Origin of the sequence: Curtobacterium sp. NPDC087082 (genome assembly GCF_044745045.1) — a bacterium.
Taxonomy (GTDB): domain Bacteria; phylum Actinomycetota; class Actinomycetes; order Actinomycetales; family Microbacteriaceae; genus Curtobacterium.
This window is the reverse complement of sequence record NZ_JBIUZN010000005.1, coordinates 1-57,495: the sequence shown is the minus strand read 5'-3', so window position 1 is coordinate 57,495 and position 57,495 is coordinate 1. Positions and strand designations below refer to the sequence as shown.

General features: G+C 71.7%; 52 protein-coding genes and 1 tRNA gene. 37 read left to right on the top strand and 16 right to left on the bottom strand.

The features are described from left to right. Positions 1-415: 415 nt before the first annotated feature. Entirely contained in the window at positions 416-1,285 is an 870-nt protein-coding gene (locus ACIPEP_RS13780) for an RDD family protein (protein ID WP_402717562.1), read from the bottom strand. An 83-nt stretch (positions 1,286-1,368) separates the two neighbouring features. Here ACIPEP_RS13780 and ACIPEP_RS13775 point away from each other — a divergent pair, with 83 nt between their 5' ends. Continuing rightward, complete coding sequence (locus ACIPEP_RS13775; RefSeq protein WP_071294911.1) at positions 1,369-2,364, top strand: stage II sporulation protein M; 996 nt, start codon at positions 1,369-1,371, stop codon at positions 2,362-2,364. 7 nt (positions 2,365-2,371) lie between these two features. Here the strand turns inward: ACIPEP_RS13775 and ACIPEP_RS13770 are convergent, their stop codons facing one another. From ACIPEP_RS13770 to ACIPEP_RS13750, 5 genes are all read right to left on the bottom strand, one after another. Continuing rightward, a complete protein-coding gene (locus tag ACIPEP_RS13770) occupies positions 2,372-3,724 on the bottom strand; it encodes a DUF58 domain-containing protein (protein ID WP_402717561.1) in 1,353 nt (450 codons plus the stop codon). After that, on the bottom strand, positions 3,724-4,719 hold the full coding sequence (locus ACIPEP_RS13765) for a MoxR family ATPase (protein WP_374930683.1): 996 nt from the start codon (positions 4,717-4,719) through the stop codon (positions 3,724-3,726). The genes ACIPEP_RS13770 and ACIPEP_RS13765 overlap by 1 nt, the downstream gene beginning before the upstream one ends. Continuing rightward, positions 4,716-5,954, bottom strand: coding sequence for a DUF4350 domain-containing protein (locus ACIPEP_RS13760; protein WP_402717560.1), 1,239 nt, complete (start codon positions 5,952-5,954; stop codon positions 4,716-4,718). The genes ACIPEP_RS13765 and ACIPEP_RS13760 overlap by 4 nt, the downstream gene beginning before the upstream one ends. Further along, on the bottom strand, positions 5,951-6,313 hold the full coding sequence (locus ACIPEP_RS13755) for a DUF4129 domain-containing protein (protein WP_402717559.1): 363 nt from the start codon (positions 6,311-6,313) through the stop codon (positions 5,951-5,953). Before ACIPEP_RS13755 ends, ACIPEP_RS13760 begins: the two co-directional genes overlap by 4 nt. A 271-nt stretch (positions 6,314-6,584) precedes the next feature. Beyond that, complete coding sequence (locus ACIPEP_RS13750; RefSeq protein WP_402717558.1) at positions 6,585-8,027, bottom strand: glycerophosphoryl diester phosphodiesterase membrane domain-containing protein; 1,443 nt, start codon at positions 8,025-8,027, stop codon at positions 6,585-6,587. A gap of 148 nt (positions 8,028-8,175) precedes the next feature. Here ACIPEP_RS13750 and mtrA point away from each other — a divergent pair, with 148 nt between their 5' ends. From mtrA to secA, 6 genes are all read left to right on the top strand, one after another. Beyond that, the gene (gene mtrA / locus ACIPEP_RS13745; protein WP_070418502.1) at positions 8,176-8,850 is read left to right on the top strand and encodes an MtrAB system response regulator MtrA; all 675 of its coding nucleotides are present in this window, start codon (positions 8,176-8,178) and stop codon (positions 8,848-8,850) included. A gap of 5 nt (positions 8,851-8,855) precedes the next feature. Then, a complete protein-coding gene (mtrB, locus tag ACIPEP_RS13740; RefSeq protein WP_229086247.1) occupies positions 8,856-10,538 on the top strand; it encodes an MtrAB system histidine kinase MtrB in 1,683 nt (560 codons plus the stop codon). Beyond that, positions 10,538-12,220 carry an LpqB family beta-propeller domain-containing protein gene (locus ACIPEP_RS13735; RefSeq protein ID WP_261646657.1) on the top strand — a complete coding sequence of 561 codons (1,683 nt, stop codon included), beginning with the start codon at positions 10,538-10,540 and terminating at the stop codon, positions 12,218-12,220. The genes mtrB and ACIPEP_RS13735 overlap by 1 nt, the downstream gene beginning before the upstream one ends. A 95-nt stretch (positions 12,221-12,315) precedes the next feature. Continuing rightward, positions 12,316-13,080 (top strand): ComF family protein, encoded by a 765-nt coding sequence (locus ACIPEP_RS13730; protein ID WP_402717557.1) that lies wholly within the window; start codon positions 12,316-12,318, stop codon positions 13,078-13,080. 184 nt (positions 13,081-13,264) lie between these two features. Continuing rightward, a complete protein-coding gene (gene hpf / locus ACIPEP_RS13725) occupies positions 13,265-13,972 on the top strand; it encodes a ribosome hibernation-promoting factor, HPF/YfiA family (protein ID WP_070418505.1) in 708 nt (235 codons plus the stop codon). 158 nt (positions 13,973-14,130) lie between these two features. Then, the gene (gene secA / locus ACIPEP_RS13720; RefSeq protein WP_071294918.1) at positions 14,131-16,911 is read left to right on the top strand and encodes a preprotein translocase subunit SecA; all 2,781 of its coding nucleotides are present in this window, start codon (positions 14,131-14,133) and stop codon (positions 16,909-16,911) included. A gap of 78 nt (positions 16,912-16,989) precedes the next feature. On the opposite strand, the gene ACIPEP_RS13715 is transcribed toward secA, so the two are convergent. After that, positions 16,990-17,403: an Rv3235 family protein gene (locus tag ACIPEP_RS13715; RefSeq protein ID WP_083403212.1), complete on the bottom strand. Its 414-nt coding sequence runs from the start codon at positions 17,401-17,403 to the stop codon at positions 16,990-16,992. Positions 17,404-17,520: 117 nt separating this feature from the next. Between ACIPEP_RS13715 and ACIPEP_RS13710 the strand changes: the two genes are divergently transcribed. Next, on the top strand, positions 17,521-19,029 hold the full coding sequence (locus tag ACIPEP_RS13710; protein WP_092386542.1) for a sensor histidine kinase: 1,509 nt from the start codon (positions 17,521-17,523) through the stop codon (positions 19,027-19,029). An 841-nt stretch (positions 19,030-19,870) separates the two neighbouring features. Here ACIPEP_RS13710 and ACIPEP_RS13705 read toward each other — a convergent pair. Then, on the bottom strand, positions 19,871-20,119 hold the full coding sequence (locus ACIPEP_RS13705) for a WhiB family transcriptional regulator (RefSeq protein ID WP_022904217.1): 249 nt from the start codon (positions 20,117-20,119) through the stop codon (positions 19,871-19,873). Between the two features lie 260 nt (positions 20,120-20,379). Between ACIPEP_RS13705 and ACIPEP_RS13700 the strand changes: the two genes are divergently transcribed. Beyond that, the gene (locus ACIPEP_RS13700) at positions 20,380-20,802 is read left to right on the top strand and encodes a hypothetical protein (protein WP_071294920.1); all 423 of its coding nucleotides are present in this window, start codon (positions 20,380-20,382) and stop codon (positions 20,800-20,802) included. Between the two features lie 73 nt (positions 20,803-20,875). Here ACIPEP_RS13700 and bcp read toward each other — a convergent pair whose 3' ends face one another. Next, positions 20,876-21,346 carry a thioredoxin-dependent thiol peroxidase gene (bcp, locus tag ACIPEP_RS13695; protein WP_071294921.1) on the bottom strand — a complete coding sequence of 157 codons (471 nt, stop codon included), beginning with the start codon at positions 21,344-21,346 and terminating at the stop codon, positions 20,876-20,878. 93 nt (positions 21,347-21,439) lie between these two features. Here bcp and ACIPEP_RS13690 point away from each other — a divergent pair. After that, positions 21,440-21,515 (top strand) — tRNA-Lys (locus ACIPEP_RS13690). A 105-nt stretch (positions 21,516-21,620) separates the two neighbouring features. Here ACIPEP_RS13690 and ACIPEP_RS13685 read toward each other — a convergent pair. Continuing rightward, positions 21,621-22,316 carry an IMPACT family protein gene (locus tag ACIPEP_RS13685; protein ID WP_402717797.1) on the bottom strand — a complete coding sequence of 232 codons (696 nt, stop codon included), beginning with the start codon at positions 22,314-22,316 and terminating at the stop codon, positions 21,621-21,623. A 39-nt stretch (positions 22,317-22,355) separates the two neighbouring features. Between ACIPEP_RS13685 and ACIPEP_RS13680 the strand changes: the two genes are divergently transcribed. The 8 genes from ACIPEP_RS13680 (at position 22,356) to ACIPEP_RS13645 (ending at position 28,465) form a co-directional block, all read left to right on the top strand. Further along, positions 22,356-22,796 carry a hypothetical protein gene (locus ACIPEP_RS13680; RefSeq protein ID WP_070419521.1) on the top strand — a complete coding sequence of 147 codons (441 nt, stop codon included), beginning with the start codon at positions 22,356-22,358 and terminating at the stop codon, positions 22,794-22,796. Next, complete coding sequence (locus ACIPEP_RS13675; RefSeq protein ID WP_022905932.1) at positions 22,793-23,260, top strand: ImmA/IrrE family metallo-endopeptidase; 468 nt, start codon at positions 22,793-22,795, stop codon at positions 23,258-23,260. The genes ACIPEP_RS13680 and ACIPEP_RS13675 overlap by 4 nt, the downstream gene beginning before the upstream one ends. Then, complete coding sequence (locus tag ACIPEP_RS13670; RefSeq protein WP_402717556.1) at positions 23,257-24,183, top strand: hypothetical protein; 927 nt, start codon at positions 23,257-23,259, stop codon at positions 24,181-24,183. The genes ACIPEP_RS13675 and ACIPEP_RS13670 overlap by 4 nt, the downstream gene beginning before the upstream one ends. 178 nt (positions 24,184-24,361) lie before the next feature. Next, positions 24,362-24,574 carry an SCO4848 family membrane protein gene (locus tag ACIPEP_RS13665; protein ID WP_070418512.1) on the top strand — a complete coding sequence of 71 codons (213 nt, stop codon included), beginning with the start codon at positions 24,362-24,364 and terminating at the stop codon, positions 24,572-24,574. A gap of 263 nt (positions 24,575-24,837) precedes the next feature. Next, entirely contained in the window at positions 24,838-25,515 is a 678-nt protein-coding gene (locus ACIPEP_RS13660; protein ID WP_071294923.1) for a response regulator transcription factor, read from the top strand. Next, positions 25,508-26,851 carry a sensor histidine kinase gene (locus ACIPEP_RS13655; protein WP_402717555.1) on the top strand — a complete coding sequence of 448 codons (1,344 nt, stop codon included), beginning with the start codon at positions 25,508-25,510 and terminating at the stop codon, positions 26,849-26,851. The genes ACIPEP_RS13660 and ACIPEP_RS13655 overlap by 8 nt, the downstream gene beginning before the upstream one ends. 48 nt (positions 26,852-26,899) lie before the next feature. Next, positions 26,900-27,526, top strand: coding sequence for a PepSY domain-containing protein (locus ACIPEP_RS13650; protein WP_402717554.1), 627 nt, complete (start codon positions 26,900-26,902; stop codon positions 27,524-27,526). Between the two features lie 102 nt (positions 27,527-27,628). After that, positions 27,629-28,465 carry a VOC family protein gene (locus ACIPEP_RS13645; RefSeq protein WP_402717553.1) on the top strand — a complete coding sequence of 279 codons (837 nt, stop codon included), beginning with the start codon at positions 27,629-27,631 and terminating at the stop codon, positions 28,463-28,465. Here ACIPEP_RS13645 and ACIPEP_RS13640 read toward each other — a convergent pair. Continuing rightward, positions 28,437-29,042, bottom strand: coding sequence for a TetR/AcrR family transcriptional regulator (locus tag ACIPEP_RS13640; protein ID WP_402717552.1), 606 nt, complete (start codon positions 29,040-29,042; stop codon positions 28,437-28,439). The two genes, ACIPEP_RS13645 and ACIPEP_RS13640, sit on opposite strands and share 29 nt — an antisense overlap. Before the next feature lie 72 nt (positions 29,043-29,114). On the opposite strand from ACIPEP_RS13640, the gene ACIPEP_RS13635 reads away from it, so the two are divergent. After that, on the top strand, positions 29,115-30,041 hold the full coding sequence (locus tag ACIPEP_RS13635) for an aldo/keto reductase (protein WP_402717551.1): 927 nt from the start codon (positions 29,115-29,117) through the stop codon (positions 30,039-30,041). Positions 30,042-30,065: 24 nt separating this feature from the next. On the opposite strand, the gene ACIPEP_RS13630 is transcribed toward ACIPEP_RS13635, so the two are convergent. Together ACIPEP_RS13630 and ACIPEP_RS13625 are read right to left on the bottom strand one after the other, a co-directional pair. After that, a complete protein-coding gene (locus tag ACIPEP_RS13630) occupies positions 30,066-30,371 on the bottom strand; it encodes a hypothetical protein (RefSeq protein WP_402717550.1) in 306 nt (101 codons plus the stop codon). Between the two features lie 116 nt (positions 30,372-30,487). Then, positions 30,488-32,137, bottom strand: coding sequence for an amino acid permease (locus tag ACIPEP_RS13625; RefSeq protein WP_402717549.1), 1,650 nt, complete (start codon positions 32,135-32,137; stop codon positions 30,488-30,490). A 428-nt stretch (positions 32,138-32,565) separates the two neighbouring features. Here ACIPEP_RS13625 and ACIPEP_RS13620 point away from each other — a divergent pair, with 428 nt between their 5' ends. The 4 genes from ACIPEP_RS13620 to ACIPEP_RS13605 all read left to right on the top strand — a co-directional run bounded on the left by ACIPEP_RS13620 (position 32,566) and on the right by ACIPEP_RS13605 (position 37,059). Next, positions 32,566-33,882, top strand: coding sequence for a glycine betaine/L-proline ABC transporter ATP-binding protein (locus tag ACIPEP_RS13620; RefSeq protein ID WP_374475309.1), 1,317 nt, complete (start codon positions 32,566-32,568; stop codon positions 33,880-33,882). Next, positions 33,879-34,856 (top strand): proline/glycine betaine ABC transporter permease, encoded by a 978-nt coding sequence (locus ACIPEP_RS13615; RefSeq protein ID WP_309889531.1) that lies wholly within the window; start codon positions 33,879-33,881, stop codon positions 34,854-34,856. Before ACIPEP_RS13620 ends, ACIPEP_RS13615 begins: the two co-directional genes overlap by 4 nt. A 14-nt stretch (positions 34,857-34,870) precedes the next feature. Then, on the top strand, positions 34,871-35,785 hold the full coding sequence (locus ACIPEP_RS13610) for a glycine betaine ABC transporter substrate-binding protein (RefSeq protein ID WP_402717548.1): 915 nt from the start codon (positions 34,871-34,873) through the stop codon (positions 35,783-35,785). Between the two features lie 107 nt (positions 35,786-35,892). Continuing rightward, positions 35,893-37,059: a mechanosensitive ion channel family protein gene (locus ACIPEP_RS13605; protein ID WP_070418520.1), complete on the top strand. Its 1,167-nt coding sequence runs from the start codon at positions 35,893-35,895 to the stop codon at positions 37,057-37,059. Positions 37,060-37,165: 106 nt separating this feature from the next. On the opposite strand, the gene ACIPEP_RS13600 is transcribed toward ACIPEP_RS13605, so the two are convergent. Beyond that, complete coding sequence (locus ACIPEP_RS13600; protein ID WP_070418521.1) at positions 37,166-37,357, bottom strand: hypothetical protein; 192 nt, start codon at positions 37,355-37,357, stop codon at positions 37,166-37,168. Positions 37,358-37,450: 93 nt separating this feature from the next. On the opposite strand from ACIPEP_RS13600, the gene ACIPEP_RS13595 reads away from it, so the two are divergent. After that, positions 37,451-38,602 carry an SLC13 family permease gene (locus ACIPEP_RS13595; RefSeq protein ID WP_402717547.1) on the top strand — a complete coding sequence of 384 codons (1,152 nt, stop codon included), beginning with the start codon at positions 37,451-37,453 and terminating at the stop codon, positions 38,600-38,602. Here ACIPEP_RS13595 and ACIPEP_RS13590 read toward each other — a convergent pair. Further along, entirely contained in the window at positions 38,599-39,570 is a 972-nt protein-coding gene (locus tag ACIPEP_RS13590) for a magnesium transporter CorA family protein (protein WP_402717546.1), read from the bottom strand. The genes ACIPEP_RS13595 and ACIPEP_RS13590 overlap by 4 nt on opposite strands. 67 nt (positions 39,571-39,637) lie before the next feature. Then, the gene (locus ACIPEP_RS13585; protein ID WP_402717545.1) at positions 39,638-42,196 is read right to left on the bottom strand and encodes a hypothetical protein; all 2,559 of its coding nucleotides are present in this window, start codon (positions 42,194-42,196) and stop codon (positions 39,638-39,640) included. Between the two features lie 186 nt (positions 42,197-42,382). Here ACIPEP_RS13585 and otsA point away from each other — a divergent pair, with 186 nt between their 5' ends. The 13 genes from otsA (at position 42,383) to ACIPEP_RS13520 (ending at position 57,094) form a co-directional block, all read left to right on the top strand. Further along, positions 42,383-43,975 carry an alpha,alpha-trehalose-phosphate synthase (UDP-forming) gene (gene otsA, locus ACIPEP_RS13580; protein ID WP_070418525.1) on the top strand — a complete coding sequence of 531 codons (1,593 nt, stop codon included), beginning with the start codon at positions 42,383-42,385 and terminating at the stop codon, positions 43,973-43,975. Continuing rightward, complete coding sequence (gene otsB, locus ACIPEP_RS13575; protein ID WP_070418526.1) at positions 43,968-44,750, top strand: trehalose-phosphatase; 783 nt, start codon at positions 43,968-43,970, stop codon at positions 44,748-44,750. Before otsA ends, otsB begins: the two co-directional genes overlap by 8 nt. Positions 44,751-44,857: 107 nt before the next feature. Then, positions 44,858-46,552, top strand: coding sequence for a dihydroxy-acid dehydratase (ilvD, locus tag ACIPEP_RS13570; protein ID WP_070418527.1), 1,695 nt, complete (start codon positions 44,858-44,860; stop codon positions 46,550-46,552). Positions 46,553-46,598: 46 nt separating this feature from the next. Further along, positions 46,599-48,422: an acetolactate synthase large subunit gene (locus ACIPEP_RS13565; RefSeq protein WP_070418528.1), complete on the top strand. Its 1,824-nt coding sequence runs from the start codon at positions 46,599-46,601 to the stop codon at positions 48,420-48,422. Next, the gene (gene ilvN, locus ACIPEP_RS13560) at positions 48,419-48,919 is read left to right on the top strand and encodes an acetolactate synthase small subunit (protein WP_022907763.1); all 501 of its coding nucleotides are present in this window, start codon (positions 48,419-48,421) and stop codon (positions 48,917-48,919) included. Before ACIPEP_RS13565 ends, ilvN begins: the two co-directional genes overlap by 4 nt. Before the next feature lie 117 nt (positions 48,920-49,036). Next, positions 49,037-50,062 carry a ketol-acid reductoisomerase gene (ilvC, locus tag ACIPEP_RS13555; protein ID WP_070418529.1) on the top strand — a complete coding sequence of 342 codons (1,026 nt, stop codon included), beginning with the start codon at positions 49,037-49,039 and terminating at the stop codon, positions 50,060-50,062. 209 nt (positions 50,063-50,271) lie between these two features. Then, positions 50,272-51,462: a mannitol-1-phosphate 5-dehydrogenase gene (locus ACIPEP_RS13550; RefSeq protein ID WP_070418530.1), complete on the top strand. Its 1,191-nt coding sequence runs from the start codon at positions 50,272-50,274 to the stop codon at positions 51,460-51,462. Between the two features lie 61 nt (positions 51,463-51,523). Next, on the top strand, positions 51,524-51,964 hold the full coding sequence (locus ACIPEP_RS13545) for a hypothetical protein (protein WP_070418531.1): 441 nt from the start codon (positions 51,524-51,526) through the stop codon (positions 51,962-51,964). Next, positions 51,961-52,353, top strand: a complete 393-nt coding sequence (locus ACIPEP_RS13540) for a hypothetical protein (protein WP_402717544.1) — start codon at positions 51,961-51,963, stop codon at positions 52,351-52,353. The genes ACIPEP_RS13545 and ACIPEP_RS13540 overlap by 4 nt, the downstream gene beginning before the upstream one ends. 144 nt (positions 52,354-52,497) lie before the next feature. Continuing rightward, positions 52,498-54,087, top strand: coding sequence for a phosphoglycerate dehydrogenase (gene serA, locus ACIPEP_RS13535; RefSeq protein WP_071294936.1), 1,590 nt, complete (start codon positions 52,498-52,500; stop codon positions 54,085-54,087). Between the two features lie 13 nt (positions 54,088-54,100). After that, positions 54,101-55,168, top strand: coding sequence for a 3-isopropylmalate dehydrogenase (locus ACIPEP_RS13530; protein WP_229086206.1), 1,068 nt, complete (start codon positions 54,101-54,103; stop codon positions 55,166-55,168). Positions 55,169-55,183: 15 nt separating this feature from the next. After that, positions 55,184-56,293: a branched-chain amino acid aminotransferase gene (locus ACIPEP_RS13525; protein WP_402717543.1), complete on the top strand. Its 1,110-nt coding sequence runs from the start codon at positions 55,184-55,186 to the stop codon at positions 56,291-56,293. Between the two features lie 30 nt (positions 56,294-56,323). Continuing rightward, on the top strand, positions 56,324-57,094 hold the full coding sequence (locus tag ACIPEP_RS13520; RefSeq protein WP_070418535.1) for a fumarylacetoacetate hydrolase family protein: 771 nt from the start codon (positions 56,324-56,326) through the stop codon (positions 57,092-57,094). The last annotated feature ends 401 nt before the right edge of the window (positions 57,095-57,495 follow it).

Below are 57,495 nucleotides of genomic sequence, written 5' to 3'. Positions count from 1 at the left end.
GGGCGCGCTGCCGCCGCGCGCTGCCGCCGCGCGGCGGGCGCGCTGCCGCACCGCGCTGCCGCCGCGCGCTGCCGCACCGCGGCGGTCGCGCTGCCGCACCGCACAACCAAAGTCGCCCGGAACCACGCATCCGCGTGGCTCCGTGTGCTTTTGGTTGTGCGCCGGCAGCCGCCGGCTGCCGCCCGCCGGCTGCCGGCTGTGCCGGTCGGCACCCGGCACGACCGAGCGCGGCCCGCGGCTCGCGGCCCGCGGCCCGCGCGCGGGGCGCCCGCGGCGCGGGCTCGGCGGCGACGAACCACGTTTCCGACAACGAACCAGGCAGCCGCGCTGGTTCGACGTCGGAAACGTGGTTCGAAAGGCGAACGCGAGCCACGCCGCCGCGGCGCCCGCCGCCGCGGCGCCGCGGCGCAGCGCGTCAGCGCGGGAACCCCGGCGGCCGCGCCGTCGCCACCGCCGACGCCCGGTCGAGCACCGCCGCCCGACCCCGCAACGCGCGCAGGTCCCGCTCCCGCCGCAGCACGACCACCCCGGCGAGGAACACCTCGGGGTGGACCGCCGGCACCGGGTGCGCGTACTCGGCGACCGCTGCCGCGAGGGACCGTGCCGCCGCCTCCCGGAGCTCGGGGCGGAGGTCGGCAGCACCGCGGAAGAACGCCCCGAGCCGGTTCTCGAGCCGCTGCGGCAGCGCCGACACGTCCGCGACCCCGGCCCAGGCCACGAGCTCCGCGGGCATGAGCACCTCGGGGGACCGCTGCTTCGCCGCCCGCTCGTGCTGCACGAACGTCCCGGCGAGCAGGTCCCCGAGTCGCCGCGGGCGGGATCCGAACAGCGCGACGAGCAGCGCAACGGAGCCGAACGTCATCCACAGCTCGAACAGCCCGACGAGGGCACGGGTGAACGCGTGCCGGAACCCGATCGCCCCGCCGTCGAGCCGGACGACCCGGGTGCCGGTCGCGTACCGGCCGACGCTCTTGCCCCGGGTGACGGTCTCGAGCGCCGCCGGGACGAGCACGAGCACGACGACGAGCACGCCGATGCTGAGCGCCGCTGCCCAGGCCTCGTCGAGGTCGCTCGGCCAGACCCGCGACAGGCCGATCATGAGCATCACGTACAGCGCGAGCAGGCAGACACCGTCGAGGAGCGCCGCCGCGAGCCGCAACGCGATGCCGGCGGGCTGCACGTCGAGTGCGACGGCCTCACCGACGACGAGCTCGTCGCGGGTGTCGTCGAGCGCGACGACGAACCGACCGTCGGCGAGGTCACGCGGCACGCGGGTCTTCGGCATGGGATCATTCTGTCGGAGACGCACGCCCGCCGCCCGGACGGCACGGACGCGCGAACACCGGAACGAGCGGGGGGGGAGACGCTGTGGACCTGGACGCCTACACCGAGGTGCACCGCGACCGGTGGCAGGAACTCGACCGGCTCGCCCGCACCCGCCACGCCTCCGGTGCCGACGTCGACCGCCTCGTCTCCGGCTACCAGGCGGCAGCGACCGACCTCGCGCGCATCCGCGGCGCCGCCCCGCGCACCGCGGTCGGCGACCGGCTCTCGCTGACACTGTTCCGCGCCCGACTCCGGTTCACCGGCACGCCCGTCGACCCGCTCGCGGCGCTGACGTCCTTCTTCGTCCTGCAGCTCCCCGCCGCCCTGTACCGGATCCGCTGGGTCGCGATCTGGGTGGCAGCCGCCACGGCGGCGATCGCCGCGATCACGGCGGTCTGGATCACGACCACCCCGGGTGCCGTCGACACGTTCGGCACCCCCGAAGCACTCCGGCAGTACGCGACCCGGGACTTCCAGGCCTACTACTCCGACCACGGCCTCGGTGCCTTCACGGCACAGGTGTGGACGAACAACGCGTACATCGCCGCCACCATGGTCGCCTTCGGGATCACCGGTCTCTTCGTGCCGTTCTCGATCGGCCAGAACGCGATGAGCCTCGGTGTCTCGGCGGCCATCCTGCACGACCAGGGCCGCCTCGGCGACTTCTTCCTCTACATCGCCCCGCACGGGCAGCTCGAGCTGTACTCGATCTTCCTCGCGGCGGCCGCGGGCCTGATGATCTTCTGGTCGTGGGTCGCCCCCGGGGCCCGCACCCGCGGGCAGGCCCTCGCCGAGGACGGCCGAGCCCTCATCACGATCGCGGTCGGCCTCGCCCTGACGCTCCTGCTGTCCGGTCTCGTCGAGGGCACGGTGACCCGGCAGGACTGGCCGTGGCCCGTCAAGATCGGGATCGGCACCGTCGCCCTCGCGGCCGTGCTCTGGTACCAGTGGGTCCTCGGCGGTCGCGCGTACCGCGCGGGGCAGCGCGGCGACCTCGAGGAGTTCGAGCGCGGCACGTCCGCCCTCGTCGCCGACTGACCGACGCCTAGAGCCGTCCGGTCGCCTTCGCGCGGATGTACGCGTCCGCGACGAGGGGCGGCACCTGCTCGGGTGCGGCCCGGACGACCTCGGCCCCGGCACGGCGCGCCACGTCCGCCACGCCGTCGGCATCGAGGAGCGTGCGTTCGGCGGCAGCGCGTCGGTACACGTCGCGCTCGGCACAGCCCTGGAGGGACGGCGCACGTCCGCCCCGCCGCCCCGGTCCCGAGACCGCCGGGTCCACCGCCCCGCTCGCCATCCGCTCGACGGCCGGGTCCGTCACGCTGGTGACGACGACCGCGTGCCGCCGCGTCAGGCGGGGGAGCACGGCGAGCAGGTCACCCGACGCGCCGACCGAGTCGAGGCTCGACACGAGCACCACGAGGGCCCTGGAGGTGGTGATCGAGTCGACGAGCCCGGGCACCGCCGACCAGTCGGTGGCCGCGATCCCGGGTTCCGCGAGCGCGAGCGTCTCCCCGAACCGCTGCACGACGTCGGTGCGCGTGGCACCGTGCACGCGACCCCGGACGGCGTCGTCCAGCACGGCGAGGTCCACCCGGTCGCCCGCGGCCGCCGCGAGTGCGCCGAGGAGCAGCGCGGACTCGATGAACGTGTCGAGCCGCGGTTCGTCGTCGACCCGTCCGGCACCGGCACGCCCGGCGTCGACGACCACGATCACCCGACGGTCCCGCTCCGGACGCCAGGTGCGCACCACGAGGTCCTGGCGGCGGGCGGTCGCACGCCAGTCGATCGACCGGACGTCGTCGCCGCGCACGTAGTCCCGCAGCGAGTCGAACTCGGTGCCGTGGCCCCGCAGTTGGAGGGTGGTCTCGCCGTCGAGTTCCCGCAGCCGCGCGAGCCGCGAGGGCAGGTGCCGACGCGACCGGAACGGTGGCGTGACGACCAGCTCGGCGGGCGCCACGAGGACGCGTTGGCGTGCGGCGAGCCCGAGCGGCCCGAACGCACGCACGGCGACGCCGGCGGAGGCCCGGCGGCCGCGACGGAACGGGGCGAACCGCATGCGCGCGGTCCGTCGCTCCCCGGCGGGCACCTGCAGGTCGATGCGGCGCGGGGTCTGCCCGGCGGACGGCTCCCACATGTCGCGCACCACACCGCGGAGCGTCCGGCGGCCGTCGTTGGCGAGCACGAGTGTCCCTTCGGCGGTGGTGTCCCGGCGGGCGAGCCGGGGCATCCGCCGCTCGACGCGCACGGCGGTGAGGTCGGCGGCGAGCAGCACGTCGAGCAGGGCCGCCAGCACGACCACGCCCGCCCAGGCCGCACCCGCCCATCCCGTGCCGAGCAACACGGTGGGCACGATCGCGACGGCGAGGAGCGCGACGAACCGGCCGGAGATCGCCACTAGATCGGCACCCGGACCTGCTCGAGCACCTGCTGCAGCACCCCGTCGGCACCGACGCCCTCGAGCTCGGCGTCGGCGGCGACCCGCAGCCGGTGCCGCCACACCGGCAGGAGCATGGCCTGGACGTGGTCCGGCGTGATCGCGTCGTACCCGGTGAGCCAGGCCCAGGCCTTCGCGGCGGCGAGCAGGGCGGTCGCACCGCGAGGGCTGACCCCGACCCGGACGGACGGCGCCTGCCGGGTGGCGCGGGCGAGGTCGACGATGTAGGCGAGGACGTCGTCCCGCGCCCCGACCCCGCGGACCGCGCGCTGTGCGGCGAGGACCTCGTCGACCCCGAGGACCGGCGCGATCCCGGCCGACCGGACGTCCCGCGGCACGAAGCCGTCCGCGTGCCGACGGAGCACCTGCCACTCGACGTCCCGCGGCGGGACGTCGAGCGTCAGCTTCATGAGGAAGCGGTCGAGCTGGGCCTCCGGGAGCGTGTACGTGCCCTCGAACTCGATCGGGTTCATCGTCGCCGCGACGAAGAAGGGGTCGGGCAGCACCCGGGCGTCGCCGTCGACGCTGACCTGGCGTTCCTCCATGGCCTCGAGGAGTGCGGACTGGGTCTTCGGCGGCGTCCGGTTCACCTCGTCGGCGAGGAGCACGTTCGTGAACACCGGTCCCTCGCGGAACGGGAAGGTGCCCGTCGAGGCGTCGTACACGAGCGAGCCGGTGACGTCGCCCGGCATCAGGTCCGGCGTGAACTGGATCCGCTTCGTGTCGAGCGACATCGCGGCGGCGAGGCTCCGGACCAGCAGGGTCTTCGCCACGCCGGGGACGCCCTCGAGCAGGACGTGCCCCTGCGCGAGGATGCCGACGATCATCCCGGAGACGGCGCCCTCCTGCCCGACGACGGCCTTGCCGACCTCGGCGCGCAGCCGTCCGAACACGTCGCGCAACGGATCACCAGCGGGGGTCGCCTGCGGGGTCTGGGTGGTGGACGGATCGGTCACGGTCGTGCTCCTCGGTGGTCTCGGTCGGTCAGCTGGGCGCCGGTGGTCGCGGCGAGGACGGCACGCTCGAGGTCGTCGAGCGCCGCTGCCCCGGCGGTGAGGGCCCGGTCGTCGGTGGCCGGGCCGCCCACGAGGACCGCCCCGACGCGCCGGTCGGGGATCCCGGTGGCGCGTGCCGCGGCCCGGACGACCTCGTCGACGTGGGCCGACCGGGGGAGGCCGAGCCGGCGTGCCGTGCGGCGGAGGGCCGCGATCCGGAGCGTGTCGAGCGCGTGGGTCCGGTCGCCGGTGCGTGCGGCGAGCCGGGCACGGCCCTCGGTGGTCTCGGCGACACGGACGACGACCGGCATCCGCTCGACCACGAGCGGGCCGAGCCGGCGGCCGCGCCAGAACGCGGCGGCGACGGCGACGAGTCCGAGCAGCACGAGTGCGCTCGGCACCCACGGCGGTGCGAGCGACCCGAGGGTCGGGGCCGCGTCCGACGTGCCGGGGGTCGGCGTGTACCAGCTGAGCGTCGCGTCGTCGCCGAGCAGACCGAGGGCGAGGGCGGCGTTGCCGGCGGTGGTGATCGTGTCGTTCCGGAACGCCGCCGTGGTCCCGACGAGCGTGACGTCACCGGCCGGGGTCGCCGTCCGGACGAGGCCGTAGGCCCGGTCGCCGCCCGAGCCGGACGGTGCGCAGAGGTCGGTGCCGCTGGGGGCCCGGCCGCCGTCCGGCACGGCGTACCCGGTGCCGCCGAGGGTGACACGCTCGGCCCCGGCAGCGGCCGGGATCGCGCACGAGGCGGTGGACACGGTGTCGTCCGCGCCGACCTGCGTGACCGGCTCGACGTCGAGCCCGAACGCCTCGAGCGTCGCGGGGGTCGTCGACACGAGGACGACGTGGTCCGCCTGCCGAGCGATCCGCCGGGCGACGCCTCGGTCGAGGACGCCCTGCTCGTCGTCGACGAACACGGTGCCGTCCCCGATCCGGTCGGCGCGGTCGACGATCCGGACGTCGGTGCCCTGCTGCTCGAGGACCCGCACGAGTGCCTTCGCGCCGCTCGCCGTCGCGGAGGTCGGGTCGAGCGGCGCCTGCCCGGGACCGGTCCGCCCGACGACGGCCGTGAGCACGGCGAGCACGGTGCCGACCAGGACGATGGCGACCCAGAAGCCGACGCGGAGCCCACGGCCCGCACGGCGCGGCGAGGTCGAGGCCTCGCCCGACGGTGCGGACGGGGTGGCGGTCGCGGTCACGCGGGGACCGCCGTGGTCGTCGTCCGTGCGGGGCGTGCCGTCCGGACCGCGTGCTCGGTGTCCAGGACGTCGCGGGCGGTCCGCTCGGTCGCCTCGGCGCCGAGGTACCGCACCTCGTCGAAGGTGGCCGCGGCGCGCTCGAGCCGCGCGGCCTCGGCCGGGAAGACCACGGTCGCCCGGCCGGCGATGGCACGCGCGGTGGCGCCGGGGACGTCGGGGACGAGGTCGCGCTCCCCGAGCCCACGGGCGAGGGCACGGTACCCGTCGAGCACGGCGCGGGACCAGTCACCCGCGCGCAGGGCTGCTCGGGCGTCCTCGGCGATGGCACCGGCGGGACGCAGGTCGTCGTCGTCGAACACCCGCCGACCTGCCCGTCCGCGAGCCGAGCGCGACGCCGGGGGAGTCCGCGGGCGACGACCACGAGGACGACCACAGCGACGAGCACGACGACGGCCGTCCAGAGCAGCGTGTGCGCGACCGCGGGGGAGCCGAGGCCGTCCGCGCGGAGCGAGCCGAGCCAGTCGAGGACCGCACGCGAGGCACGGTCCCACCACGTCACGTGGGCACCGTCGTACTCCGACCGCTCGAGCTCGCGTTCGAGGAGCCGTCGTGCGTCGTCGGGGTCGATCGTCATGCGCGGCCGTCCGGCGGGTACCGTCCGGGTTCGCCGCCCCACTGCGGCGGCGTCGGGCCGCCCGGCTGCTGGCCGCCCGCTCCCGGCTGCCCCGGCCACGGCTGGCCAGGCCACGGCTGCTGCGGACCCGGACCGGCCCCGGGCCAGGGCTGCCCCGGCCACGGCTGCTGCGGTCCCGGACCGGCGCCCGGCCACCCCTGCCCCGGCCACGCCGGCCGGTCCACCCGCGGCGACGGCGCGAACGGGTCACCCGGCTGCCCGGTCTCGAGGTGCGACGCGATCCGCTGGTCGAGCGCCTCGGTCCGGATGCGGCGGTCGATCGCCAGGAAGGTCACGACGGACGCGGACAGCACGTCGGTGATGCACTGCACCGCGATCCCGAGCAGGCTCCCCACGACGATCGCCACGAGCCCGCCGACCCCGGCTCCCGACCCCGCATCGGTCTGCCCGAGCGGGTCGAACGTGCCGCCGACGAGCGTCGCACCGATCGTGAGCGGGACCGAGGCGATCGACACCGCGAAGGCGAACATGACCTGCACGAGCAGGATGATGCCGAAGGTGCGCCAGAAGGCTCCGCGGGTGAGCCGCCACGACTGCGCCGCGGCCTGGAAGACGGGGCGTCCCTCGAGCGCGATGGTCGGGACGGTGAACGCGAACTTCGTCCCGAGCCAGACGAGCACGACCGTGAAACCGAGGCCGAGCACGAAGAAGGTGAGCAGGAAGCCGCCGATGCCCGACCCGCTGCCGGAGAGCCCGGCGGCGGCGCCGACCAGCACGAGCACGAAGACGATCCCGATGACGGCACCGGCTGCGAGCTGCAGGAGGATCCAGGCGACCACCGGCCAGCGTCGTCCGGCGAGGAGCGCCCAGAGCCCGCGGAAGGTGGCGCGCCGTCCGAGGACGCGTTGTCCGGTGTCCGCGGCGACCGGGGCGACGAGGAAGCCGCGCCCGAGGTAGGCCAGGAACGGGAGCCCGATCGACAGCACCAGCCAGAGCGTCACCGATCCGGCGAGGATCGACGTCTGGCCGTCCACGTCGCCGTCGACCGCCGAGAGCATACGGGACTGGATCGCACGCTGGCCGAACGCACTCGCGATGGTGGAGAGCAGCCCGAGGACCCCGCTGAGGAGCACGCTCCAGAGCAGGAGCACCCGCGCGTTGCGGCGGAACACGGTGAAGGCGCCGCTCAGGACGTCACCGAGCCCGAGCGGTCGCAGCGGGATGACCGGCCGCGACCCGGCCGGCGGCGGCCCCGGCGGCCGACCCGGCCCACCGGCGGACGGCCCGCTGCCGTACGGTCCACCGGCGGACGGACCACCGGACTGGCCCGGCCACGGGGCGGACGGCTGCTGCCCCGGGGGCCGCGCCGCGCCTCCTGGGCCGTTCCCCCGACCGTCCTGCGGACCGCCGGGCGCCCCCGGTACCTGCCAATCGGACATCGCCGCCCCCTCGTGGTCCCGACCGAGCACGCGGAAGGCGCGGTCGACACCCATCCTGTCGGAAAACGCCGTCGCACGGGGCCTCGGCTATCGTGAGTGGTCAGGTGCCGACCGGGTACCGCTGCACGTCACACGGAGTCCCCATCACATGACACCGCGCATCCTCGTCGTCGACGACGACCAGGCCCTCGCCGAGATGATCGGCATCGTCCTCCGCTCCGAGGGCTACGAACCCGAGTTCAGCGCCGACGGCAACGACGCCATCGACGCGTTCCACGGGACGAAGCCCGACCTGGTGCTGCTCGACGTGATGCTCCCGGGCATCGACGGCATCGAGGTCTGCAAGCGCATCCGCGCCGAGAGCGGCACGCCGATCATCATGCTCACCGCCAAGGGCGACACGTCCGACGTCGTCGCCGGGCTCGAGAACGGCGCCGACGACTACGTCGTGAAGCCCTTCAACCCGAAGGAGCTCGTCGCCCGCATCCGCACCCGGCTCCGCCCGACGGCCGCCGATGCGACGGTACTGCACGTCGGCGACCTCACCGTCGACGTCGCCGGGCACGAGGTCCGTCGGGGCGACGCCGTCATCGCGCTGACCCCGCTCGAGTTCGACCTGCTGCGGGCGCTGTCCGAGAAGCCGAACCAGGTGTTCACCCGCGAGATGCTGCTCGAACAGGTCTGGGGCTACCACTACAAGGCGGACACCCGCCTGGTGAACGTCCACGTGCAGCGCCTCCGCGCGAAGATCGAGCACGACCCCGACAACCCGAAGATCGTCACCACGGTGCGCGGCGTCGGGTACCGGGCCGGAGGAGCCTGAGCACCGTGCCGTCCGCAGCGTCGACCGGCGGCGTCGCCGTGCAGGGCAGGCTCGCCCGTGCCGGCCGTCGCCTTCGACGGTGGGTCCGGCGCGGCTGGCGCGCCGCGGCGTACCTGTGGCGCCGCTCCCTGATGTTCCGGTCGGTCGCGATCACGGTGATGACCACCGGCCTCGCGGTCGCGATCATCGGCACGGCCGTCATGATCAGCATCTCGAACAACGTCTACTCGCAGCGCCGCGACCAGATCGAGGCCGAGTCGGCACGCGCGACGATCGTGGCGCAGGGCATCTTCGACGCGGCCACCGCGGGCGAGGACAACAACCAGAGCGAGCTCGAGACCCTGCAGAGCGAGGCGCAGCAGGCGATCCTGTCGAACACCACGAGTCCCGGCGGCACGAGCATCGCCATCGAGCGGAGTCCCGACCAGCCCGGGCCGCAGACGGTGCAGAACGTCGCGAGCCAGGGCTTCCCGGACGCCGTGATCACCGACGCCCTCCGCAAGCAGGTCGGCAAGAACACCGGCACGCTCAGCCTGCAGCCCGTGCGCCTCGACGACGACGGCCGTCACCAGCCCGGCCTCGCCGTCGGGTCGACGCTGCAGATCCCGAGTGCCGGTCAGTACGAGCTGTACCTCGTCTACGACCTGTCGGACGCTCAGCAGACCCTCGACTTCGTCTCGCAGACGCTCTCGATCGGCGGTGTCGCGCTCATGGTGCTCATCGCCCTCGTGACCTCGCTCGTCGTCCGGCTCGTGGTCGTGCCGATCCGGGGTGCGGCCGAGACGAGCCGGAAGATCGCCGCCGGCCGGCTCGACGAACGCATCCCGGTGCGGGGCAACGACGACATCGCCACCCTCGCCCGCAGCTTCAACGGCATGGCCGACGCGGTGAGCCGGCAGATCACCCAGCTCGCCGAGCTCTCCCGCGTGCAGCAGCGGTTCGTCTCCGACGTCTCCCACGAGCTCCGGACCCCGCTGACGACCATCCGGCTCGCCGGCGACATGCTGTTCGACTCCCGTCACGCCTTCGAGCCGTCGGTCGGTCGGTCCGCCGAGCTCCTGCACGCCCAGGTGGAGCGGTTCGAGCTCCTGCTCGCCGACCTCCTCGAGATCTCGCGGTTCGACGCGCAGGCGGTGCACCTCGATCCCGAGCCCGTCATCCCCGCGGCCCTGGCGACCGACATCGTCGACGAGTTCCGGCCGCTCGCCGAACGCGCCGGCATCGACCTGCAGCTCGCCACACCCGGCGGGCACACCACCATGCAGCTCGACGCGAAGCGCATCCGCCGCGTGCTCCGCAACCTCGTCGGCAACGCGATCGAGCACGGCGACGCGAAGCCCGTGCAGGTCGTCGTCGACAGCGACGCCCGCTCGGTCGCGATCGCCGTGCGCGACCAGGGCGTCGGCATGCCGCCGGAGGACGCCGCCCGCGTGTTCGACCGGTTCTGGCGCGCCGACCCGAGCCGCAAGCGGACGATCGGCGGGACCGGCCTCGGACTCGCGATCTCGCTCGGCGACGCGAACCTGCACGGCGGCCGCATCGACGTGTGGTCCCGCCCCGGCGAGGGCTCCACCTTCGTGCTCACGCTGCCGCGCAACGACCGCGTCACCGTGACGACCTCGGCGATCCCGCTGCCAGACCTCGACGAGTCGTACGACGGCCCCCGCGCCGTCAGGGAGGACGACTGATGCGCACCCGCTTCCGCACCCTGGTCGCCACTGCGCTCGCCGCGTTGACGATCGTCGCCGTGTCCGCCTGCGCCGCGATCCCCACCGACGGCGCGGTGCGCTCCGGCGGCGTGATCAAGGACCAGTCGGTGTCCGGCGTCGACTACCGGCCCGGCAAGCCCGTGCCCGGTGCCGACCAGACGACGATCCTCCGCGGCTTCATCGCGGCCGGCACCGGTGCGGCGGACGACTACGCCGTCGCCCGGGAGTTCCTCGCCTCGAACTTCTCGACGAAGTGGAACCCCCGGCGCTCGGTGACGATCCAGCCCGGCAACCCGGCGATCGAGCGGGTCGGCGAACGCGAGCTGACCTACACCCTCACCGCGAGCGCCTCGGTGGACGCCGACGGCGAGTACACGCAGGCGGTCCGACCGACCTCGTCCACGCTGACGTTCCAGTTCACCCGCGAGGACGGCGAGTGGCGCATTGCCTACGCCCCCGACGGCATCATCCTGTCGCCGGTGAACTTCGAGTCGGTGTTCCAGCAGCACGCGCTCTACTTCTACGACCCGACGTACAAGTTCCTCGTGCCCGACGAGCGCTGGTTCCTCGCCCGGTCGTCGACGAGCACCCGCATCGCGAGCGCGCTGCTCGCCGGACCCGCGAGCTGGCTCAAGGGGGCCGTGGTCACCGCCTTCCCCGAGGGCACGCAGCTCTCCCTGAACGCGGTCACGATCCAGAGCGGGACCGCCCTCGTCGACCTGTCGAGCGACGCCCTGCGCGCCAGCAGTCAGGACCGGATCCGGATGCGCGAGCAGCTGAGCAAGTCGCTCGCCTCGGTCGCCACGGTGTCCTCCGTCGACATCACGGCCGAGGGCACGACCTTCGCCGTCCCCGACGGCAGCGGGTCCGACGCGCAGCAGAACCCCGACGTCGATGCCCGCCCGCTCGTCGACCAGGACGGCACCGTGGGCTACTCGGCCCTCGGCGGCGGGAAGATCGCACCGCTCGGCAACGGCATGGGCGCGGAGATCGGCGACCTCGGGCCGTCCTCGTTCGCGTTGTCCGCGTCCGGTACCGCTGCGGTGGTCGGGAACGGCGACGGCGTGACGGTCGTGCGCGGACGCTCGCACCTGCGCATCGACGCGACCGACGGCCTGGTCCCGCCGTCCATCGACGACCTCGGGTTCGTCTGGGTCGCGTCCGAGAAGAACACCCGCCGGGTCACGGCCTACGGTCTCGGCGGCGATCCGCACGCGGTGAACACGACGCTCCCGGCCGGCGACCTCGTGTCGTTCCAGGTCTCGCGCGACTCGACCAGGGCCCTCGCGCTCATCCAGACGAACGACGGACCGAGCCTGTACGTGATGGCCATCGTCCGCGGCGCCGACCGCACACCGACCGCGCTCGGCTCCCCGGTGCGCGTGCAGGCCGCCACGGGCAACGCCGTCGGGGCCGCCTGGATCAGCGACTCCGACGTCGCCTCGGTCGGGCAGACGTCCTCCGGCCCGGACGTCGTCCGCTCCACGATCGGTGGGCAGTCGAGCACCCTGCCGAAGCCCGACGGGCGGGCGACCGAGATCGTCGGCGGGAGCGGCGGCTCGATGCTCCTGCGGATGTCCGACGGGTCGGTCCTGCAGTCGACCGGCGGTGGCTGGGTCACGACCGGGATCAGCGCGGACGTGCTCGGCGTCCAGCGCTGAGGACGTTCCTCCACAGGGCGGCGGTCCAGGAGGCGCGTCCCCAGCCCCACGGATCGGCCTGCGCCCGGTGGTGGGTGGCGGTCAGGATCGTCGGCATGAGGACACGGGACAGGCTGCGGCCGTGGCTCGACGCGGCCGTCGCGGTGCTCGGGCTCTTCCTGCCGGTGGACTGCGTCGGGTGCGGCCGGCCCGACCGGGCACTCTGCGCCGCGTGCCGACACGCGCTCGACGCGAAGCCCCGCCGGGTGCGTCTCGTCGCCGGGGTCCGGCTGGACGCGGCGTTCGAGTACACGGGACTCGTACGGACGATGCTCCTCGAGCTCAAGCTGCGCGGGCGCGTGGACGTCTCTCGGCCCCTCGGTGCCCGGTTCGGTGGGCTCGTGCGGGCGGCGCTCGCCGACGCCGGTCCCGGGGCCGTGCTGCTGCGGGTACCGCCCTCGCGGCAGGGTGCTCGGCGGCGGGGGTTCGACCCCGTCGTGCTGCTGGCGGCGCGCGGGGGAGTGCGGCGGTCGCGGGCGATGTCGCGGGTGCGGGCAGGAGGGCTGGTGCGGCGTCGCGCCGGCGTCGGTGCCGGCGCAGGTACAGATGCCGGTGCCGGTGCCGGTGCCGGTGCCGGTGCAGGTGCGGGTGCCGGCGTCGGTGCCGGCGCACTGCACGGCGGGCAGAAGGAACGCAACGCGGTGGAACGGGTGGCCGCGACGGTCGGCACCCTCTCGGTCACGGGCGTCACCGGTCGAGCCGTCGTCGTGGTGGACGACGTCGTCACCACCGGCGTCACGATGGCCGAAGCCGTGCGCGCCGTGCGTGCCGCCGGTGGTCGGGTCGTGCGGTGCGTCGCCGTCGCGAGCGTCGACGACTGAGGCGCGCCCATCGAAGGCCCTCGGCGCATCGGTGAACGCTCGATGGCCACTGTGTGTCCGGTGGGTGTCCTGGCGACTCACCGACATCGCGTGACGCCGGAGCGCCACCGGGTCTAGCCTCGCGGCAAGGCGTTCAGGATCGCCGGATGGAGGCGACGCGCTGAGTCTGGATGGGAGCCGCCACATGGACGTGACGATCACGGGCCGGAACATCGGGGTCACCGACCGATTCCGCACCTACGTCGAACAGAAGTCCGAGAAGATCGACGTGCTCGCCGACCGCGCCCTCGCCTTCGAGGTGCGCATCAGCCGCCACAACGAGAAATCGGGCGGTTCCCAGGGCGAGGACCGCGTCGAGCTGACATTGATCGGCCCCGGCCCCCTCGTGCGGGCGGAGTCCGCCGCGTCGGACAAGTACGCCGCCTTCGATCTGGCCTTCGCCCGGATCATGGAACGACTCCGCCGAGCACGCGACCGCCGCAAGGTGCACCGCGGCCGCCACCGTCCGACCTCCGTGTCCGAGGCGTCCGGCACCGCGTTCGAGCGCATGGGCGTCGTCCCGGCCGACGGCAAGCTCATCGAGGACGTCGCGACGGGTGCCGTCCCGGTGGTCGACGCGAACGCCGAGGACGACGAGAACGAGGTCTACAGCCCCGTCGTGATCCGGCACAAGGTCTTCGAAGCCGGTCCCATGACGGTCGACGACGCCCTGTACTTCATGGAGCTCGTCGGGCACGACTTCTACCTGTTCGTCGACGCGGAGACGCACCGCCCGAGCGTGGTCTACCGCCGCAAGGGTTGGGACTACGGCGTGATCGGCATCGACGACCCGTCCACCGAGCACGCTCCGGCAGCGGCGTCGGAGTCCGAGCCGGCGGTCGCGATCGCCTGACGATCGCTCAGTACGGCAGACCGAACCCGGGTGTGCGCGGACCGTTCGCGGGCCGCGCACACCCGCGCTGTTCACAGCGGCCGGAGTCGACGGGTTGCTAGCATGACTGGCTGTTCGCATCGCGCAGGTCGCGCGTGACGATCTCGTAAGGAGCTCACGTGGCAAACGTGCTGGAGAAGGTCCTCCGCATCGGCGAAGGACGCACCCTCCGACGGCTGAAGGCGTACGCCTCGGCCATCAACGACCTCGAGGACGACTTCGCGAGCCTCACCGACGAGGAACTCCAGGACGAGACCAAGGAGCTCCGCGAGCGCTACGCGAACGGCGAGACCCTCGACGACCTGCTGCCCGAGGCGTTCGCCGCCGTGCGGGAAGCAGCGAAGCGCACCCTCGGCATGCGGCACTTCGACGTGCAGCTCATGGGCGGTGCCGCGCTGCACCTCGGCAACATCGCCGAGATGAAGACCGGTGAAGGCAAGACCCTCGTCGCCACGACGGCCGCGTACCTCAACGCCATCCCGTCGCGCGGTGTGCACGTCATCACCGTCAACGACTTCCTCGCGTCGTACCAGTCCGAGCTCATGGGCCGCGTGTTCCGTGCGCTCGGCATGACGACCGGCTGCATCATCGCGAACCAGTCCCCGGCCGAGCGTCGCGAGCAGTACGCCGCCGACATCACCTACGGCACGAACAACGAGTTCGGCTTCGACTACCTCCGCGACAACATGGCGTGGCAGGCATCCGACATGGTGCAGCGCGGCCACTTCTTCGCGATCGTGGACGAGGTCGACTCGATCCTCATCGACGAGGCCCGCACGCCGCTCATCATCTCCGGTCCGTCCTCGGGCGAGGCCAACCGCTGGTTCACCGAGTTCGCGTCGATCGCGACCCGCCTCACCCCGGGCGAGGACTACGAGGTCGACGAGAAGAAGCGCACCGTCGGCGTGCTCGAGCCCGGCATCGAGAAGGTCGAGGACTACCTCGGTATCGACAACCTGTACGAGTCGGCGAACACCCCGCTCATCTCGTTCCTGAACAACTCGATCAAGGCCGTCGCCCTCTTCAAGCGTGACAAGGACTACGTCGTGATGAACGGCGAGGTGCTCATCGTCGACGAGCACACCGGCCGCATCCTGATGGGCCGTCGCTACAACGAGGGCATCCACCAGGCGATCGAGGCGAAGGAGAAGGTCGAGGTCAAGGCCGAGAACCAGACCCTCGCCACGGTCACGCTGCAGAACTACTTCCGCCTCTACCAGAAGCTGTCCGGCATGACGGGTACGGCCGAGACCGAAGCGGCCGAGTTCATGTCGACGTACAAGCTCGGCGTGGTCCCCATCCCGACGAACAAGCCGATGCAGCGCATCGACCAGACCGACCTCGTCTACAAGAACGAGAAGGCGAAGTTCGAGCAGGTCGCCGAGGACATCGCCGAGCGCCACGAGAAGGGCCAGCCGGTCCTCGTCGGCACCACCAGCGTCGAGAAGTCCGAGTACCTGTCGAAGCTCCTCGCGAAGAAGGGCGTCAAGCACGAGGTCCTCAACGCGAAGAACCACGCGCGTGAGGCCGCGATCGTCGCCCAGGCCGGTCGACTCGGCGCCGTGACGGTCGCCACGAACATGGCCGGTCGCGGTACCGACATCATGCTCGGCGGCAACTCGGAGTTCCTCGCCGTGCAGGAGATGCACGCCAAGGGCTTGTCCCCGACGGAGACCCCGGAAGAGTACGAGGCCGCGTGGGACGACGTGTTCGACCGCGTCAAGGCCGAGATCAAGGACGAGGCCGACAAGGTCCGCGAGGTCGGCGGTCTCTACGTCCTCGGCACCGAGCGTCACGAGTCCCGCCGCATTGACAACCAGCTGCGCGGTCGGTCCGGCCGTCAGGGCGACCCCGGCGAGAGCCGCTTCTACCTGTCGCTCACCGACGACCTCATGCGCCTGTTCAACTCCGGTGCCGCCGAGAGCCTGATGGGCCGCTCGAACGTCCCGGACGACCTCGCGATCGAGAACAAGCTCGTCGGCCGTGCGATCCGGTCGGCCCAGGCGCAGGTCGAGGGCCGCAACGCCGAGATCCGCAAGAACGTCCTGAAGTACGACGACGTCCTCAACCGCCAGCGCGAAGCGATCTACAGCGACCGCCGCCACATCCTCGAGGGTGACGACATCCACGACCGTGCGCAGTCGTTCCTCAAGAGCGTCGTCGACGACGTGATCGACTCCCACACCGCCGAGGGCAACGCGGACGACTGGGACCTCGACGCCATGTGGACCGAGCTCGGGACCCTGTACCCGATCTCGATCTCCATCGACGAGGTCATCACCGAGGCCGGCTCGAAGGGCAAGGCCTCGCGCGAGTTCCTCGGCCGCGAGATCCTCTCCGACGCCAAGCTCGCCTACCAGCAGCGCGAGGAACTCCTCGGCGACGAGGCCATGCGTGAGCTCGAGCGCCGCGTCGTCCTCTCGGTGATCGACCGCCGCTGGCGCGACCACCTCTACGAGATGGACTACCTCAAGGACGGCATCGGCCTCCGGGCGATGGCACAGCGCGACCCGCTGGTCGAGTACCAGCGCGAGGGCTACGCGCTCTTCCAGAGCATGATGGGGCAGATCCGCGAAGAGTCGGTCGGCTACCTCTTCAACCTCGAGGTGCAGGTCCAGTCCGACGGCGAGAACGCCGTGATCGAGGCCAAGGGCCTCGGCGAGGACGAGGTCTCCGGTCTCGAGTACTCCGCTCCGTCGATCGACGGCGAGGTCGAGGTCCGCGACGAGCGCGGTCGCCTCGAGCAGGCCGCGACCGCGCGAGCGCAGAAGGCGCAGGCCGAGGCCGAGGCGGCCGCCGGGCCGGAGCAGGGCTCCGCGTTCGGCAACGCCGCGACCGCGTCCGGCCAGGCTGCCGCGGGCAACCGTGCTGAGCGTCGTCAGGCCGCCAAGAAGGGCTGACGCGACCACGTCCGGACAGGAGGCGCGGTGCCGGCTGGCACCGCGCCTCCTGTCCGTCTCCCGGTCATGTCACGGGCGTCACAGGACGCCGACGGCCGTCGCGCGCCATCGACCCTGCCGTTCCTCCAAGCGCATCGCGACCGCACGGGCGTGACTGCGCGTGTGCACGACGACCGTCGCCTCGGCGACCCCGTCGGCCGGGCGGCACACGATGACGCTGCCGACCCGGAGCAGCGCCCGTCCGCGCGACCGGCTGCCGAGCTGCCGGGCCCGCGCCGCCACCGCCGCCCGCTGCTGCAGGTGCCGGTGCACCTCGTCCGTGATCCACCGGGCGATGCTGTCGACCTCGCGTGACCCCGTCAGGATCTCGGCGACGCAGAGGCCGAGCGCGCGAGCGGTGTCCTCGACGTCGGTCGGTGGCGGTACGGCGCTGAGTCGCGGGACGTCCCCCATCGGCTCTGCGTCATCGATCCGGCGTGCTTCCTCGGCCACCCCTGCCCCTTTCGTCGGGGCTGAGCGTAGAGCGAGTACAACATGAGAAATATGACTGTCATCGAGCCTGTGGAGAGAGCGCAGTTGTCCACAGTGGTGCGCACCTAGACTGGGCGGGTGTCGACCCTCAGTGACCTCGTCCTCGCACAAGGCCGTTCCTCCGAAGCCGACGTGGAATGGCTCCACCTGCTCGTCGGGGACTGGCAGTTGCTCGCCGACCTGTCCTTCGCGGACATGGTCCTCTGGGTCCCGACCGCCGAGGACGGCTCGTTCGTGGCGGTGGCGCACGCTCGCCCGAGTTCCGCGGCGACGCTCTTCTACCGCGACATCGTCGGGCAGGAGATCCGCGAGGAGTGGCGCGAACAGGTCACCGAGAGCTTCGTCGGCGCGAGGGTCGTCGACTCCGCCGAGCCGGACTGGTACGAGGACACCCCGACGCGCGTCCGGGCGATCCCGGTGCTCCGGCGGCTGAGCGCGAACAGCGCCGAGACGACCGAGCGCCCGATCGCGGTCGTGACGCGGCACTCGAACCAGGACGAGATGCGCACTCCGAGCCGCCAGGAGCTCAACTTCACCGCGAGCGCGAACGACCTGTTCGGCATGATCGCCACGGGTGACTTCCCCGACATCGGTGCGCCGGCCGGACCCCGACGCGGTGCACCGCGCGCCAGCGACGGCCTGCTCCGCCTCGACACGAACGGGATCGTCACGTTCGCCAGCCCGAACGGCCTCAGCGCCTTCAACCGGATGGGCTTCGAGGGCGAGCTCGAGCGGAAGTCCCTCGCCGAGGTCACGACCGAGCTCATCGGTGCGCAGCTCGACGTCGACGAGTCGCTGCCCCTGGTCGTCACCGGCCGTGCCCCGTGGCGTGCCGACGTCGAGTCGAAGGGCGTCACGGTCTCGCTGCGGTCGATCCCGCTCCGCGACCACGGCGAGCGGATCGGTGCGATCGTCCTCTGCCGCGACGTCACCGAACTGCGGCACCAGGAGCGCGAGCTCATCACCAAGGACGCGACGATCCGCGAGATCCACCACCGCGTGAAGAACAACCTGCAGACCGTGGCGTCGCTCCTGCGCATCCAGGCGCGCCGCACCCACTCGGACGAGGCCCGGACGTCGCTGCAGAACGCGATGCGCCGCGTGGCCGCGATCGCCGTCGTGCACGACACCCTGTCGACCGGCCTCAGCCAGAACGTCGACTTCGACGAGGTCTTCGACTCCGTGCTGAAGCTCGTGACCGAGGTCGCGGCGTCGCACAACACGACCGTCCGCCCGAAGAAGACCGGGGAGTTCGGGGTGCTGCCCTCCGAGGCCGCGACCCCGCTCGCGCTCGGGCTCACCGAGCTCGTCACGAACGCCGTCGAGCACGGGCTGGACGGCCGCGACGGCGAGGTCGAGATCGTGGCGGAGCGCTTCGACGACCACCTCGACATCCAGGTCCGCGACAACGGGCGGGGCCTGCCCGAGGGCAAGGTCGGGTCGGGCCTCGGGACACAGATCGTCCGGACGCTGATCCAGGGCGAGCTCGGCGGCACCATCGACTGGCACACCCTGACCGGCAGCGGCACCGAGGTGACCATCACGATCCCGTTCCGCTGGCTGACGGCGACCCCGGGCGCCGCGTAGCGCGCTCCGCGCCCGCCGCGGCGTCCCGCGCAACCGCCTGAAGGCGCGGCGTGTGCCCGCCAGTCCTGCTTCGAACCACGTTCCCGACGTCGAACCACCGTCCGGCCCTGGTTCGACGTCGGTTCCGCGGTTCGCCGCGCGGCCGCGCGACGGCGCGCACGCCGCGGCGGGCGGCCGCACAACGAAAGTGTGTCCGAACCGCGCGATGCCGCGGCGTCGCCTGCTTTCCGTTGTGCGCAGGTACGTGCAACCGCCTGGAGGCGCGGCGTGCGCCCGCCGGGGCTGCGTCGAACCACGTTCCCGACGTCGAACCACCGTCCGGCCCTGGTTCGACGTCGGTTCCGTGGTTCGCCGCGCGGCCGCGCGACGGCGCGCGCGCCTCGGCGGGCGGCCGCACTACGGAAGTGCGTCCGAGCCGCGCGATGGTGCGGCGTCGCCTGCTTTCCGTTGTGTGCAGGCACACGCAACTGCCTGGAGGCGCGGCGTGCGCCCGCCAGGGCCGCATCGAACCACGCTCCCGACGTCGAACCGCCGTCCGGCCCTGGTTCGACGTCGGTTCCGTGTTCGCCGCGCGGCGCGCGCGCCGGCGCGCATGCCGCGGCGGCAGCCGCAGCGCGCGGCCGCACAACGGAAGTACGTCCGAACCGCGCGATCGCGCGGCGCCGCGTGCTTTCCGTTGTGCGCAGGCATGCGCAACCGCCTGAAGGCGCGCGGCGCGGTGCGGCGCAGCCGCCCCCGCGCGCGGCGTAGCCGCGCCGCGCGCGGCGCAGCCGCCCCGCGCACGACGACGCCCGCCGGCCCCGAAGGGACGGCGGGCGTCAGGCGCGCAGCAGGCGCCGGGTCAGGAAGCGCGGCGAGCGCGGGCGGCGCGACGCTTCAGCGCGCGGCGCTCGTCCTCGCTCAGGCCACCCCAGACACCGGAGTCCTGGTTGTTCTCGAGGGCGTACTGCAGGCACATCTCGGTGACCGTGCAGCGAGCGCAGACCGACTTGGCCTTCTCGATCTGGTCGACGGCCGGTCCGGTGTTCCCGACGGGGAAGAAGAGCTCGGGGTCCGCGGTGAGGCAGGCTGCCTGGTCACGCCAGTCCATGTGTGGTGCTCCTTGAAATCGATGCTCGAACGGCAGGCCGGGGCCGTGGTTCGGGGATCGGAACGCTGAGCATGCGCGAGGCACGAGGGGACACCCGTGGGGGAGGAGTCCGCTGGAAGCGAGTCTGACGCCCGCAGAACGCTCGGGGGAGGAGCGTCGAACCACGGGAGACGCACACCACATCGTGCCGTCCAAACGACCTCGAATATCGTTCCATACTGGTAGGGCCAAATCAAGGGTTCCGACGCTGGAGGAATGCTGTGCCCGACACCACCCCGACCGAGCCCGACCACGTCGAGCGGCGGTCGCCTGCCCTCCTGGCGCTCCTCGTCGTCGTCGGACTCGAGTTCGCCGCCCTCGTCGTCGTGACGATCGTCCTCATCGTCGAACTCATCGTCGCGCCGGCCACGAGCATCGCGTCCGGGATCGCGCTGACGGTCCTCGCGGCCATCGCGGCGCTCTGGCTCGGCTCCCTGTTCATCGGCCTCCGCAACCGTCGTCCGTGGGTGCGGTCCGGGATCATCGTCTGGCAGGTGCTGCAGGGTGCGCTCGCGATCGGGGCGTTCCAGGGCGTCTTCCGCGTGCCCGCCGTCGGCTGGTTCCTGCTCATCCCCGCGCTGCTGGGCATCACGCTGGTGCTGTCGCGGCCGGTGACGGACGCGCTCGCCCGACCGGTCGAGTAGGCGGTCCCGGTCCACGGACTGGAGGCGCGGTGCCAGCCGGCACCGCGCCTCCTGTCCGTCGATCAGCCGGGTCTCAGACCAGGCCGAGCTTCTTCCGCAGGCTCGCCACGTGCCCCGTCGCCTTGACGTTGTAGAGCGGCAGCTGCACGGTGCCGTCCTCGTCGACCACGATCGTGGAGCGGATCGTGCCGGTGACGATCTTCCCGTAGTTGTTCTTCTCGCCCCAGGCGCCGTACGCCTTGTGCACGGCGAGGTCCGGGTCGCTCAGCAGCGGGAAGGTCAGGGCCTGCTCGTGCTGGAAGGTCTTGAGCGCCGGCAGGTCGTCCTTCGAGACGCCGAGCACCTCGTACCCGGCGGCCTGCAGCGAGGACATGTTGTCGCGGAAGTCGCACGCCTCGGTGGTGCACCCCGGCGTCGACGCTGCCGGGTAGAAGTACACGATGACCTTCTTCCCACGCAGGGCCGAGAGGGAGTGCTCGGTGCCGTCCTGGTCCGGCAGGGTGAAGTCGGGGGCGGTGTCGCCGGCGGCGAGACGGTCGGTCATGGGGCTCCTGTTCGTGGTCCGTGCCCCGAGTGGTCAAGAGCACGCGAAACCCATGCTATTGTTGTTTCCCGTTGCAGCACGGAAGCGCAACATGCACCTCTAGCTCAATTGGCAGAGCAACTGACTCTTAATCAGTGGGTTCTCGGTTCAAGTCCGAGGGGGTGCACCAGCAAGGCCCCGACTCATCGAGTCGGGGCCTTCGTCGTTCCCGGCGTGCGGTGCCGCACGGTGAGACACGCCCGGAGTGCGATTCGGCCGCGACTCCGCGTGCGGATCAGTCGGCGGGGACGTCGACGACGCGCTCCTCGCCGACCACCGGGTCGAGCGCTCCCGCCGAGGTCGCGGCGAGGTCGGCACGCAGCGGTTCGATGCCGTCGCCCGGCACCCAGAGCTCGAACGTCGCGGCGGCGCCGTACGCGGGGTCGCCGAGCGTGGCTCCGTGGTGCCGGACCCAGTCGCGCAGCACGTTGTCGATCCGGCCGGCGTCGGCGTGCGGGACGTCCACCGTCACCCGGGTCAGTGCGCGCCGGTGCACGAGCGTCGCGCGGTCGAGTGCCTCGGACACCGAGGTCGAGTAGGCACGGACGAGGCCGCCGGCGCCGAGCTTCACGCCCCCGAAGTACCGCGTGACGACCGCGACGACGTCGGTCAGCCCGCGACGCCGGAGCACCTCGAGCATCGGGACGCCGGCGGTCCCGGAGGGTTCACCGTCGTCGCTCGACCGCGCCTGGTCCCCGAGCACGCCCGTGACCATCGCGGTGCAGTTGTGCCGGGCGTCCCACCGGCGGCGGCGGACCTCGGCGATCACCCGGTCCGCGTCCGCGACCCCGGACACCGGCGCCACGGTCGTGATGAAGCGCGACTTCGTGATGACGATCTCGTGCTCGACCAGGGCGGCGACCGTGGACGGGTACGGGGTGCTCACACCGTCGAGGCTAGCGAGGTCCTCGTCGGCGGCTCGCGCTACCATGTCCTGCACGACGTGCGGCTGGGGAGGAGTCCGATCGACATGGCGACAGCAGATCCGAGGGGTGGCGTGCTCGACGCCGCGGAACTCGCGCGCCGGCTGAACCTCCTCCTCGACTTCGAGGAAGCGCAGCGCGGCGCCCCCGTCCCGTTCGCGGCGATCGAGGAGTACGTGGCGGCCCAGGGCGGCTCGCTGTCCCGGGCGAAGTGGACGTACATGCTCTCCGGCGACGGCCGTCGCAACCGTGACACCGGGCTGCTCCGCCTGCTCGCGGGCTTCTTCGAGGTCGACGAGCGCTTCCTGCTCGAGGACAGCGACGTCCCCGAGCGCATCGGTGCCCAGCTCGCCCTCGTGCGCTCCCTCCGATCGGCACGTGTCAGCGGGTTCGCCGCCCGGACCTTCCCCGGTGAGCTCTCGCCCGAGGCGCTTCGTCGCATCGCCGAGGTGCTCGAGGAGGAGTCCGCCCGGGGGAGTGTCGCATGAGCGCTCCGACCGACCTCGTCGAGGCGTTCTGGGCGCGTGGTGCGGCCGAGGGGTGGTCCGACGTCGACCAGGCCGTCGCCGCCGCGGCCGAGGTGGTCGGCAAGCCGATCGTCGTCCGTGAAGAGGCGTTCCTCGCCGCCGAGCCCGTGTGCGGCTTCGTGGCGACGCTCGAGCGGCAGCACCTGGTGATGATCTCCCCGACGGCCTCGCGGACGTTCCGGTCGTTCGTCATCGGCCACGAACTCGGCCACATCCTGCACCGCCACCAGGACCACGCCCCGCAGGCGGCCTACATCCGCGACGTCATCCCGGACCTGCCGGAGTACAAGGTCGAGCGGGCACTCGCCCGCGGGCTGTTCTCGAACGAGTACGAGCACGAGGCCGAGGTCTTCGCCGACCGGCTCGCCGGGCTCATCCGCGGCCACCGCGACCGTCCGAGCGCGTTCCGCGGGGTGTTCGGGTGATCGTCTCCCTCGTCCAGGCGCTGCTCCTGATCGCGGGCACGGTCACGCTGTTCGTCCTGCAGCGCGGGCAGGACCGCACGCTCGCGGTCACCTTCCTGTTGTTCGCCGCGACGATCGTCACGAACGTCGACCCGCTGTACCGGTGGCTCGATCCGCTGTTCGGCGGGTTCAACGTGGTCACGGTCGTCAGCGACTGCCTGATGGTCGCGGGGACGAGCACCCTGCTCTGGGGTGTGGCGAAGGCCGTCGGTGCCGCACGGCCGTGGCTCCGGAACGCGATCGTCGTAACGTGCGCGGTCGTCGTCGTGGTGGTGATTGTGGCGTTCACCGTCCTCGACAAGCCCGCGACGACGACGACCTTCATGCTCGACGCCGGATCGCACCCGGCGGCGACGGTCTACTCGATCGCGCAGACGGTCTACCTCGGGGTGGCGCTCGGCGCGACCGGACTCATCTGCGTCCTGCACCTGCGCGAGGCCCGCACCACCACCGACCTCGTCGGCCTGTGGGTCCTCGTGCTCGGTGGGGTCCTCGGTGTCGTGCGGATGGTCGTCGTCGTGGTGATGGACCTCGCGCACGTCCTGGGCGACCTCGGCCTCACCCGGGCCCTCGCGCTGCCCTACGACGTCACGACCCCGGGTGCGGTGATCTGCGTGTCGTCCGGGATGCTCCTGCTCGTCATCGGCCACCAGGTCTCCCGTCGTCGGCGCTCCCGTCGGGTGGAGACCGCCCTGCGCGCCCTCACGCCGTTGCACGCGCGGATCGGCACCGACAACGCCTACCCCGACTCCGGCGATCCGGCGACGCGGCTCAGTCGGCTCATCGTCGAGATCAACGACGGCGCCCGTCGCGCCCGGCAGTCGCTGAGCGAGTCGGAGCAGCGGGCCCTGGCCGACGCCGAAGCGGCCCTCGACGCGGCGTAGCGCCAGTCGTTACCGGAACGGGACATCGATCCCACTGGATGGGTCGACGTCGTCCGGGCCGCCGTGTAGGGTCTGTAGCAGGTGCTACACGCGATGTGGCAGCACGGGGTGGGACTCGGCCGCGTTGGGGGCGGCCGAGCACCACCGGCCCCGTGCCCGCAGTGTCTAGGATCGTCGGGTGACCGTCTTCGCAGCCCTCGTCCTGTTCATCGGTGCCGTCTTCAACGTCGTCACCTGGCCCCGCTTCTTCCAGCGGGTCGCGAAGGACTCGCGGGCACGTGACGCCGCCGGCAAGCCGACGACGTTCTACACGGTGCACCTCGTGCTGCTGCTCATCGCGCTGGCGATCGCCGTCGCGGCCGTCGTCGCGGGGATCCTGCTGCTCGTCTGAGCCGGTCCCGACCGGCCTCGCCGGCCCGGCCGGCTGCGAGCGTGTCCGTCGCCGAGGGAGCAGGATCGGCGCTGGTACCGTCGCCGCCGGAGGCCGGGCCAGAACCCGAATCCGTCCCGGGACCCGGCGACGACGGGGCTGTGGACGCGACCCGGTGCCGGCCAGGAGGCGCGGTGCCGGCCCGCACCGCGCCTCCTGGCCCGCGACCGGTCGCGTTCAGGGCGCTTCAGGCCTGCTTCAGCGGCGCACGGCAGGATCGGGGCATGCGTGTCCTGGTGGTCGACGACGAGGTGCGGCTCGCCGACGGCGTCCGTCGCGGGCTGGAAGCCGAGGGGTGGGCGGTCGACGTCGCCCACGACGGCGTCGACGGACTGTGGCACGCCCGCGAGTTCGGCTACGACGCGATCGTGCTCGACCTGATGATGCCCGGCCTCAGCGGCTGGGCCGTGTGCGCGCAGCTCCGTGCCGACGGCGACTGGACGCCCGTCCTCATGCTGACGGCGAAGGACGGCGAGTGGGACCAGGTCGAGGCGCTCGACGCCGGGGCCGACGACTACGTGACGAAGCCGTTCTCGCACCCCGTCCTCGTGGCGAGGCTGCGTGCCCTGGTCCGCCGCGGTGCGCGCGAGCGCCCGGCGGTCCTGACGCTCGGCGACCTCGTCGTCGACCCGGCCGCCCGGACGGTGTCCCGGGCGTCGACGCCCGTCGAGCTGACGAGTCGCGAGTTCGCCGTCCTCGAGTTCCTGGCGCGCCGCGCCGGCGAGGTCTGCTCGAAGCGCGACGTCATCGAGAACGTGTGGGACGTCGACTTCGACGGCGACCCGAACATCGTCGAGGTGTACGTCGGACACCTGCGTCGCAAGGTCGACCGGCCGTTCGGTCGCACCGCGATCGAGACGGTGCGCGGCGCCGGCTACCGGTTGGCGGCGGACGGTGGCTGACGGCGGCCGCCGGCGCTTCCGGTCCGTCCGGGCCCGGACCACCCTCGGGGCGGTGGTCGTCGTGCTCGCGGCGCTGCTCGTCGGCGCGGCGGCGTTCGTCGTCGTGCTCCGCCTCGTCCTGCTCGACGGGGTGCGGACCACGGCGGAGTCGGGGCTCGAGCAGGCCTCGGCTCGTGTCGAGGCCGACGGCGCCGGGGTGGTGAGCGGCTACGAGGACGTCCTCGTGCAGGTCGTGGGGGACGACGGGTCCGTCCTCGCCCACGGGGACGACGCCGATCCACCGGCGCTCCCGACGGCCGACGAGTCCCGCTGGACCCATGACGGCGAGCGGTGGCTGCTCGTCGCCGACGACGTCGACCTGCCCGGCGGCGGGGACGCGACGCTCGTCTACGGGGTCTCCCTCGACCAGACCGACGCCGCCGTCGGTGCCGCGGTCGCGCTGCTGGCCGTGGGCGTCCCGGTGCTCGTGGTCGTGATGGGGGCCGTCACGTGGGTGGTCACCGGCCGGTCGCTGCGCCCGGTCGAACGCATGCGCACCGAGGTCGAGACGATCCGCGCGGCACGACCGGACGCCCGGGTCGCCGTCCCGGACACCGGCGACGAGATCGCCCGGCTCGCCACGACCATGAACACCATGCTCGACCGGCTCGACCGTTCCGCCGCGGGGCAGCGGCGGTTCGTCTCCGACGCCTCCCACGAGCTGCGGTCGCCGATCGCGACCATCCGCCAGCACGCCGAGGTCGCCGCGGCGCACCCCGACCGCGCCGACGTCGTCGAGCTGTCCGAGGTGGTGCGCTCGGAGGCGCTCCGGCTGCAGGACCTCGTGACGGGCCTCCTCGAGCTCTCGCGGCTCGACGAGGGCGACGTGGGCGTCCGGCGTCCGGTGGACCTCGACGACCTGGCGCTCGACGCCGTGGCCCGGGCGCGTGGACGGCTCGGCGGGAGCACCGCCGGGTCGATCCGGGTCGAGGGGTCCGGGATCGGGCCTGCCCGTGTCCTCGGGGACGAACGGCTCCTCGCCGCCGTGGTCCGCAACCTCGTCGACAACGCCGTCCGGCACGCCGAGGCTCGGGTCGTCGTCGCGCTCGCCGAGCAGGACGGACGCGCCGTCCTGACGGTGGACGACGACGGGGCGGGCATCGCCCCGGCGGACCGTGACCGCGTGTTCGAACGTCTCGTCCGGCTCGACGAGGCGCGCAGCCGGGACGCGGGCGGCGCGGGGCTCGGCCTCGCGATCGTCCAGGACGCCGTCCGGGCACACGGCGGGGACGTCGTCGTGGCGGACTCGCCCCTCGGCGGCGCCCGGTTCGCGGTCCGCATCGCACTCGGCGGCTGACCAGGGGGCTTCAGCCGTGCTTCAGCACCCGCCCGGCACCCTGGTCGCATGAACGCACTCCGCACCACCACCGCCCGCTCGACCCGTCGTGTCGCCGGCATCGCCGCCCTGCCGCTCGTGGCGTCCCTCGCCCTCGTCGGGTGCTCCACCGCGCAGTCCGACGGGGCCTCGTCCACGACGTCGTCGTCGTCCTCGTCCGGATCGGCGTCCGGCGGCGCGACCGCTGCGTCCGCCACGTCGAACGACGCCCTGCGTGCCGCCGTCGCCACCGCCCGCGACGCCGTGGGGTCTGGCACCGTGATCTCGGTCGAGCAGGAGCAGAACGGCACCGCGTACGAAGTGCTGGTCGTCACCGACGACGGCACCGAGCACGAGGTGCACACGAACGAGGCCGGCACGGCGGTGTCCGGATCGCCGCGCACCGAGACCTCGGACGCCGACGACCGGGCCGAGAACGAGCGCTTCACGGCCGCGGCCGACCTGACCGTGGACGACGCGGTCGGCCGGTTCGAGGACCTGCACGCCGGCACGATCACCGAGCTCGGGCTCGACGACCACCTCGGGAAGGTCGTCTGGGAGGGCGACGTCCGCGACGCCTCGGGCGCCAAGCACAGCGTCCGCCTCGACGCGGGCACCGGCAAGGTCGTCACGGACGAGGTCGACACCGACGACTGAGGCGCGGGCGCGGCCGTGGGCGCGAGCGCGGGCGCGAGGGCGTCGGTGGTCCGCGGTAGACCTGGGGCATCCGGCCACGCGCCGGCGGACCCGGGAGCGACGATGACCGACCAGACCCCGCGCACGTACCCCCAGGGCGTCCCCAGCTGGATCGACGCCCGACAGCCGGATCCAGATGCAGCCCAGGCCTTCTACGGCGGGCTGTTCGGCTGGGACTTCGAGGAGCGACTCCCGCCGGGGGCGCCGGGCTCCTACCGCATCGTGTCGATCGACGGGCACGAGGTCGGTGCCGTCGCGTCGAGTGACGAGCCGGCCACGTGGCGCACGTACATCGCGGTCGACGACGCCGACGCCGTGGCCCGTCGCGTCACGGAGCTCGGCGGCACCGCTGGTCCCGCCGAGGACGCCGGACCCGGGGGAGCGGCCGGCCGCAGTGTCGACTGCGTCGATCCCCGTGGTGCCGCGTTCGGGCTCTGGCAGGCGCGCGCCCGACTCGGCGCGCAGCACATCAACGCCCCCGGTGGGTGGGTGTTCAGCGACCTCCGCTCGACCGATCCGGAGCAGGCGATCGGGTTCTACGAGCAGCTCTTCGGCTGGCAGGTCTCCGGCATCGAGGAAGGCCCGAGCGCGATGGTCCGCCTGCCCGGGTACGGCGACCACCTCGCGGCGACCTCGGACCCGGACATCCGCGAACGCCAGGTCGGCACGCCGGAGGGGTTCGCCGACGTCATCGGCGCGCTCGACAAGCTCGACGCCGGGGCCGACGACTGGCACGTGTCGTTCAGCGTGGCGGACCGCGACGGTGCCGCGGCGCTCGCCGAACGGCTCGGTGGCCGGGTGCTGGACTCGTGGGACGGCTCCTGGACCCGGGCTGCGGAGCTGCAGGACCCGCAGGGTGCGACGTTCCGCGTCACGCAGTTCGCGCCGCAGGACGGCTGAGTCCCGCCACGAGGATGTCGAGCAGCCGGCCCGTCTGCGCGGCGTCGACCGCGTCGCGGGTGGAGAGCAGGATGCCCACCAGTGCGGCCGTGACGTCGTCGGCGAGCAGTTCGGCCCGGAGCGAGCCGTCGGCGGCCCCGGCGTCCAGGAAGCGCTGCACCGCCGCGTTCACCCGTTCTCGGGTCCCCGCGGCCTCGGCTGTCCCGCGCAACGCCCCCGCTCGCACGGTCTCGGCGAGCCCCCGCTTCGTGACGACGAACTCGGCGTACCGGCCGGCGAAGGCGCGGAAGGCGTCCGCGGCGCTCCCGGAGCCGGTACCGGGGGCGAGGAGCTCGTCGACGGTCGCGAGCGCAGCATCGAGCTCGGCGCGGTAGACCGCGGCGATGAGGTCGTCGCGCGTCGGGAAGTTCCGGTACAGCGTCCCGATCCCGACGCCCGCGGCCCGTGCCACAGCCTCGAGCGACGTGTCCTCGCCCTGCGCGGTGAAGGCCGCACGCGCGGCGTCCACCACCCGCTGGCGGTTGCGCGCGGCGTCCGCGCGAGGTCGCCGAGTGCTCGTGACGGGATCGCTAGCCAAAGCGGAGGCTCCTCCGGTTATGCTGATCGAAGCGGAGGTTCCTCCGTTTTGATCGACACTACCGGAGATGACATGCACGAGGAACAGTCACGGCGCCCGGGTGGCGCCTCCACGCTCGGCGGTCGGACCGTCGGACGGATCGGCTACGGGGCGATGGCACTCGAACGGTTCGCCGACGACCGGCAGGCGGGCGTGGCCCTGCTGCACCGCGCCCGGGAGCTCGGCGTCGACCACGTGGACACCGCCGACTTCTACGGAGACGGTGTCGCGAACGACGTGATCCGGCGAGCGTTCGGGGCCGATGACAGCGTGGTCGTCGTGAGCAAGGTCGGTGCCGTCCGGGTCGCCGCACCGGTGCCACTCGCCCTCGCGCAGCGTCCGGAGCAGTTGCGTGCTCAGGTGCACGCCAACCTGCGCAGCCTCGGCCGTGAGCGCATCGACGTCGTGAACCTCCGCCGAGCGGACACCGGCCCCGGTCTGCTGGCCGAGGGGGACCAGCTCGTGGACGTCGAGGACCAGCTGGCGGAGATGACCGCGATGCGCGACGAGGGGTTGATCGGGGGGATCGGTCTGAGTGCCGTGTCCGGCGAGGTGCTCGAGCGGGGGCTCGCGGCCGGGATCGTCTGCGTGCAGAACGCCTACTCGCTCGTGGCCCGTGAGCACGAGGCGCTGCTCGCCCAGTGCATCCGCGAAGGGATCGCGTGGGTGCCGTACTTCCCCCTCGGCGGGGCGTTCCCGGGCCTCCCGAAGGTCGTGGACGAACCGGTGGCCGTGCGGATCGCGGACGAGCTCGGCGTCACTCCGGCGCAGCTCGGACTCGCGTGGCTGCTGCAGCACGCGCCGGACGTCCTGCTCATCCCCGGGACGTCGGACGCCGGGCACCTGGCCGAGAACCTCGCCACGGGTGCGGTCCGGTTGGACGAGACACAGGTCGCCGACCTCGACGCGGTGTGGGGACGTCGGCTCGCGGACGGTACAGCCCACCCGTCCTGGCCGTGAGCGCCCGCCGGTCGGCGGTGGACGTCAGGACGCGGACGGCAACGGCGCGCCGAGGGCTCGGCGCAGCGCCAGCCCGGCGACCTGTTCGTCCGTGGTGTCGAGCAGCACCCGGTAGGTCTCCCCGGCCGTGACGAACTCGACGCACACCGCGTCGAAGTCGCACGGTTCGATCCGCCACCCGCGCACGGACTCCATCGGCACCGGCGTCAGGGCGTCCCGCTCGTAGCTGGTCTCGGCAGCGACGCGGTCGTCGAACACCCGGACGCGGCCGAAGGTGCCGCGCCAGGTGAGCTGGAGGTCGAGCGTGGGGGAGACAGATGGGTCCGGCACCCGCCGATCGTACCGACGGGTGCCGGACCCTCCTGCACGCCCCGGGCGCGCTGTTTCGCTATCCGGACACTCCGCCCGTCGTCGGTCGAGCCGACGGACGGGGGAGCTGCCGGTGATCAGGCCCGGTGGTCGTCCGATCCGGCGTCCGACCCGGCGTCCGACCCGGCGTCCGGACCAGCGGACGCATCCGTGGACCCGGTCGAGGAACCGTCCGCCGCTGCGGTCGAGGAGCCGTCCGTGCCGGCGCCGCTCCGACGCACCTGGTTCGCCGGGTCCCGACCGGTCACCGGGTACGGACCCGTGATGCCCGAGCGGAGCGAGGCGATCCGGAGGATGCGGTCGCGCTGCAGGAACCAGCCGAGGATGAGCAGCGGGATCACGATGATGAGCGACGCGATCGTGTACGTGCCGATCGGGTAGTCGATCGCCATGAGCACGATGACGGTCGCGAGGAACACCAGCGTCAGCCAGGACGTGTACGGCGCGCCCGGCAGCTTGAACGACGGCTCCTTCGCGAGTCCCTGCTTCGCCCACGACCGCAGCTTCATCTGGCAGAGGATGATCGTGCCCCAGGCGGTGATGATGCCGAGGCTCGCGATGTTCAGGGCGATCTCGAACGCCTGCCCGGGGACGAACAGGTTGAGGATGACGCCGACCAGCGTGAACGCCGAGGTCAGCAGGATGCCGGCGAACGGCACGCCGCCCTTCGTCATCTTCGTGGTCCACTTCGGCGCGGAGCCGTTCATGCCCATCGAGTGGAGTGCTCGTCCGGTCGAGTAGAGCCCGGCGTTCAGCGACGACAGCGCCGCGGTGAGGACGACGAAGTTCATGATCGAGCCGACGACCTGGCCGACCTGCGGGTTGCCGATCGACGAGAAGAAGGTCACGAAGGGGCTGACGCCGTCCTTGTACGAGGTGTACGGCAGGAGCAGCGAGAGCAGGACGACCGACCCGACGTAGAACACCGCGATGCGGAAGACGACCGAGTTGATCGCGCGGGGGATGACCTTCTCGGTGTCCTGCGTCTCGCCGGACGCGGTGCCGACGAGCTCGATCGCGGCGTACGCGAACACGACGCCCTGCACCACGAGGACCGCCGGGAGCAGGCCGGTCGGGAAGAGGCCGCCGTTGTCCGCCCAGATGCCGAAGCCGGTGCGGACCGCTTCGCCGCCCGCCTCCACCGGGAACGCGAACACGAGCCACACGAGCGCGACGATGAGGAAGGCCACCAGGGCGGCGACCTTGATGATCGCGAACCAGAACTCGAGCTCGCCGAAGACCTTCACCGCGACGAGGTTCGCGGCCAGCACGACGACGAGCGCCGCGAGGGCCAGCGCCCACTGCGGGATCGCGCGCGGTCCGGCCCAGTAGTGCAGGTAGAGCGCGACCGCGGTGGTGTCCACGATCGAGGTCATCGCCCAGTTCAGGAAGTACATCCACCCGGCGGCGTACGCGAACTTCTCACCGAAGAACTCGCGGGCGTACGAGATGAACGACCCGGACGACGGGCGGTGCAGCACGAGCTCACCGAGTGCCCGGAGGATGAAGAACGCGAAGATGCCCGCGATGAGGTACACGACCGCCAGGGCCGGCCCCGCGGTGTGCAGGCGACCGCCCGCGCCGAGGAAGAGCCCCGTGCCGATCGCGCCGCCGATGGCGATCATCTGCAGTTGCCGGGGCTTCAGCCCGTGCTGGTAGCCCTCCTGCTCGTGCGAGAAGTCGTTCGCGGGCGCGCGGTCCACCCCGGTGTCGTTCTGCGCTGTCATGCGCGACACGCTACAGGTGCGTCGAACCGGGGTGGCACACAACCATGCGAGTCTCCTGAAAAGTAACGAGCCGGTCACGATCGCGATCCCCGCACCGATGGGCGACACGCCGTGAACGGGGTACACCGGTGCCGGGATTCCGGCGGACCCGGATTCGCGACGGGGGACAAGCGCCGATAGCCTTGAACGTCCCTTCAGGGGACACCGACGATCAGGACGCGTCCACCGCAGCAGCACAGCGGGGGCCGTACGGTCGGCTGGACCGGGGTCGTCCCGAGTACGACCCCCGCGTGCGTGATCGCTCGCCCTGCGCCGTTGCGCGGGCTCGATGCGATGCCGCCGAACACGGTGCCGGGCGACCCGTCCGCAACCACCGGTACCGCCGTGCGCCGTTCCGCGCCGCGGTCCCGCGAGGAGCACCGTTGACCATCGCACCACCCCAGGACCGGCGTGCCGTCACGCCGGACCACCCCACCGACGTCCCGGCCGTGCGCGTGCACGGCGCCTACAAGGTCTTCGGCCGCCGACCCGGTGAAGCGGTCCGCCGTCTGGCCGACGGCGCCACCCGTGACGAGGTCCGTGACCTCGGCTCGGCAGCCGTCATCGACGCGTCCTTCGACGTGCGTCCCGGCGAGATCTTCGTCGTCATGGGCCTGTCCGGCTCGGGCAAGTCGACGCTCATCCGCATGCTGAACGGCCTGCTGGAGCCGACCGCGGGCAGCGTCGAGATCGGTGGCCGGACGGTCACCAAGGCGACGCCGAAGGAGATCCGCGAGATCCGCCGCACGAGCGTGTCGATGGTCTTCCAGCACTTCGCGCTGCTGCCGCACCGCACGGTGCTCGAGAACGTCGCGTACGGCCTCGAGGTCAACGGCGTCGACAAGGCCACCCGGCTGGCCAAGGCCCGCGAGGTCATCGGCCTGGTCGGACTCGACGTCTGGGCGGACGCCAAGCCCGACGAGCTCTCCGGCGGCATGCAGCAGCGCGTCGGCATCGCCCGCGCCCTCGCCGCCGAGACCGACGTCCTGCTGATGGACGAGGCCTTCAGCGCCCTCGACCCGCTCATCCGCCGCGAGATGCAGGAGCAGCTCGTCGACCTGCAGCAGCGCCTCGGCAAGACGATCGTCTTCATCACGCACGACCTCAACGAGGCCATGTTCCTCGGCGACCGGATCGCCGTGATGCGCGACGGCCGGATCGTGCAGATCGGTTCGCCGGAGGACATCCTCACGGACCCCGCGAACGACTACGTCGCGCAGTTCGTGCAGGACGTCGACCGTGCCCGCGTGCTCACCGCGTCGAGCGTCATGGAGCCCGCACGTGCCGCGGTCCCGCTGACCGTCGGCCCGCGTGGCGCGCTCCGGACCATGCGCGACCTGCAGACGGCCGCGGTCTTCGTGACCGGACGCGGCCGGAAGCTCGAGGGCTGGGTCCGCGACCGGCACGTCATGCGCCAGGTCAAGGCCGGCGACACGAACCTCGACGCCATCGTCAACACCGAGTACGCCCGGGTCGCGCCGGAGACCGCGCTGACCGACCTGTTCGAGCTCGCGGTGGAATCGCCGCTGCCGATCGCGGTCGTCGACGACGAGGGGCGCCTGCTCGGGGTCGTCCCGCGCGTCACCCTGCTCGCCGCCCTCGGCAACGTGCCGACGGCGACGATGCCCATCCCGGTGCTCGAGCCGGTCACCCGCATCTCCGACTCCGACATGGACTCGACCCTCGCCGAAGGAGACCACGCATGATCACCCCCGGTACCAACTCCTTCGGCGACTTCCACCTGCCCCTCGGCACCTGGGTCGCAGCGATCGTCGACTGGATCACCACCTACCTCTCCGGCTTCTTCGACGTCGTCCGCTACGTGTTCACGTGGATGGACGCGTGGATGGAGTACTTCCTCTCCACGCCGCCGTTCTGGGTGGTCGTCGCGATCCTCGTGGTCCTGGCGTTCGTCGCGAAGGGCTGGAAGCTCGCACTCGGCGCCGCCGTCGGTCTGCTCTTCATCGTGAGCGTCGGCCAGTGGACGAACGCGATGGACACCCTCGCCCTCGTGATCGTCGCCGCGGGGCTCGCTGTCGTGTTCAGCATCCCGCTCGGCATCTGGGCCGCCCGCTCGGACACCGCCAGCCGGATCATCCGCCCGGTGCTCGACTTCATGCAGACCACTCCGGCCTTCGTCTACCTGATCCCGGCGCTGCTGCTCTTCCGCGTCGGCGTCGTCCCCGGCATCGTCGCGACGATCGTCTTCGCGATGGCTCCGGGCGTCCGGCTCACCGAGCTCGGCATCCGTGGGGTCCCGAGCGAGGTCGTCGAGGCCGGCGCAGCGTTCGGGTCGAGCCCGTGGCGCATCCTCCGCCAGATCCAGCTGCCGCTCGCGAAGGCCAGCATCATGGCGGGCGTCAACCAGGTCATCATGCTGTCGCTCTCGATGGTCGTCATCGCCGGCATGGTCGGCGCCGGGGGACTCGGCGAGCAGATCGTCGCCTCGCTGAACCGCATCGACGTCGGTCTCGGTGCGGAAGCCGGCCTGTCGGTGGTGGTGCTGGCGATCCTGCTGGACCGCCTGACCGCAGCGCTCGGCGGTGACTCGGGCCGCGCCTCCAGGCTCTTCGGACGTGCGAAGCGGAAGCCCACCGTGACCGCGACGCCGAACGCGGCGACCGCCCAGACCGCCGCCACCACCGAAGCGGTCACCGACCGCCAGACCGTCGACGCGTGAGGAAGGAACAGATCATGAAGCGAACCAAGCGCACCCTCGCGGCCGCCGCACTCGCCGCCGCCACCGCCCTCGGCCTGTCCGCGTGCATGCCGCCCGGGTACTACGGCGCCTCCGGCACGCTCGACAACGGCGACCAGAAGTCCATGCACGTCGTCGTCTTCAACGGCTGGGACGAGGACACCGCCGCGAGCTACCTGTGGAAGCACGTCCTCGAGGAGAAGGGCTACGACGTCCAGCTCACGAACTCCGACGTCGCGCCCGCCTACACGGGCCTCGCATCCGGCGACTACGACGTCGTGTTCGACACCTGGCTGCCGAACACGCACAAGGAGTACATGGACACGTACGGCAAGGACCTCACGGACCTCGGCGCGTGGAACGAGCAGGCGTCGCTCGAGCTCGCCGTGCCCGAGTACTCGGACATCGACTCGATCGACGAACTGAAGGCAAAGGCCTCGGACTTCGGCAACAAGATCGTCGGCATCGAGCCCGCGGCCGGCGAGACGAAGGTCGTGCAGGACCAGGTGATCCCGAAGTACGGCCTCGACGGGATGGACTTCATCACGAGTTCGACGCCGGCGATGCTCGCCGACCTCAAGGCCGCGATCGCGAAGAAGGAGGACGTCGTCGTGACGCTGTGGCGTCCGCACTGGGCGTACGACGCCTTCCCGATCAAGGACCTGGAGGACCCGAAGGGCGCCCTCGGCAAGAACGAGGAGATCCACACCATCGCCAAGAAGGACTTCGCCGACGAGTTCCCGCAGGCGTCGAAGTGGATGGAGGACTTCGCGATGGACTCCGACACGCTCTACTCACTCGAGAACGCGCTCGTGAACAGCGGTGCGAAGACGAGCGAGTACCCGGCGATCACCGCGAAGTGGGCGTCCGAGCACCAGGACTACGTGGACTCGCTCACCTCGACGAAGTAGCAGCAGCCCCTGCCAGGAGGCGCGGTGCCGGTCCGGCGCCGCGCCTCCTGTCGTGCGGGTGGTCGCGTTCCTGAACGACGTCCGTCGTCCACCGCTTCGATGGAGGGATGGACATCCTCCTCCGGCTCCTCGTCGCGATCGGCGTCGCGCTGCTCGTCACCGCCGCCGCCGCGCTCGTCCTGCACCTCGTCTTCCGCGCACTCGCGCGGCGGGAACGCTGGGCGGCCGTGCTCTCCCGACGCATGAAGCACCCGTTCCGCACCGAACTGCTCGTCGTGCTCCTCTGGGTCGCGTTCGTCACGAGCGTCCCGAACCGGCCGGACGCCTTCCCGTGGCGCGCGCCGGTGTCGCACGGATTCCTCATCGCCACGATCGCCGCAGGCACCTGGCTGGCGTGCCAGATCGCGATCTTCCTCGAGGACCTCGGCCTGCACCGCTTCCGCATCGACGTCCCGGACAACCGGCAGGCCCGCCGCATCCGCACGCAGGTCCTCGTGATCCGTCGGCTGACCGTCGCGGTCCTCGTGATCATCGGCATCGGCGCGATCCTGCTGACCTTCCCGGGGGTCGAGGCAGCCGGGGCGAGCGTGCTCGCGTCGGCGGGGCTCATCTCCGTCATCGCCGGCCTCGCGGCGCAGTCGACGCTGGGCAACGTCTTCGCCGGCATGCAGCTCGCGTTCTCCGGGTCGATCCGTGTCGACGACGTCGTCGTGGTCGAGCAGCAGTGGGGGCGGATCGAGGAGATCACCCTCACCTACGTCGTCGTGCACCTGTGGGACGACCGGCGGTTCGTGCTGCCGTCGACGTACTTCACCAGCACGCCGTTCGAGAACTGGACCCGGACCAACAGCGAGCTGCTCGGTGCCGTCGAGCTCGACCTCGACTGGCGGGTCCGGCCGGGGGAGATGCGGGCCGAGCTCGACCGGATCCTCGACCGCACCGAGCTCTGGGACCGCCGGGTGAAGGTCCTGCAGGTCACCGACGCCGTGCAGGGGTCCGTGCGTGTCCGGGTCCTCGCGACCTCGCACGACGCGCCGTCCCTGTTCGACCTGCGCTGCTACATCCGCGAGGAGCTCGTCGACTGGATCCAGCGGACCCACCCCGACGCGCTGCCGGTCCAGCGGGTGCTCATGGTGGACGAGGTCGCGGCGCCGCGACGGCGCGCGGCGTCGACCGCGTCGGAGTCCGCGCTGTTCACGCCGGACCAGGACGACCGTGCGGCGCTCTTCACGGGACCGATCCAGACCTCGGACATCCCGCGGTCGGAGCGCTGACCGGCCGGCCCCGGAACAGACGGACGGACGGGAGGGACGGTGCCAGCTGGCACCGTCCCTCCCGTCCGTCACCGGGTTGCGTCCCGTCACCGGGTCGCGCCGCGGTCTACGGCTGCTTGGCCTTGACGGCACGGTCGTCCTCGACGACCGTGCCGATCGCCACGAGCGTCGTCGCGATCCACGCCACCCACGTCAGCGCGAGGCGCCAGTCACGCGGGCCCTGCCGCGTGGTCTGCACCACGCTGTAGCCGCTGATGATCGAACTCCACACCGCACCGCTGAACATGAACTTCCGCACGGGTTCCTCCTGTCGTCGTCCCGTCAACGCTACCGGCCGCTACATTGGAGCGCCGCCGGACGCCCTGCCCGGCGCACTCGTGGAGGAGTCGTCGTGCGCCAGGCCGTCATCGGGGGAGCCCTGCTCGTGGTGGGCGCGGTGTGCGTCGCCCTCGGGTTGCTCCCACTGTCCGACCTCGCCGAGCTCGCCGACCGGGTCGTCCCGGTGCTGGCCTTCGTGCTCGGACTCACCGTCGTCGCCGAGCTCGCGGCGGACGCCGGGGTCTTCGACCGGCTCGCCGACGTCGCCGCACGGGTCGGGGGCGGTCGGACGATCGGGCTGTGGGGCGCCGTGGTCGTGCTCGCCGTCCTGTGCACCGTGTTCCTGTCGATCGACACCACGGCCGTGCTCCTCACCCCGATCGTCATCACGCTCGCCCGGCGGGTCGGACTGCCGCCGATGCCGTTCGCGCTGACGACCGTGTGGCTCGCGAACACGGCGTCGCTGCTGCTCCCGGTGTCGAACCTGACGAACCTGCTCGCCGTCGACCGCATCGGGCTCGACGGGCCGATCCCGTTCGCCGGGCTCATGGTGTGGGCGGCGCTCGCCGGTGTCGTGATCCCGTGCGCGGTGCTCCTCGTGGTGTTCCGCGGCAAGCTCTTCGGCCGGTACACGCCGGTCTCGGTCCGGGCGGCGACCGACCCGGTGTTCTTCTGGTCGGCGTCGGCGGTGCTCGTCGCGCTGGTGATCGCCCTGACCGCCGGCGTCACGGTGTGGATCGCCGCGATCGCCGCGGCGGTCGTGCTCGTGGTCGTCGCGGCCTTCCGGGCGCCGTCGGAGCTCAAGCCGTCGCGCGTGCCGTGGTCGACGCTCGTCTTCGCGGCCGGGTTGTTCGTGGTCGTCGAGACGCTGCACACGACCGGCATCACCGACCCGATCGTGGCTGCGCTCTCCGGTGGCACCGGGACGGGGTCGCTCCTGGTGCTCGGCGGTGCCGGCGCGCTGGCGGCGAACGCGATCGACAACCTGCCCGCCTACCTGGTGCTCGAGCCGGCCGCCGGGCACGAGGCCCTGCGCTACGCGGCGCTCCTCGTCGGGGTGAACGCCGGCTGCCTCATCACGCCGTGGGCCTCGCTCGCGACGCTGCTGTGGCACGCACGACTGTCGTCCGAGGGCGTCCACCTGTCGTGGGGGCGGTACATGGCGCTCGGGTGCATCGTGGCACCGCTCACCGTCGTCGCCGGGGTCCTCGCGCTGCGGCTCTAGAGCCAGTCCTTCTTCTTGAACACCCCGTAGAGCGACAGGGACGAGACGACCACCAGTCCGAGCGCGTAGAACAACCCGCTCCAGTGGCTCTCGCCGGGGAACGTCACGTTCATGCCGAACGCCCCCGTGATCGCCGTCGGGATCGCGATGATCGCCGCCCAGCTCGTCACCTTCTTCATGACCGTGTTCTGCCGGTTCGACGCCAGGTTGAGGTTCGTGTCGAGGACGCTCGACACCGCGTCACGGAGCTGGTCGACGGAGTCGGTGATCGACACGAGGTGGTCCTCGACGTCGCGGAAGTAGGGGCGGATGCCGTCCGAGATCGTCTCGGCGTCCCCGTGCAGCAACGAGGCGACGCTGTCCCGCGTGGGGACCACCTGACGGCGCAGGACGCCCAGGGCCTTGCGGAGGCGGAACGATCGCCGCTGGATCTGCTTCTCACGCGGGGTGCCGTGTTCGAAGAGGTCCTCCTCGAGCGCGTCGATCCGGCGCTCGATGTCCTCGACCGTGTTCGTGGCGTGGTCCGTGACCGCGTCGAGCAGGCCCCACATCAACCACGGGACGCCGTGGTCGGCGATGTCCGTGGTCGCGTCGAGCCGGCGCTCCATGGCCCCGGTGTCGACGTCGCTGCCGTGGATCGTGACGAGGGCGTGCTCGGTCACGAAGGCCTTCACCTCGTGCGTGGTGAGGTCCCCGGCGTGGTCGAGGCCGCCCACGTCGTAGACGACCAGGAAGAGGCTGTCGCGGTACCGGTCGAGCTTCGGGCGCTGGCCGCGTTCGACGGCGTCCTCGACCGCGAGCGCGTGGATGCCGAGCTCGGCCTCGACGTGCTCGAGGTCGGACGGATCGGGGTCGGTGTAGTCCACCCACACGAAGGTGCCGTCCTCGGCGATGAGCTCGGAGATCCGGTCGACCGGGAAGTCCCGTTCCGCCGCGGTGCCGTTCCGCCACGCCCGTGTCATGACCATGGGGTCGAGCCTAGTGAGACGGCCGACCCCGGGACTCCAGGGTCGGCCGTGCAGGCGGTACGGGCTCTCAGTACGCCGAGACGAGCTTCCCGTCCTCGACCTTCAGGTAGACGTCCACGTCGAACGTGTCCTCGCTCTTCTGCGCGTCGCCGAAGTAGTCCGTGTACGAGTACCCGATCCTGCCGTCCGCGGTGCTCGTCACCTCGACGAGTCCGCCCCCGGAGGACTGCACCTCGAGATCCGGCTTCGACCGGACGTCGTACTGCACGGCGCCGTCCGCGTCGTACGGGCCGTACCAGGGGCAGCCGTCCGCGTAGCTGATGTCGGTCTTCGCCGCGCAGTCGTCGATGAGGTCCGACACGTACTGCTCGGCGTCGGTCTCGAGCTGCTTCGTGGGCTTCGCCTGGAAGTCGGCGTACGGCGAGCTCGACGAGCCCACGCGGAGCGTCTCGGTGCCGCCGGTGAAGTACTCCGTGCCGCCGACCTCGACCTGGTAGCTGCCGGGGTAGGCGAGCGACGTGAAGGCGCCGTTCTCGATCTCGCCCACCTTCTTGCCGCCGACCGTCACGTCGGCGCCCTCGAGGACCGTTCCGGCCGTGATGGTCACACGGTCCGTGAGCGGCTCCGTGACGCGCCACTCGTCCTTCACGAGGAACGACGTGCCGGTGCGCTCGAGGACGATCTGGCCGGAGCGCTGCGCGTCGCCCTGCCGGAAGGTGACGTTCGCGTACGCGGTGTCCCCGCTGGTCGACACCCGGCCGACGCGGACGTCGGTGGGACGGTCCTTCGCGCTCTCCAGCACGGCGGAGTCGAGCATCGAGGCGTCGCCGGTCACCTCGCTCAGGCTCGCCGCGGTGTCCGCGTCGCCCTGGGCGATCGCGTCGACGTACGACCGGGCCGTGGGTCCGGGGCCCCAGACGGTGGTGCGGAGCACGCCCGTGGTGATCGCTCCCGCGACGACGACCACGACGACCGCGCCGCCCGCGATGAGCGAGCGCACGAGGACCTTCTTCGCGCGCGGGGACATCGGCGCGGGGGCGGGGGCGCCCTGGCCGACGAACGGCTGGCTCGGGTGCGGCTGGCCGACCGGGGCACCGGGCTGGACGGGCTGGTCCGGCTGCGACGGGTCTGTCGTGGCCGCCGGGGCCGCCGGGGCCGCCGCATCGTCGGGCACCGCCCACACCGGAGCGGCACCGTCGGCCGCCGAGCCGGTCGCCCCCGTGGCGGGAGCGACGGGTGCCCCGGGCACGCTAGCGCCGGCGGACCCGTCGAGCGGAGCGGTCGGCCGGGCCGGCACCGGCACCGGGTCGGTCCCGACCACGCGCGCCGTCCGCAGCAGCACGCCGCCGCCGAGGCGGGGGAGCAGCACGGGTGCCACGTACCGGGCGACGACCTCGATGGCCCCGCCCCAGAGCGCGAAGACGACGGGCGTCCACGGCGTCACACCGACCGAGCCGGACCCGCCGACCGCACTCGAACCCGTCACCTGGTAGGACACCACGCCGGTGCCGAGCACGAAAAGCACGAGTCCGGCGACGAACCAGACCACGGGCGTCGCGACCCAGTCGAGCGTCGTGCGGACCCGGTCGTTCCGGCGCACCGCGAGCGCCAGACCGGCCGCGAACGAGCTCACGACGACGAGCAGGACGACGAGCCAGGTCCAGCCACCGGCGCCCGCGAAGACCGAGGCGTCGCTCCCGGCGGCACCGAGTCCGGACCTGCCGACCCCACCGAGGAAGCCGAGCGCGGTCAGGGCGACGGCCGCGTTGCCGAGCAGCAGCGGTAGGGCGGCGCCCCACGACGGCTGCGCGACGAGCGCCACGACGACGAGCACGAGGGCGAGCAGGACGAGGAGCCCGCCGAACTGCCACGCGGCGACCCGCAGGGCACCGAGTGCCCGGGCGACGGAGGTGTTCCCGCCGACGAGCAGCGACGGACGCGCGAGCAGCACCGCGAGGGTGCCGATCACGAACGACCCGAGCACACTGCCGATCCCCACGGCGTGCACGGGGTCGATCTGCACCCCGGAGACGGCGGGGAACCGGATGGCGAGCACGAGGCCGGCGAGTGTGGTGACCGCGGTGGTCACGAGCCCGGCGACGACCGCCGTGACGACGAGCTGCGGGAGCGCGAGGACCCGGCTCCGGATGCGGCGAGTGAGCACGACCGCGAGCACGACCTGCGCCGCGAGCACCAGCACGGGCACGACGCCGACCGACCCCGACCCGGAACCGAGCAGCAGGATCGAACCGGAGCCGTGCAGCCGCCCGAGGTCCGCGAGGGCGACGAGCTGCGCCGGGGACCCCAACAGCACGCTCACCCCCGACAGGAGCGACTGGACGTCGGGTGCCCCGGCCGACCTGGGGTCGGAGCCGCCGGTGCCGAGGCCCGAGGACGAGCCCTCGGACACCGGACCGGAACCGGCGGCGGCCACGGCGACCGTCAGGAACAGCGAGATCGCCGCGACGACGTACGCGGCCACCCACCCGCCGACACCCGCGACGACGGCGGCGACCCAGTCGCGACCGGGGACGGCGCGGAGCAGGCGACCGAGCGGGTCCGACGCTGCCGGCGCGGCTGACGGGGGCCCGGGCGGAACGGGCGGGACGGGCGACTGATCGCTCACGACGGTTGGGTCCTCTCTCGTCGAGAGGGCGGTGACGACCCCGTGCGTCACCTGCGTGTCCCCCCGACACGATGGACGCAGCGTACCGGAAGCCGTCGATCCGCCGTGAATCCGCTGTCGGCACGCTGGTAACTTCGGCACCGAACCCGGCGTTCGTGCCGGGCGGAACGGAGACCCCAGCACCCCATGGCAGCACCCCGCACCGAACAGACCCGCTACGCCTTCGTCGTCGCCTCGAACCGCCTGCCGGTCGACCGCATCGTCGACGAGGACGGCAACGAGGGCTGGCGGCACTCGCCCGGCGGCCTCGTCACCGCACTCGAGCCGGTGATGCGCGCGAACGACGGTGCCTGGGTCGGCTGGGTCGGCCAGCCCGACGTCGAGGTCGCCCCGTTCGACAACGAGGGCATCCACATCGTGCCCGTCCCGCTGAGCAACGACGACGTCGAGGAGTACTACGAGGGGTTCAGCAACGACACCCTCTGGCCGCTCTACCACGACGTCATCGAGCACCCGAGCTACCACCGCGACTGGTGGAACGCGTACAAGCGCGTGAACCAGCGCTTCGCCGAGCAGATCGCCGAGATCGTCGAGCAGGACGGCATCGTCTGGGTGCAGGACTACCAGCTGCAGCTCGTCCCCGCGCTCCTCCGCGAGCTCCGCCCGGACCTGACGATCGGCTTCTTCAACCACATCCCGTTCCCGCCCGTCGGCATCTACGCCCAGCTCCCGTGGCGCGCACAGATCCTCGACGGCCTGCTCGGGGCGGACGTGATCGGCTTCCAGCGGCACGACGACGCGAGTGACTTCCTCCGGGCGGTCCGGCACATCAAGGGCTACACGACCAAGGGGCAGACGATCGACGTCCCCGTCGACGACCCGGACGCACCGCGCAGCCGCAAGGGCATCACGGTGCGGCACGTCGAGGCCCGGCACTTCCCGATCTCCATCGACGCCGCCGGCTTCGAGGAGATCGCGCACCGACCCGAGGTGCAGGAGCGCGCCCGTGAGATCCGTGCGAGCCTCGGCAACCCGAAGACCGTGCTGCTCGGCGTCGACCGCCTCGACTACACGAAGGGCATCCGCCACCGGATCAAGGCCTTCGGCGAACTCGTCGAGGACGGTCGCATCGCGGTCGAGGACGCCACCCTCGTGCAGGTCGCCAGCCCGAGCCGCGAGCGCGTCGACACGTACGCCACGCTCCGCGACGAGATCGAGCTCACGGTCGGCCGCATCAACGGCGACCTCGGCGTGATCGGACACCAGCCGATCGCCTACCTGCACCACGGCTACCCGCGCGAGGAGATGGTGGCGCTCTACCTCGCCGCCGACATCATGCTCGTCACGGCCCTCCGCGACGGCATGAACCTCGTCGCGAAGGAGTACGTCGCGGCCCGGTTCGACAACGACGGCGTCCTCATCCTGTCCGAGTTCGCCGGTGCCGCCGACGAACTGAAGCAGGCCGTCATCGTCAACCCGCACGACATCGGCGCGCTGAAGGACTCGATCCAGCGCGCGATCGAGATGCCCCGACGCGAACGCTCGACCCGCATGCGGGCCCTCCGCAAGCGCGTCCGCGACAACGACGTGGCGCGCTGGTCGCGCTCGTTCCTCGAGGCGCTCGACCGCCACGCCCCGAAGAACGCGCAGATCGACCCCTCCGCGGCGGACCCGAAGGACCAGCACCGCGAGGCGCAGACGGACAACATGTCGATCTTCGACCAGGACGCCCAGACGGCGCGTGCTGCCGAGGACACCCGGGAGGCGCGTGATGCCTGAGACGACCACCGACCAGACCGCCATCGACCGGGCCCTCGAGACGCTCGCGGCTGCGCCGCGACTCATCGTCGCCCTCGACTTCGACGGCACGCTCGCGCCGTTCGCCGACGACCCGTCGCAGGTCGGCGCGCTGCCCGGCTCGTGGGCGGCCGTCCTCACCCTGCACCGGGCGAAGGACACCGAGGTCGTCCTGGTCTCCGGGCGCCCGCTGGACAGCCTCGCCGCGGTGACGCACGCCCCCGCCGAGATGGCCCTCGTCGGGTCGCACGGCGTGGAGTGGCGCGTCGACGGGCACGACGAAGCGGCCCTCACCGACGACGAGCAGGCCCGCGTGGCCCGGATCGGCACGGCGCTCGACGCGGTCGGGGAGCGGTTTCCGGGTGTCGTCATCGAGCACAAGCCGGCCGGCCACGGCGTGCACACCCGCCGGGTGAGCGCCGAGGTCGCGGCCGAGGCGAACGCCGCCGCGAGTGCCGCCGCGCACGAGGCCGACCCGGACGTCCTCGAACGCGGGGGCAAGGACATCCTCGAGTTCGCCGTCCGGCACGTCACCAAGGGTGACGCGATCGCCAGGCTGCGCGACCTGCACGGCGCCGACGCGGTGTTCTTCGCCGGCGACGACGTCACCGACGAGGACGCCTTCCGGGTGCTCCGCGACGGCGACGTCGGCGTGAAGGTGGGGGAGGGCGACACGCTCGCCGGCTACCGGGTCGCCGACCCGGCGGCGCTCACCGACGTGCTGAAGCAGCTCGCCCGGATCCGCGCCACGCGCTGACCCGCAGCGATCCGACGGACCCGACCCGCGCCTCCTGGACCGCCCGTCACCCATGCGGATGCATGGAGTTGTCGGATTGGTATCCCAACTGCGCCTAGACTCACCCCATGCCTGATATCGACGTCAAGCCGCGCAGCCGGGTCGTCACCGACGGGATCGAAGCAACCACCTCGCGTGGCATGCTGCGTGCCGTCGGGATGGGGGACGAGGACTGGGAGAAGCCGCAGATCGGCATCGCCTCCTCGTGGAACGAGATCACCCCGTGCAACCTCTCCCTCGACCGCCTCGCGCAGGGGGCGAAGGAGGGCGTCCACTCCGGCGGCGGGTACCCGCTCCAGTTCGGCACCATCTCCGTCTCCGACGGCATCTCGATGGGCCACGAGGGCATGCACTTCTCCCTCGTCTCGCGTGAGGTCATCGCCGACAGCGTCGAGACCGTCGTGAACGCCGAGCGGCTGGACGGCACCGTCCTGCTCGCCGGCTGCGACAAGTCCCTGCCCGGCATGCTCATGGCGGCCGCGCGCCTCGACCTCGCGAGCGTCTTCCTCTACGCGGGCTCGGTCATGCCGGGCTACGTGAAGCAGGCCGACGGCTCCTTCAAGGAGGTCACGATCATCGACTCCTTCGAGGGCGTCGGCGCGTGCAAGGCCGGCACCATGTCGGAAGAGGAACTCAAGAAGATCGAGTGTGCGATCGTCCCGGGCGAGGGCGCCTGCGGCGGCATGTACACCGCGAACACCATGGCGTCGGTCGCCGAGGCCCTCGGCATGTCGCTCCCCGGCTCGGCAGCGCCGCCCAGCGCCGACCGTCGTCGTGACTACTACGCGCACCGCTCCGGCGAGGCCGTGGTAAACATGCTCCGCCTGGGCCTCACCGCCCGCCAGATCCTCACGAAGGAGGCGTTCGAGAACGCCATCGCCGTCGCCATGGCACTCGGAGGCTCCACGAACGTCGTCCTCCACCTCCTCGCGATCGCGCACGAGGCCGAGGTCGAGCTCTCCCTCGACGACTTCAACCGCATCGGCTCGAAGGTCCCGCACCTCGCCGACATGAAGCCGTTCGGCAAGTACGTCATGGTCGACGTGGACCGCAACGGCGGCATCCCGGTGATCATGAAGGCGCTGCTCGACGCCGGCCTGCTGCACGGTGACGTCATGACCGTCACCGGCAAGACCCTCGCCGAGAACCTGGCCGAGATCGACCCGCCGGAGCTCGACGGCGAGGTGTTCCGGACGCTCGACAACCCGATCCACGCCACCGGCGGCCTGACGATCCTGCAGGGCTCCTTCGCGCCGGAGGGCGCCGTGGTGAAGACGGCCGGCTTCGACGCCGAGGTCTTCGAGGGCCCCGCGCGGGTGTTCGACCGCGAGCGCGCCGCCATGGACGCCCTCACCGAGGGGAAGATCCAGAAGGGCGACGTCGTCGTCATCCGGTACGAGGGGCCCAAGGGCGGCCCGGGCATGCGCGAGATGCTCGCCATCACGGCGGCCATCAAGGGCGCTGGACTCGGCAAGGATGTACTACTGTTGACGGACGGACGATTCTCAGGCGGCACAACCGGCCTGTGCATCGGCCACATCGCACCGGAAGCGGTGGACGCAGGTCCAGTCGCATTCGTGCGCGATGGCGACCGCATCCGTGTCGACATCGCGGCTCGCTCGCTCGACCTACTGGTCGACGAAGCCGAGCTGGAAGCCCGCCGAGAAGGCTGGGCCCCGCTGCCCCCGCGCTACACCCGCGGAGTCCTCGCGAAGTTCGCGAAGCTCGTCCAGTCCGCCGCCAAGGGCGCGGTCACGGGCTAGCGTCGACACACGCACCATCGCCATCACTCCAGGCAAGGAACACCTCATGCCCACGGAAGCCACTCCGCTGTCCGCGGCCGCCGGTGCACGCCGGACGCCGGAGATCCTGACCGGCTCGGGAGCCGTCCTCCGGACGCTCGAGCACCTCGGGATCACCGACGTCTTCGGCCTGCCGGGCGGTGCGATCATCCCGTTCTACGACGAGCTCATGGCGTCGCAGACGATCCGCCACGTCCTCGTCCGGCACGAGCAGGGCGCCGGCCACGCCGCCGAGGGCTACGCCTCGGCGTCCGGCAAGGTCGGCGTCGCCATCGCGACCTCGGGCCCCGGCGCGACGAACCTCGTCACCGCGATCGCCGACGCCTACATGGACTCGGTGCCGTTCATCGCGATCACCGGCCAGGTCTTCTCGACCCTGATGGGGACGGACGCCTTCCAAGAAGCCGACATCGTCGGCATCACGATGCCGATCACGAAGCACTCGTTCCTCGTGACCGACCCGGCCGACGTGCCGGCGACCCTCGCCGCGGCGCACCTCATCGCGACGACCGGACGCCCCGGCCCCGTGCTGGTCGACATCACGAAGGACGCCCAGCAGAAGTCGGCGCCGTACGTCTGGCCGCCCAAGATCGACCTGCCCGGCTACCGTCCGGTCACCAAGGCGCACGGCAAGCAGATCACCGCGGCCGCGCAGCTCCTCGCCGAGTCCGAGCGCCCGGTGCTCTACGTCGGCGGCGGCGTGATCCGCTCCCGGGCGACCGCCGAGCTGCTCCGCTTCGCCGAGGCCACCGGTGCGCCGGTCGTCACGACGCTGATGGCACGGGGTGCCTTCCCCGACTCGCACCCGCAGCACCTCGGCATGCCCGGCATGCACGGCACCGTCCCGGCGGTGCTCGGCCTGCAGGACAGTGACCTCATCATCGCGCTCGGCGCCCGCTTCGACGACCGCGTGACCGGCAAGGCCGACGAGTTCGCGCCGAACGCCAAGGTCGTGCACGTCGACATCGATCCGGCCGAGATCTCGAAGATCCGCTTCGCCGACGTCCCGATCGTGGGCGACGCGAAAGAGGTCCTGGTCGACCTGCTCGACGCGTGGGGCGGCATCCCGACCGACCAGCGTGCGAGTACCGCCGAGTGGTGGGCGAAGCTCGAGCAGCTCAAGGTCGACTTCCCGCTCGGCTACGCGGAGCCGACGGACGGCCTGCTCGCGCCGCAGGCCATCATCAAGCGCATCGGCGAGCTGAGCGGCCCCGAGGCGATCTACGCCTCCGGCGTCGGGCAGCACCAGATGTGGTCGGCGCAGTTCATCAAGTACGAGCGGCCGAACGCCTGGCTGAACTCCGGCGGCGCGGGCACGATGGGCTACTCCGTCCCCGCCGCGATGGGCGCGAAGGTCGCCGAGCCGGACCGCGTGGTCTGGGCGATCGACGGCGACGGCTGCTTCCAGATGACCAACCAGGAGCTCGCGACCTGCGTCATCAACGACATCCCGATCAAGGTCGCGATCATCAACAACTCGTCGCTCGGCATGGTGCGGCAGTGGCAGACGCTGTTCTACGACGGCCGCCACTCGTTCACCGACCTCGAGACCGGCCACGACTCGCGCCGGGTGCCCGACTTCGTGAAGCTGGCGGACGCGTACGGCGCCCTCGGCATCCGCGTCGAGAAGGCGGACGAGGTCGACGCCGCCATCCAGCTCGCCCTCGAGACGAACGACCGCCCCGTGGTGATCGACTTCGTCGTGAGCCGCGACTCGATGGTCTGGCCGATGGTCCCGCAGGGAGTCAGCAACTCGTCCATCGAGTACGCCCAGGCCCTCGCCCCCACCTGGGACGACGAGGACGCCGACATGACGGGGGAAACCGCATGAGCCACGTCCTCTCCCTCCTCGTCGAGGACAAGCCGGGTCTGCTGACCCGCGTCGCCGGGCTGTTCGCGCGCCGCGGGTTCAACATCGAGTCCCTCGCGGTCGGCAACACCGAGGTCGACGGCCTCAGCCGGATCACGGTCGTCGTCGACGTCGAGGACCTCCCGCTCGAGCAGGTGACGAAGCAGCTCAACAAGCTGGTCAACGTCATCAAGATCGTCGAGCTGGACTTCTCCCAGTCCGTCCAGCGCGAGCACATGCTCGTGAAGGTGCGGGTGGACAACCAGACGCGCTCGGCCGTGCTCGAGGCAGTGAACCTGTTCCGTGCGCAGGTCGTCGACGTCGCGAACGACTCGCTCATCGTCGAGGTGACCGGCGACCCCGGCAAGATCCAGGCGATCCTCCGCGTGCTCGAGCCCTACGGCATCAAGGAGCTCGCCCGTGCGGGCCTCCTCGGCATGGGCCGTGGGCCCAAGAGCATCACCGACCGGGTGCGCTGACCGCGACCCGTGACGGACTGGAGGCGCGGGTCGCCACCCGCACCGCGCCTCCAGTCCGTCTCCTCCCGACTCACCGCAACCAACGCTTCCCGAACCGACCACAGGAGAACCACCACCGTGACTGACATCGTGTACGACGCCGACGCCGACCTGACGCTCATCCAGGGCAAGAAGGTCGCCGTCATCGGGTACGGCTCGCAGGGCCACGCCCACGCCCTCAACCTCCGCGACAGCGGCGTCGAGGTCAAGATCGGCCTGCAGGAGGGCTCGAAGAGCCGCCAGAAGGCAGAAGAGGCCGGCTTCGAGGTCCTCACCCCGGCCGACGCCACGGCCTGGGCGGACGTCGTCGTCATCCTCGCGCCGGACCAGGTCCAGCGCATCGTCTACAAGGACGACATCGAGCCCAACCTCAAGCCGGGCGCCACGCTCGTCTTCGGCCACGGCTTCAACATCCGCTTCGGCTACATCCAGGCGCCGGAGGGCGTCGACGTGTCGCTCGTCGCCCCCAAGGGCCCGGGGCACACCGTGCGCCGCGAGTACGAGGCCGGCCGTGGCGTCCCCGTGATCGTCGCCGTCGAGGTCGACGCGTCCGGCTCCGCCTGGGACCTCGCGTGGTCGTACTCGAAGGCCATCGGCGGCCTCCGCTCCGGCGGCATCAAGACGACCTTCACCGAGGAGACCGAGACCGACCTGTTCGGCGAGCAGGCCGTCCTGTGCGGAGGCACCTCGCAGCTCATCCAGTACGGCTTCGAGACCCTGGTCGAGGCCGGCTACCAGCCGCAGATCGCCTACTTCGAGGTCCTGCACGAGCTCAAGCTCATCGTCGACCTCATCTGGGAGGGCGGCCTCACGAAGCAGCGCTGGTCGATCTCCGACACGGCCGAGTTCGGTGACTACGTCTCCGGCCCGCGCGTGATCTCGCCCGAGGTCAAGGAGAACATGAAGGCCGTCCTCGCGGACATCCAGAACGGTGCCTTCGCGAAGCGCTTCATCGACGACCAGGACGCCGGCGCGCCGGAGTTCAAGGCACTCCGCGCCAAGGGCGAGGGCCACCCGATCGAGGCGACCGGTCGCGAGCTGCGCGCCCTCTTCGCGTGGAAGTCGAACGACGCCGACTACGTGGACGGTTCCGCCGCGCGGTAGTCTTCGCAACACCACTCGACGACGAGGCGGCGGTGCACCCGCACCGCCGCCTCGCGATGTGACCCGAACGTTATGCAGCACTTCACCACCAGCCCCGACGCCGCCCACCGGCGTTCCCCCGGCGTTCCCGGGGACGTTTCGCGACGACCGTCGTCCGGCCCGGACATGGGCGGTCCTCAGGTCGTCGTCCAGCATGGGAGGATCGTCGGATGGCGGTGACGAAGCGAGCGGTCCACATCGGCGCCGGCAAGATCGGACGCGGGTTCGTGGGGCAGTTCCTGGTCGCGAGCGGCTACGAGCTCACCTTCGTGGACGTCGACGACCGCGTCGTCTCGGCACTGAACGAAGCCGGCCGGTTCGTCGTGCACGAGGTCGGCGAGATGCCGGTCGAGCACCTCGTCTACGGGTTCACGGCCCTCAGCAGCAAGACCGACCGCGAGCAGGTCGTCCGGGCCATCGCCGAGGCCGACGTCGTCACGACCGCGGTCGGCGCCCGCACCCTCCCGCTCGTCGCCCCCGTCATCGCCGAGGGGTTGGCGGCCCGGCCGCTCGACCGCGGCGACGTCACGATCGTGGCGTGCGAGAACGCCTTCAACGCGACGGACTCCCTGCACGCCAGCATCCGTCGAGCCCCCATCCTCGAGGACCGCGACATCGCCGCCGTCTTCGCGAACTGCGCCATCGACCGCATCGTCCCCGACCAGTCCGGGGTGCTCGGCCAGTCCGGCGGCCTCGACGTCGTGCTCGAGCCGTTCTACGAGTGGGTCATCGAGCGCACGCCCTTCGCCGACTCGGACGCCGAGCCGCCCGCGATCGACGGCGTGACCTGGGTCGACGACCTGCAGCCGTTCGTCGAGCGCAAGCTCTACACGGTGAACACCGCGCACGCGACGGCCGCCTACCACGGCTACGTCCGGGGCATCCGCCTCATCCGCGAGGCCCTCGAGGACGAGGCCGTCCGCGCCGAGGTCGACGGCGTCCTCGCCGAGACCACCGCGCTCCTCGTCGCCAAGCACGGCTTCGACCCGGAGGAGCACGCGCGCTACGTCGCCGCGAACCTCTCCCGCATCGCGAACCCGCACCTCCCGGACACGACCGTCCGCGTCGGACGCAACCCGCTCCGGAAGCTCGGCCGCCGCGAGCGCTTCGTCGGCCCGGCCGCGCAGCTCGCCGAACGCGGGCTCCCCGTCGACCACCTGCTCGGCGCCGTGCGCGTCGCGCTCGACTTCGACGACGAGAACGACCCCGAGTCGATCGAGCTGCACGCGCTGCTCCGCTCGGGTGCGACGGCACACGCCCTCACCGAGATCCTCACCGGCCTGATGGAGAGCCACCCGCTGTTCCCCGCGGTGCGCGAGGTCGTCGCCGAGGTCCTCGAGACCCAGCCCGCCGACGTCTGACCAGCGGCCGTACCGGTCGTCCGTGGTCGAGCCGGAGCGGCACGCCTCGTAGAATCGAGGCATGACCACGGCAGCATCCCCGCCCGACGGCTCGGTCGACCACGACGACGACGCCCTCAGCTGGGGCGACGCCGACGACGCGACCCACGTCGACGCGGCGCACAACCCGGTCACCGTCAAGGAACGCTCCGGCCGTGACCCCGAGGCCCCCGAGACCTCCGGCGCGCTCATCGGGTTCGGCGTCTTCGGTGGCCTGTACCTGCTCTACACGGTGGCCTGGCTGCTCACGGCCTCGACCTCGTACGTCTCGGACGTCGACACCGTGCTGACCGTCTTCGTCGAGGTCCTCCGGTTCCTGTCGATCGTCGCGCCCGCGCTGTGGTTCACCGTCGTGCTCTGGGCCGGCCGTGGACAGCGCACGCGGAGCCGTCTGCTGTGGATGCTGCTCGGCGCCCTCGTCCTCTTCCCGTGGCCGTTCCTCATGACGCGGAGCTTCGGGTGACCGCCGCGACGCCGACCGTCCGTCGGTCGTCCCGGGCGTTCGTCGGCAAGGTCGTCGTCTGGCTCGTGTTCGCCCTGCTGTTCGCGTACATGACCGTCCAGAGCGTCGGCAACCTCGTGAACATCTCGGGTTCGGTCCGGCAGTTCAACGCCTTCCTCGACACGACGTCCGGCGGCGATTCGCTCCGGAGCAGCACGCCGTGGCTCTGGCTCGTGCTGGACATCGCGATCGCGCCGGTCGCGTTCGTCGTCGCCCTGTGGATCACCCGACGCGCTCGGCTCGCGGTGACCATCGGTGTCTTCGTGCTGGCCTTCGCGGCAGCCGGCGCGCTGTGGCTGGACCTGCAACTGTTCGTGCCGAGCCTGCTGGACTTCGGACGCTCCTCCTGACGGCCAGGAGGCGCGGTGCCGGCCGGCACCGCGCCTCCCGTCCGTCGTGTGGTCGCCCACCGGACGGACCCTGCGGTCGTAACCACGTGCACACGTCGATACGATGGTGGGATACCGCCCGTCTCGTGTGAGGAAACTGCAGCTGTGCCGAAGCCGGTCGTCCTGATCGCCGAAGAACTCTCGCCCGCCACAGTCGACGCCCTCGGGCCCGACTTCGAGATCCGGAACGTGGACGGTACCGACCGCCCCGCCCTCCTGGCCTCCCTCGCCGATGCGCACGCCATCCTGGTGCGCTCCGCCACCAAGGTCGACGCCGAGGCGATCGCCGCGGCCCCGAACCTCAAGGTCGTCGCCCGTGCCGGCGTCGGCCTCGACAACGTCGACATCAAGGCGGCGACCACCGCCGGGGTGATGGTCGTCAACGCGCCGACGTCGAACATCATCTCCGCCGCCGAGCTCACGGTCGGCCACATCCTGTCGCTCGCGCGCCACATCCCGGCCGCACACGCGTCGCTCGCCGCCGGCACCTGGAAGCGCTCCGCGTACACCGGTGTCGAGCTGTACGAGAAGACCGTCGGCATCATCGGCCTCGGCCGCATCGGTGCGCTCATCACCCAGCGCCTGCAGGCGTTCGGCGTCCAGGTGATCGCGTACGACCCGTACGTCACCACGGCCCGTGCCCAGCAGCTCGGGGTCGAGCTCGTCTCGCTCGAGGACCTGCTCAAGCGCGCCGACTTCACCACGATCCACATGCCGAAGACGCCGGAGACGGTCGGCATGATCTCGGACGACCAGTTCGCGCTCATGAAGCCGACCGCGTTCGTCGTGAACGTCGCCCGCGGCGGGCTGATCGACGAGGACGCGCTGCACCGTGCGCTCACCTCGAACACGATCGCCGGCGCCGGTCTCGACGTCTTCGTGTCCGAGCCCCCGAAGGACTCGCCGCTCGTCGCGCTCCCGAACGTCGTCGTCACGCCGCACCTCGGTGCCTCGACGGACGAAGCGCAGGAGAAGGCGGGCGTCTCGGTCGCCAAGTCGGTGCGGCTCGCCCTCGGCGGCGAACTCGTCCCCGACGCGGTCAACGTCGCCGGTGGCGTCATCGACCCGTACGTGCGCCCGGGCATCCCGCTCGTCGAGAAGCTCGGCCAGGTGTTCACCGGCCTCGCGACGTCGCCCGTCACCAGCATCGACGTCGAGGTGCACGGCGAGCTCGCCGAGTTCGACGTCAGCGTGCTGAAGCTCGCGGCGCTCAAGGGCGTCTTCACCGACGTCGTCAGCGACCAGGTGTCCTACGTCAACGCACCGTTGATCGCCGAGCAGCGCGGGGTCACCGTGCGGCTCATCACCGACTCGGACAGCCCCGAGTACCGGAACGTGCTCACGATCCGCGGGGCCCAGTCCGACGGCCCGGCGATCAGCGTGTCCGGCACGCTCACCGGGCCGAAGCAGGTCGCGAAGCTCGTCGAGATCAACGGCCACGACGTCGAGGTCGCCCTCGCCGAGCACCACGTGGTGATGGAGTACACCGACCGGCCCGGCATCGTCGCGGTCTACGGCAAGGAGTTCGGCGACGCCGGCATCAACATCGCGGCGATGCAGATCTCGCGGGAAGCCGCCGGCGGCCAGGCGCTCAGCGTCCTCACCGTCGACTCGCCGGTCCCGGCCGAGATCCTCGAGCACGTCCGGTCCACGATCGACGCGGCCTCGCTCCGCGAGATCGACATCACGCTGTAGGGGAGTGGCGGACATGACGCAGACGGTGAAGCTCGCGGTGATCCGCGGGGACGGCATCGGACCCGAGGTGGTCGACGAGGCGCTGAAGGTCCTGCACGCGGTGCTGCCGGACGACCTCGTGGTGGAGGAGACCCCGTTCTCCCTCGGTGCCGACCGGTTCCTCGAGACCGGTGACATCCTCACCGAGGACGACATGTCCGCCATCGCCACCCACGACGCGATCCTGCTCGGCGCGGTCGGTGGCGACCCCCGCGACCCCCGGCTCGCGGGCGGGATCATCGAGCGCGGGCTGCTGCTGAAGCTGCGGTTCGCCTTCGACCACTACGTGAACCTGCGCCCGACCGTCGTCTACCCGTCGGTCACGACGCCGCTGACGTCCCCCGGTGACGTCGACTTCGTGGTCGTGCGCGAGGGCACCGAGGGACCGTACGTCGGCAACGGCGGCGCCATCCGCGTCGGGACCCCGCAGGAGATCGCGACCGAGGTCTCGTTGAACACCGCGTACGGCGTCGAGCGCGTCGTCCGGTACGCGTTCGAGCTGGCGGACCGGCGGCCGCGCAGGCACCTCACGCTCGTGCACAAGAGCAACGTCCTGGTGCACGCCGGAGCCCTCTGGCAGCGCACCGTCGCGGCCGTCGGGCAGGAGTACCCGGACGTCACGGTGGACTACCAGCACGTCGACGCCGTCACCATCCACATGGTGCGGGAACCTGCTAGGTTCGACGTCATCGTCACCGACAACCTCTTCGGGGACATCATCACCGACCTGGCCGGCGCGATCAGCGGCGGCATCGGTCTGGCGGCCTCGGGCAACATCAACCCGGACGGCACCTTCCCCAGCATGTTCGAGCCGGTCCACGGCTCCGCGCCGGACATCGCGGGTCAGCAGAAGGCCGATCCCACGGCCGCCATCCTGTCCGTCGCACTGCTGCTCGACCACATCGGTCGCAGCGACCTCGCGGCGGCGGTCACGCGGGCGGTCGAGGCCGACCTCGCCGACCGGGGCACCTCGCAGCGTCGCACGGCCGAGATCGGCGACGCCATCGCCGCCGCGGCCACGGCACGCACCACCACCGCCTGACAGGAGTCTCCCCGTATGAGCACCGACACCGACTTCGGACTCGCGTTCGCCACCACCCCCTCACCCGAGCGCCGTGCCGCCGCCGAGCGCGAGGAGATCCTCGCCGACCCGGGCTTCGGCAGGCACTTCACGGACCACATGGCCACCGTGCAGTGGACGCTGGACGCCGGGTGGCACGATGCCTCGGTCCACCCGTACGGGCCGATCAGCCTCGACCCCAGCGCGAGCGTCCTGCACTACGCGCAGGAGATCTTCGAGGGGCTGAAGGCCTACCGGCACGCCGACGGCTCGGTCTGGACGTTCCGCCCGGACGCCAACGCCAAGCGCTTCCAGCGGTCCGCGCGGCGGCTCGCGCTGCCGGAGCTGCCGGTGGAGACCTTCGTCGACTCCATCCGCGAGCTGGTCCGGACCGACGTCGACTGGGTGCCCTCGGCGCCCGAGACGAGCCTGTACCTGCGGCCGTTCATGATCGCGACCGAGTCGTTCCTGGGGGTGCGTGCGGCACAGGCGGTGGCGTACCACTGCATCGCGAGCCCGGCGGGTGCGTACTTCACCTCCGGACCGAAGCCGGTGTCGATCTGGCTGTCCACGAACTACGCCCGGGCCGGCAAGGGCGGCACGGGTGCGGCGAAGACCGGCGGCAACTACGCCTCGTCGCTCCTGCCCCAGCAAGAGGCGTACGAGCACGGCTGCCAGCAGGTCATGTTCCTCGACTCGGTCGAGGGCAAGTACCTCGAGGAACTCGGGGGCATGAACGTCGTGCTGGTGAAGGCGGACGGCACGCTCGTAACACCGGACTCCGACTCCATCCTCGAGGGCATCACGCGCGACTCGATCCTGCAGCTGGCGGAGGACCGCGGGCTGCGCGTCGAACGCCGTCGGGTGACCCTCGACGAGTGGCGTGACGGCGTCGAGGACGGCTCCATCACCGAGGCCTTCGCGTGCGGGACCGCCGCCGTCGTGACCCCGATCGCGGAACTCCGCGGCGAGGGCTTCACGATCGGGTCGCCGACCGTCGGGGCCGGCGAGCTGACGATGTCCCTGCGCGACGAACTCACCGACATCCAGTACGGCCGCCGTCCCGACCCGCACGGGTGGATGACGCGCCTGACCGACCCGGCCTGAACGCACACCACACGTCGATAGGCTCCAACGGTGAAGATCGCACGGTTCAGCAGCAAGGGCGAAGACCCCCGGTACGGCATCCTCGACGAGCGCGACCTGGTCGTGCTGGCGGGTGACCCGATGTACCAGGGGTTCGAGACCACGGGGGAGCGGGTGCCCCTGGCGGACGCCAAGCTCCTCGCCCCCGTCATCCCGCGGTCGAAGGTGATCGGCGTGGGGCTCAACTACGCCGAGCACGCGTCCGAGATGGACGAGCGCTCCGGGGACGACCCGGTGGTGTTCCTCAAGCCCAACACGTCGGTGATCGGCCCCGAGGACCCGATCCGTCTCCCCGCAGGGGTCGGACGCGTCGACCACGAGGGCGAGCTCGCCATCGTGATCGGGTCGCTCGCGAAGAACGTCACGCGCGAGGACTTCGCGAGCGTGATCCTCGGCTACACGATCGCCAACGACGTGACCGCCCGTGACCTGCAGGCGCGCGACGGCCAGTGGACCCGGTCCAAGGGCTTCGACACCTTCTGCCCGCTCGGGCCGGCGATCGAGACCGAGATCGACCCGTCGGACATCCGCATCGAGACCCGCGTGGACGGCGACCTGCGCCAGGTGGGCTCGACGAGTGAGATGGTGCACGACATCCCGTCCCTCATCGAGTTCGTCTCGTCGATCTGGACGCTCCTGCCCGGCGACGTCATCCTGACCGGCACCCCTGCCGGCGTCGGCGAGATCCGCGACGGCGAGGTCGTCGAGGTGACGATCGAGGGGATCGGCACGCTCAAGAACCCGGTCATCGCCAAGCACTGACACGCGTCACCGAACGGCCCGCTCCCACCGTGGGGGCGGGCCGTTCCGCGTCTCCGCGCGGATCGGCACCTGCGACACGCCCGGGGTGCGGGACGGTTGGCGGGGCCCCCGGGGCGTGTGTAGAGTAATCACTCGTTGCCGCTGAGGCGGAGAACGGAACGGCCGAGACGGTCACCGGAGCGAACGCCCCGGAGATGCAGTCCGGACGGGGTCCCGCTCAGGCAACGAATCCCGATGACGATCCACTCTCGAAGTGGTCTGTTCGGGGTGAGACGAAATGCCTCTCTGACGACGCTCGTGTTCCACGGGTCGAGTGGGGAGTGCGTCTGGTCCTTGAGAACTCAACAGCGTGCACATTGTCAATGCCAATTTATTGACCCCGTTGCCTTCACTTGTGGAGG

Bases quoted from the DNA above. Each gene is read 5' to 3' on its own strand.
- ACIPEP_RS13780 (WP_402717562.1), bottom strand. From the start codon at position 1,285: ATGCCGAAGACCCGCGTGCCGCGTGACCTCGCCGACGGTCGGTTCGTC.
- ACIPEP_RS13750 (WP_402717558.1), bottom strand. From the start codon at position 8,027: ATGTCCGATTGGCAGGTACCGGGGGCGCCCGGCGGTCCGCAGGACGGT.
- mtrA (WP_070418502.1), top strand. From the start codon at position 8,176: ATGACACCGCGCATCCTCGTCGTCGACGACGACCAGGCCCTCGCCGAG.
- ACIPEP_RS13735 (WP_261646657.1), top strand. From the start codon at position 10,538: ATGCGCACCCGCTTCCGCACCCTGGTCGCCACTGCGCTCGCCGCGTTG.
- ACIPEP_RS13730 (WP_402717557.1), top strand. From the start codon at position 12,316: ATGAGGACACGGGACAGGCTGCGGCCGTGGCTCGACGCGGCCGTCGCG.
- hpf (WP_070418505.1), top strand. From the start codon at position 13,265: ATGGACGTGACGATCACGGGCCGGAACATCGGGGTCACCGACCGATTC.
- ACIPEP_RS13705 (WP_022904217.1), bottom strand. From the start codon at position 20,119: ATGGACTGGCGTGACCAGGCAGCCTGCCTCACCGCGGACCCCGAGCTC.
- bcp (WP_071294921.1), bottom strand. From the start codon at position 21,346: ATGACCGACCGTCTCGCCGCCGGCGACACCGCCCCCGACTTCACCCTG.
- ACIPEP_RS13685 (WP_402717797.1), bottom strand. From the start codon at position 22,316: ATGGTAGCGCGAGCCGCCGACGAGGACCTCGCTAGCCTCGACGGTGTG.
- ACIPEP_RS13680 (WP_070419521.1), top strand. From the start codon at position 22,356: ATGGCGACAGCAGATCCGAGGGGTGGCGTGCTCGACGCCGCGGAACTC.
- ACIPEP_RS13675 (WP_022905932.1), top strand. From the start codon at position 22,793: ATGAGCGCTCCGACCGACCTCGTCGAGGCGTTCTGGGCGCGTGGTGCG.
- ACIPEP_RS13660 (WP_071294923.1), top strand. From the start codon at position 24,838: ATGCGTGTCCTGGTGGTCGACGACGAGGTGCGGCTCGCCGACGGCGTC.
- ACIPEP_RS13650 (WP_402717554.1), top strand. From the start codon at position 26,900: ATGAACGCACTCCGCACCACCACCGCCCGCTCGACCCGTCGTGTCGCC.
- ACIPEP_RS13645 (WP_402717553.1), top strand. From the start codon at position 27,629: ATGACCGACCAGACCCCGCGCACGTACCCCCAGGGCGTCCCCAGCTGG.
- ACIPEP_RS13635 (WP_402717551.1), top strand. From the start codon at position 29,115: ATGCACGAGGAACAGTCACGGCGCCCGGGTGGCGCCTCCACGCTCGGC.
- ACIPEP_RS13625 (WP_402717549.1), bottom strand. From the start codon at position 32,137: ATGACAGCGCAGAACGACACCGGGGTGGACCGCGCGCCCGCGAACGAC.
- ACIPEP_RS13615 (WP_309889531.1), top strand. From the start codon at position 33,879: ATGATCACCCCCGGTACCAACTCCTTCGGCGACTTCCACCTGCCCCTC.
- ACIPEP_RS13610 (WP_402717548.1), top strand. From the start codon at position 34,871: ATGAAGCGAACCAAGCGCACCCTCGCGGCCGCCGCACTCGCCGCCGCC.
- ACIPEP_RS13605 (WP_070418520.1), top strand. From the start codon at position 35,893: ATGGACATCCTCCTCCGGCTCCTCGTCGCGATCGGCGTCGCGCTGCTC.
- ACIPEP_RS13590 (WP_402717546.1), bottom strand. From the start codon at position 39,570: ATGGTCATGACACGGGCGTGGCGGAACGGCACCGCGGCGGAACGGGAC.
- otsA (WP_070418525.1), top strand. From the start codon at position 42,383: ATGGCAGCACCCCGCACCGAACAGACCCGCTACGCCTTCGTCGTCGCC.
- otsB (WP_070418526.1), top strand. From the start codon at position 43,968: ATGCCTGAGACGACCACCGACCAGACCGCCATCGACCGGGCCCTCGAG.
- ilvD (WP_070418527.1), top strand. From the start codon at position 44,858: ATGCCTGATATCGACGTCAAGCCGCGCAGCCGGGTCGTCACCGACGGG.
- ACIPEP_RS13565 (WP_070418528.1), top strand. From the start codon at position 46,599: ATGCCCACGGAAGCCACTCCGCTGTCCGCGGCCGCCGGTGCACGCCGG.
- ilvN (WP_022907763.1), top strand. From the start codon at position 48,419: ATGAGCCACGTCCTCTCCCTCCTCGTCGAGGACAAGCCGGGTCTGCTG.
- ACIPEP_RS13550 (WP_070418530.1), top strand. From the start codon at position 50,272: ATGGCGGTGACGAAGCGAGCGGTCCACATCGGCGCCGGCAAGATCGGA.
- ACIPEP_RS13545 (WP_070418531.1), top strand. From the start codon at position 51,524: ATGACCACGGCAGCATCCCCGCCCGACGGCTCGGTCGACCACGACGAC.
- ACIPEP_RS13530 (WP_229086206.1), top strand. From the start codon at position 54,101: ATGACGCAGACGGTGAAGCTCGCGGTGATCCGCGGGGACGGCATCGGA.
- ACIPEP_RS13525 (WP_402717543.1), top strand. From the start codon at position 55,184: ATGAGCACCGACACCGACTTCGGACTCGCGTTCGCCACCACCCCCTCA.